The sequence below is a fragment of the Nocardia puris genome (assembly GCF_003315035.1).
Lineage (GTDB): Bacteria > Actinomycetota > Actinomycetes > Mycobacteriales > Mycobacteriaceae > Nocardia > Nocardia puris.
Map to the genome: position 1 here is coordinate 1 of NZ_QNRE01000001.1, position 57,671 is coordinate 57,671.

50 protein-coding genes, 1 pseudogene and 1 riboswitch (1 of these 52 running past the window's edge) are annotated in these 57,671 nt (G+C 70.3%); of the genes and pseudogenes, 30 read left to right on the forward strand and 21 right to left on the reverse strand.

Annotated features, from left to right (window positions below):
- Window positions 1–490: 490 nt before the first annotated feature.
- On the reverse strand, window positions 491–3,622 hold the full coding sequence (locus DFR74_RS00005) for a BTAD domain-containing putative transcriptional regulator (protein WP_067510985.1): 3,132 nt from the start codon (window positions 3,620–3,622) through the stop codon (window positions 491–493).
- A gap of 124 nt (window positions 3,623–3,746) precedes the next feature.
- On the opposite strand from DFR74_RS00005, the gene DFR74_RS00010 reads away from it, so the two are divergent.
- From DFR74_RS00010 to DFR74_RS00025, 4 genes are all read left to right on the forward strand, one after another.
- A complete protein-coding gene (locus tag DFR74_RS00010) occupies window positions 3,747–4,319 on the forward strand; it encodes an NADPH-dependent FMN reductase (protein WP_067510984.1) in 573 nt (190 codons plus the stop codon).
- 18 nt (window positions 4,320–4,337) lie between these two features.
- Window positions 4,338–5,762 carry an MFS transporter gene (locus tag DFR74_RS00015; RefSeq protein WP_067510983.1) on the forward strand — a complete coding sequence of 475 codons (1,425 nt, stop codon included), beginning with the start codon at window positions 4,338–4,340 and terminating at the stop codon, window positions 5,760–5,762.
- A 64-nt stretch (window positions 5,763–5,826) separates the two neighbouring features.
- On the forward strand, window positions 5,827–6,687 hold the full coding sequence (locus DFR74_RS00020) for an NAD(P)-dependent oxidoreductase (RefSeq protein WP_067510982.1): 861 nt from the start codon (window positions 5,827–5,829) through the stop codon (window positions 6,685–6,687).
- A gap of 122 nt (window positions 6,688–6,809) precedes the next feature.
- Entirely contained in the window at window positions 6,810–7,160 is a 351-nt protein-coding gene (locus DFR74_RS00025; RefSeq protein WP_067510998.1) for a hypothetical protein, read from the forward strand.
- Between the two features lie 112 nt (window positions 7,161–7,272).
- Here the strand turns inward: DFR74_RS00025 and DFR74_RS00030 are convergent, their stop codons facing one another.
- The 4 genes from DFR74_RS00030 to DFR74_RS00045 all read right to left on the reverse strand — a co-directional run bounded on the left by DFR74_RS00030 (window position 7,273) and on the right by DFR74_RS00045 (window position 10,588).
- Entirely contained in the window at window positions 7,273–8,076 is an 804-nt protein-coding gene (locus DFR74_RS00030; RefSeq protein ID WP_067510981.1) for an ABC transporter ATP-binding protein, read from the reverse strand.
- The gene (locus tag DFR74_RS00035; protein WP_067510980.1) at window positions 8,069–8,887 is read right to left on the reverse strand and encodes an ABC transporter permease; all 819 of its coding nucleotides are present in this window, start codon (window positions 8,885–8,887) and stop codon (window positions 8,069–8,071) included. Before DFR74_RS00035 ends, DFR74_RS00030 begins: the two co-directional genes overlap by 8 nt.
- On the reverse strand, window positions 8,865–9,887 hold the full coding sequence (locus tag DFR74_RS00040; protein ID WP_067510979.1) for an ABC transporter substrate-binding protein: 1,023 nt from the start codon (window positions 9,885–9,887) through the stop codon (window positions 8,865–8,867). The genes DFR74_RS00035 and DFR74_RS00040 overlap by 23 nt, the downstream gene beginning before the upstream one ends.
- Entirely contained in the window at window positions 9,884–10,588 is a 705-nt protein-coding gene (locus DFR74_RS00045; protein ID WP_067510997.1) for a TenA family protein, read from the reverse strand. The genes DFR74_RS00040 and DFR74_RS00045 overlap by 4 nt, the downstream gene beginning before the upstream one ends.
- Window positions 10,582–10,678: riboswitch (TPP riboswitch) on the reverse strand. It overlaps the preceding gene by 7 nt.
- Before the next feature lie 186 nt (window positions 10,679–10,864).
- Between DFR74_RS00045 and DFR74_RS00050 the strand changes: the two genes are divergently transcribed.
- Complete coding sequence (locus DFR74_RS00050; RefSeq protein ID WP_232331799.1) at window positions 10,865–12,682, forward strand: ABC transporter ATP-binding protein; 1,818 nt, start codon at window positions 10,865–10,867, stop codon at window positions 12,680–12,682.
- Window positions 12,679–14,415 (forward strand): ABC transporter ATP-binding protein, encoded by a 1,737-nt coding sequence (locus DFR74_RS00055; protein ID WP_067510977.1) that lies wholly within the window; start codon window positions 12,679–12,681, stop codon window positions 14,413–14,415. The genes DFR74_RS00050 and DFR74_RS00055 overlap by 4 nt, the downstream gene beginning before the upstream one ends.
- Window positions 14,416–14,595: 180 nt before the next feature.
- Here the strand turns inward: DFR74_RS00055 and DFR74_RS00060 are convergent, their stop codons facing one another.
- A complete protein-coding gene (locus DFR74_RS00060) occupies window positions 14,596–15,114 on the reverse strand; it encodes a DUF1772 domain-containing protein (protein WP_084537849.1) in 519 nt (172 codons plus the stop codon).
- A gap of 143 nt (window positions 15,115–15,257) precedes the next feature.
- Between DFR74_RS00060 and DFR74_RS00065 the strand changes: the two genes are divergently transcribed.
- Complete coding sequence (locus DFR74_RS00065) at window positions 15,258–16,238, forward strand: AraC family transcriptional regulator (protein ID WP_067510976.1); 981 nt, start codon at window positions 15,258–15,260, stop codon at window positions 16,236–16,238.
- A 526-nt stretch (window positions 16,239–16,764) separates the two neighbouring features.
- Complete coding sequence (locus tag DFR74_RS00070; RefSeq protein ID WP_067510975.1) at window positions 16,765–17,778, forward strand: hypothetical protein; 1,014 nt, start codon at window positions 16,765–16,767, stop codon at window positions 17,776–17,778.
- On the opposite strand, the gene DFR74_RS00075 is transcribed toward DFR74_RS00070, so the two are convergent.
- Entirely contained in the window at window positions 17,710–18,303 is a 594-nt protein-coding gene (locus tag DFR74_RS00075) for an NUDIX hydrolase (protein WP_067510974.1), read from the reverse strand. The two genes, DFR74_RS00070 and DFR74_RS00075, sit on opposite strands and share 69 nt — an antisense overlap.
- Window positions 18,304–18,434: 131 nt before the next feature.
- Between DFR74_RS00075 and DFR74_RS00080 the strand changes: the two genes are divergently transcribed.
- From DFR74_RS00080 to DFR74_RS00105, 6 genes are all read left to right on the forward strand, one after another.
- Window positions 18,435–19,724, forward strand: coding sequence for a nucleotide sugar dehydrogenase (locus DFR74_RS00080; protein WP_067510995.1), 1,290 nt, complete (start codon window positions 18,435–18,437; stop codon window positions 19,722–19,724).
- Window positions 19,725–19,753: 29 nt separating this feature from the next.
- Complete coding sequence (locus DFR74_RS00085) at window positions 19,754–20,734, forward strand: glycosyltransferase family 2 protein (RefSeq protein WP_147265707.1); 981 nt, start codon at window positions 19,754–19,756, stop codon at window positions 20,732–20,734.
- A complete protein-coding gene (locus DFR74_RS00090) occupies window positions 20,721–21,476 on the forward strand; it encodes a polysaccharide deacetylase family protein (RefSeq protein ID WP_067510972.1) in 756 nt (251 codons plus the stop codon). Before DFR74_RS00085 ends, DFR74_RS00090 begins: the two co-directional genes overlap by 14 nt.
- Window positions 21,473–22,090, forward strand: coding sequence for an AAA family ATPase (locus DFR74_RS00095; RefSeq protein ID WP_067510971.1), 618 nt, complete (start codon window positions 21,473–21,475; stop codon window positions 22,088–22,090). Before DFR74_RS00090 ends, DFR74_RS00095 begins: the two co-directional genes overlap by 4 nt.
- 13 nt (window positions 22,091–22,103) lie before the next feature.
- The gene (locus DFR74_RS00100; protein ID WP_067510970.1) at window positions 22,104–24,077 is read left to right on the forward strand and encodes an HAD family hydrolase; all 1,974 of its coding nucleotides are present in this window, start codon (window positions 22,104–22,106) and stop codon (window positions 24,075–24,077) included.
- A gap of 256 nt (window positions 24,078–24,333) precedes the next feature.
- The gene (locus tag DFR74_RS00105) at window positions 24,334–24,558 is read left to right on the forward strand and encodes a hypothetical protein (protein ID WP_067510969.1); all 225 of its coding nucleotides are present in this window, start codon (window positions 24,334–24,336) and stop codon (window positions 24,556–24,558) included.
- A gap of 40 nt (window positions 24,559–24,598) precedes the next feature.
- On the opposite strand, the gene DFR74_RS00110 is transcribed toward DFR74_RS00105, so the two are convergent.
- Window positions 24,599–25,228 carry a TetR family transcriptional regulator gene (locus tag DFR74_RS00110; protein ID WP_067510968.1) on the reverse strand — a complete coding sequence of 210 codons (630 nt, stop codon included), beginning with the start codon at window positions 25,226–25,228 and terminating at the stop codon, window positions 24,599–24,601.
- A gap of 106 nt (window positions 25,229–25,334) precedes the next feature.
- Between DFR74_RS00110 and DFR74_RS00115 the strand changes: the two genes are divergently transcribed.
- The 4 genes from DFR74_RS00115 (at window position 25,335) to DFR74_RS00130 (ending at window position 29,885) form a co-directional block, all read left to right on the forward strand.
- On the forward strand, window positions 25,335–26,528 hold the full coding sequence (locus tag DFR74_RS00115; RefSeq protein WP_067510994.1) for an FAD-dependent monooxygenase: 1,194 nt from the start codon (window positions 25,335–25,337) through the stop codon (window positions 26,526–26,528).
- Window positions 26,529–26,980: 452 nt separating this feature from the next.
- A complete protein-coding gene (locus DFR74_RS36525) occupies window positions 26,981–27,571 on the forward strand; it encodes a hypothetical protein (protein WP_147265708.1) in 591 nt (196 codons plus the stop codon).
- A gap of 398 nt (window positions 27,572–27,969) precedes the next feature.
- A complete protein-coding gene (locus tag DFR74_RS00125) occupies window positions 27,970–28,914 on the forward strand; it encodes an alpha/beta fold hydrolase (RefSeq protein WP_067510966.1) in 945 nt (314 codons plus the stop codon).
- Window positions 28,915–29,129: 215 nt separating this feature from the next.
- Window positions 29,130–29,885 carry a methyltransferase domain-containing protein gene (locus DFR74_RS00130; RefSeq protein WP_067510965.1) on the forward strand — a complete coding sequence of 252 codons (756 nt, stop codon included), beginning with the start codon at window positions 29,130–29,132 and terminating at the stop codon, window positions 29,883–29,885.
- An 84-nt stretch (window positions 29,886–29,969) separates the two neighbouring features.
- On the opposite strand, the gene DFR74_RS00135 is transcribed toward DFR74_RS00130, so the two are convergent.
- The 5 genes from DFR74_RS00135 to DFR74_RS00155 form a co-directional block, all read right to left on the reverse strand.
- Window positions 29,970–33,200: a beta-phosphoglucomutase family hydrolase gene (locus DFR74_RS00135; protein WP_067510964.1), complete on the reverse strand. Its 3,231-nt coding sequence runs from the start codon at window positions 33,198–33,200 to the stop codon at window positions 29,970–29,972.
- Between the two features lie 91 nt (window positions 33,201–33,291).
- The gene (locus DFR74_RS00140; protein ID WP_067510963.1) at window positions 33,292–34,044 is read right to left on the reverse strand and encodes an SDR family NAD(P)-dependent oxidoreductase; all 753 of its coding nucleotides are present in this window, start codon (window positions 34,042–34,044) and stop codon (window positions 33,292–33,294) included.
- Complete coding sequence (locus DFR74_RS00145; protein WP_067510962.1) at window positions 34,044–36,734, reverse strand: HAD-IC family P-type ATPase; 2,691 nt, start codon at window positions 36,732–36,734, stop codon at window positions 34,044–34,046. Before DFR74_RS00145 ends, DFR74_RS00140 begins: the two co-directional genes overlap by 1 nt.
- Before the next feature lie 77 nt (window positions 36,735–36,811).
- Window positions 36,812–37,672, reverse strand: a complete 861-nt coding sequence (locus DFR74_RS00150; RefSeq protein ID WP_067510993.1) for a universal stress protein — start codon at window positions 37,670–37,672, stop codon at window positions 36,812–36,814.
- 110 nt (window positions 37,673–37,782) lie between these two features.
- Window positions 37,783–38,748 carry an Acg family FMN-binding oxidoreductase gene (locus tag DFR74_RS00155; RefSeq protein WP_067510961.1) on the reverse strand — a complete coding sequence of 322 codons (966 nt, stop codon included), beginning with the start codon at window positions 38,746–38,748 and terminating at the stop codon, window positions 37,783–37,785.
- Between the two features lie 192 nt (window positions 38,749–38,940).
- Here DFR74_RS00155 and DFR74_RS00160 point away from each other — a divergent pair, with 192 nt between their 5' ends.
- Window positions 38,941–39,531, forward strand: a complete 591-nt coding sequence (locus DFR74_RS00160) for an Rv1733c family protein (RefSeq protein WP_067510960.1) — start codon at window positions 38,941–38,943, stop codon at window positions 39,529–39,531.
- Window positions 39,532–39,672: 141 nt separating this feature from the next.
- On the opposite strand, the gene DFR74_RS00165 is transcribed toward DFR74_RS00160, so the two are convergent.
- The 5 genes from DFR74_RS00165 to DFR74_RS00185 form a co-directional block, all read right to left on the reverse strand.
- Window positions 39,673–40,383 (reverse strand): SRPBCC family protein, encoded by a 711-nt coding sequence (locus DFR74_RS00165; protein ID WP_228815200.1) that lies wholly within the window; start codon window positions 40,381–40,383, stop codon window positions 39,673–39,675.
- 3 nt (window positions 40,384–40,386) lie between these two features.
- Window positions 40,387–41,181: an ABC transporter permease subunit gene (locus DFR74_RS00170; RefSeq protein WP_067510959.1), complete on the reverse strand. Its 795-nt coding sequence runs from the start codon at window positions 41,179–41,181 to the stop codon at window positions 40,387–40,389.
- A 3-nt stretch (window positions 41,182–41,184) separates the two neighbouring features.
- On the reverse strand, window positions 41,185–42,153 hold the full coding sequence (locus tag DFR74_RS00175) for an ABC transporter ATP-binding protein (protein WP_232331798.1): 969 nt from the start codon (window positions 42,151–42,153) through the stop codon (window positions 41,185–41,187).
- Window positions 42,154–42,217: 64 nt separating this feature from the next.
- Window positions 42,218–43,000, reverse strand: a complete 783-nt coding sequence (locus tag DFR74_RS00180; RefSeq protein ID WP_232331797.1) for an NAD(P)H nitroreductase — start codon at window positions 42,998–43,000, stop codon at window positions 42,218–42,220.
- 177 nt (window positions 43,001–43,177) lie between these two features.
- A complete protein-coding gene (locus DFR74_RS00185) occupies window positions 43,178–44,509 on the reverse strand; it encodes a Scr1 family TA system antitoxin-like transcriptional regulator (protein WP_084537845.1) in 1,332 nt (443 codons plus the stop codon).
- Between the two features lie 146 nt (window positions 44,510–44,655).
- Here DFR74_RS00185 and DFR74_RS00190 point away from each other — a divergent pair, with 146 nt between their 5' ends.
- The 8 genes from DFR74_RS00190 to DFR74_RS00225 all read left to right on the forward strand — a co-directional run bounded on the left by DFR74_RS00190 (window position 44,656) and on the right by DFR74_RS00225 (window position 51,449).
- Complete coding sequence (locus DFR74_RS00190; protein ID WP_067510957.1) at window positions 44,656–44,880, forward strand: helix-turn-helix transcriptional regulator; 225 nt, start codon at window positions 44,656–44,658, stop codon at window positions 44,878–44,880.
- 101 nt (window positions 44,881–44,981) lie between these two features.
- Window positions 44,982–45,221, forward strand: a complete 240-nt coding sequence (locus DFR74_RS00195) for a hypothetical protein (RefSeq protein ID WP_067510956.1) — start codon at window positions 44,982–44,984, stop codon at window positions 45,219–45,221.
- A gap of 324 nt (window positions 45,222–45,545) precedes the next feature.
- Window positions 45,546–47,015, forward strand: coding sequence for an aldehyde dehydrogenase (locus tag DFR74_RS00200; RefSeq protein WP_067510955.1), 1,470 nt, complete (start codon window positions 45,546–45,548; stop codon window positions 47,013–47,015).
- A gap of 46 nt (window positions 47,016–47,061) precedes the next feature.
- Complete coding sequence (locus tag DFR74_RS00205) at window positions 47,062–47,811, forward strand: SDR family oxidoreductase (RefSeq protein WP_067510954.1); 750 nt, start codon at window positions 47,062–47,064, stop codon at window positions 47,809–47,811.
- On the forward strand, window positions 47,808–48,713 hold the full coding sequence (locus DFR74_RS00210) for an NAD(P)-dependent oxidoreductase (RefSeq protein ID WP_067510953.1): 906 nt from the start codon (window positions 47,808–47,810) through the stop codon (window positions 48,711–48,713). Before DFR74_RS00205 ends, DFR74_RS00210 begins: the two co-directional genes overlap by 4 nt.
- Complete coding sequence (locus DFR74_RS00215; protein WP_067510952.1) at window positions 48,710–49,096, forward strand: carboxymuconolactone decarboxylase family protein; 387 nt, start codon at window positions 48,710–48,712, stop codon at window positions 49,094–49,096. The genes DFR74_RS00210 and DFR74_RS00215 overlap by 4 nt, the downstream gene beginning before the upstream one ends.
- Before the next feature lie 254 nt (window positions 49,097–49,350).
- Window positions 49,351–49,914: a TetR/AcrR family transcriptional regulator gene (locus DFR74_RS00220; protein ID WP_084537853.1), complete on the forward strand. Its 564-nt coding sequence runs from the start codon at window positions 49,351–49,353 to the stop codon at window positions 49,912–49,914.
- 182 nt (window positions 49,915–50,096) lie between these two features.
- Window positions 50,097–51,449, forward strand: coding sequence for a cytochrome P450 (locus DFR74_RS00225; RefSeq protein WP_067510950.1), 1,353 nt, complete (start codon window positions 50,097–50,099; stop codon window positions 51,447–51,449).
- Window positions 51,450–51,672: 223 nt separating this feature from the next.
- Here DFR74_RS00225 and DFR74_RS00230 read toward each other — a convergent pair whose 3' ends face one another.
- Both DFR74_RS00230 and DFR74_RS00235 read right to left on the reverse strand, forming a co-directional pair.
- Window positions 51,673–53,214 carry an aldehyde dehydrogenase family protein gene (locus DFR74_RS00230; RefSeq protein ID WP_067510949.1) on the reverse strand — a complete coding sequence of 514 codons (1,542 nt, stop codon included), beginning with the start codon at window positions 53,212–53,214 and terminating at the stop codon, window positions 51,673–51,675.
- A 28-nt stretch (window positions 53,215–53,242) separates the two neighbouring features.
- Window positions 53,243–54,469 (reverse strand): cytochrome P450, encoded by a 1,227-nt coding sequence (locus DFR74_RS00235; protein WP_067510948.1) that lies wholly within the window; start codon window positions 54,467–54,469, stop codon window positions 53,243–53,245.
- Between the two features lie 332 nt (window positions 54,470–54,801).
- Between DFR74_RS00235 and DFR74_RS00240 the strand changes: the two genes are divergently transcribed.
- Both DFR74_RS00240 and DFR74_RS00245 read left to right on the forward strand, forming a co-directional pair.
- Window positions 54,802–55,434, forward strand: coding sequence for a TetR/AcrR family transcriptional regulator (locus DFR74_RS00240; RefSeq protein WP_067510947.1), 633 nt, complete (start codon window positions 54,802–54,804; stop codon window positions 55,432–55,434).
- Between the two features lie 76 nt (window positions 55,435–55,510).
- On the forward strand, window positions 55,511–56,419 hold the full coding sequence (locus tag DFR74_RS00245) for an LLM class F420-dependent oxidoreductase (RefSeq protein ID WP_067510946.1): 909 nt from the start codon (window positions 55,511–55,513) through the stop codon (window positions 56,417–56,419).
- A gap of 268 nt (window positions 56,420–56,687) precedes the next feature.
- Here DFR74_RS00245 and DFR74_RS00250 read toward each other — a convergent pair.
- A pseudogene (locus tag DFR74_RS00250) lies at window positions 56,688–57,176 on the reverse strand (AMP-binding enzyme); the annotation flags it as partial.
- Window positions 57,177–57,560: 384 nt separating this feature from the next.
- On the opposite strand from DFR74_RS00250, the gene DFR74_RS00255 reads away from it, so the two are divergent.
- Window positions 57,561–57,671 carry the 5' end (the start) of an ABC transporter permease gene (locus DFR74_RS00255; protein WP_067510944.1) on the forward strand. The gene runs 747 nt beyond the window's last position, so only the first 111 of its 858 coding nucleotides appear in the window; its start codon is at window positions 57,561–57,563; the stop codon falls past the right edge of the window.

A 57,671-nucleotide genomic window follows, 5' to 3' on the forward strand; every position in this document is an offset into this window, starting at 1 on the left:
GTCACGCGGTGACCACCTCGTTTCCGGCTACGACACGCTCGGAACAGGGGGCTGCTCGGGTGGTCGGGCCGTACACCACGCTATTGGACGCAACCAACCGAGTGTGAAACTCGGCGTCCACGGCCTCCCGCATCCGATGTAGAGATCCCCGGGTGCCGAACGCAAGCACCACGTGTCGGAAGCACTCCCTCATATCCCGTTATCACGTGGGGGCTTTCGGACGGATTCCATCGCTCGATTCCGGCGCGCCCGTCACCTTCGAGCGGGCACACGGCGAGGTGCGGCGGCAGCGCCTCGCCCGTCGTCAGCAGTGCGTAGACATAGAACCGTTCGGGATGTCAGGAACGCAACTCCGTGAGCGCCGCCCGCGTGGCCGCCGCGAGAACACCCCGCAGGCCGGATCGGGAACATACCGAGCCGGAACAACCGTTGTGCTTCACCGATCATGATGCGGCGCAGCATATCCGCGTCAACCCGAGCCCTCGACGCATCAAGAACGCTCGTGCGCGTCCGCACTGATCGCCGTCGCGATGCGGTCCACGTCGAAACGCTCCTGGTCGGGCAGGGGCGCACCCGCCGCGGCCCGCGCCTCCGTCGCGGCGGCGAGGAGGCGGCGGGCTTCGTCGAAGTTCCCGGCGAGGGCCGCCGCGCCGGCGAGACCTTCCTGCGCGAGGGCGACCGCGCGGGGGTCGCCGGTGCACCGGGCAACGGTCAGGCCTTCGTCGTGCAGGGCGCGGGCGCGCTCGGGATCGCCGCGCAGCTCGGCGATGAAGCCGAGTTCGGCGAGGCTGTGCGCGACGCCGGGCGCGTAGCCGACGGCCCGGTTCCAATCCAAGGAGGCGCGGGTGTGCTGCTCGGCGTCGTCGAGTCGTCCCTCACGGCGCGCGCCGATACCGAGGCCCACCTCGGCGAAAACCCGGCCGAGTTCGTGGCCCTGCCCCACCGAGAGCGCGAGCGCGCGTTCGTGGAGCAGCCGCGCCCGGGGCAGATCGCCGGCCAGCAACGCGAGCCGGCCGAGCCCCGACATCATGTCGGCGACCTGCGGCCACAGGCAGAGTTCCTCGGCCCGGCGCAGTCCGTCGCGGCGCAGACGCACGGCTTCGGTGTAATCGCCGACGATCTCGGCACGCCTGCCGAGGAGTTCGGCGGCCCGCAGCTGCCCCCACCGGTCGCCGAGAACCGTGAAGAGGCGGGCACTTTCGGTCGCGTCGCGATGCATGGCCGTGAGGTCGCCGCGCAGCAGGGCGTGGTGGCCGGCGCTGCTCAAAGCGGCCGCGAGACCCCATTCGTCCTCGGCCGCACGGAATCCCGCCACGGCACGCTGCGCGAGGGCTTCGCCGACCGAATGGTCGCCACCGCCGAGCAGCACCTCGCCGAGCAGCCACTCGGTGAACGCCAGGCCGGCCGGATCGTCCACCCCGTCGAATCCCGCGACCGCCGCGTCGACCAGTTCCGACCGGTCCGACGCGCCCGCGCTGAGCAGCGTGAGCGCCGACCACCACCCGTTGGCGCGCGCCCGCAGCGCCGGTGCGGCGCCTCGAGCAGCGCCGAGCGCCGCGTCGAGCAGCCGGACACCCTCCCTGATCCGCCCACGCAGGAACCAGTACCAGCCCAGGGCATCGACCAGGCGCAGCGCGACCTCGACGTCCCCACGCCGCACCGAATCCTCCACGGCAGACCGGAGATTCGCGTACTCGGTGTCCAGGACCGCCAGCCACCGCCGCTGATCGGCGCCGCGCAGCCACGCCCGCGCCCGCTCCGCCAGCGCCGCGTAGTACTCGTTGCGCGCACCGCGCACCGCGTCGGCCTCACCGGCTTCGGTGAGCCGCTGCGCGCAGTACAGCGCGACCGATTCCAGCAGCCGGTAGCGCGGCCCGGCATCGGTGTCCTTCATCGCGACGAGTGAGCGATCCACCAGGCGCGCGAGCAGGTCCGGCACCCGGGCTCCCGGCAGATCGGCGCTCGCGCAGACACTTTCGGCCGCCGCGAGCCCGAAGCCGTCCCCGTGCACCGAAAGCCTGCGCAACACCGCCTGTTCCGGCTCGGACAACTGCTCCCAGCTCCAGTCGATCACGGCGCGCAGCGTCTGCTGCCGGCCCGGACCGCCCCGCCGTCCGGTGACCAGCAGCTCGAACCGATCGTCCATGCGGGCGGCCAACTCTCGCACGCCCAGGGCCCGCACGCGGGCCGCGGCCAGCTCCAGCGCCAGGGGAATCCCGTCGAGGCGACGGCAGATGACCGCGACGGCCGCGGCGTTGCCCGCATCGATCGCGAAGCCGGGCGAGGCGGCCGCCGCCCGCGCGGCGAACAGCCGGACGGCGCTGAACTTCGGCAGCGCCTCCACACCGATATCCGCGGGCGCATAGGGCAATTCGAGCGCGGGCACCGGGTAGACGGCTTCACCGTCCACGCCCAGTGGCTCGCGGCTCGTGGCCAGCACACGCAATCCGGCGGCCGAACGCATCAGTCGCTCAGCCACTTCGGCGACCACGGCCACCAGATGTTCGCAGTTGTCCAGGACCAGCAGAACCCGCTTGCCGTCGAGCGCGGTGACCAGCTGGTCGAACGGATCGGCGGCGGACCGGATGTCGTTGCGGATGCCGAGCGCCGCGTGCACGGTGTCCACGACGGTCGTCCGCGCGGCGGCGCTCGCGTCGAGTCCGGCCAGCTCGACGAACCACACGCCATCGGGGTGGTCGGGGCGCAGCGAGCGCGCCACTTCGATCGAGAGCCGAGTCTTGCCGACGCCGCCCGGTCCGACGAGGGTGACCATCCGATACTCGCCGAGCATGCCGCGCACGTCGTGGGCCGCTTCGGCGCGACCGATCAGTTCGGTCAGCTCGCCGGGCAGGTTGGTCGGCGTGCTCGCCGGGCTGGGCGCGAGCAGCGGATCCTGCGCGAGGATCGCGCGGTGCACGGCGGCCACCTCGGGGCCGGGATCGACGCCGAGTTCGGTGCGCAGCCGTTCGCGCAACTCGGTGAACCCGGCCAGGGCTTCGCTCTGCCGTCCGGACCGGTAGAGGGCGCGCAGGTGCGCGGCGCGCAGTCGTTCGCGCAGGGGATGTTCGGCGACCAGCGGCGCCAATTCGCCCACCAGATCGCTGTCTTCGGCGAGTTCGAGCAGCGCCTCGGCCCGGGTCTCCACCGCGGACAGCCGCAGTTCTTCCAGCCGGGCGATCTCGACCGCCGCGAACTCCGCGTCGGCCACGTCGGCGAACGCCGGGCCGCGCCAGAGTCGCAATGCGGCCGTGAGAGCCTCGGCCCGGGACCGGGCGTCCGGTCCGGCATGGGCCAGCGCCTCCTCGAACCGGCCCGCGTCCACGGCGTCGGCCGCGACCTCCAGCCGGTAGCTCGTGGAGCCGGAGGCCACCAACGCGCGCGCGTCCGGTTCGGCGGCGGCGAGGGCGGCGCGCAGTTGCGAGACCTTGACCTGGAGCGCGCTCGCCGCGTCGCGGGGCGCCCGCCGCGGCCACAGCACATCGATCAGCCGATCGGTCGACACCGGACGCCCGCGATGGACGAGGAGAACGGCGAGCACCGTGCGCACCTGGCCGGGCGGGATCGCGACGGGCGCACCCTCCTCCGTCCACACCGCCAGTGCGCCGAGCACGCCGAACCTCATGCCCGTGACGATACGGCCCGCGTAACCGGGGGTGATCACCGTGTAGGGCGGCGGTAAGGGGCGTGTAGGCCGGGGCCGCGAAAGTCGTGCGGGTACGACGACTTCGGCTGGAAAGGCGGATCCTATGCACGCAACCGATGCCGTGCACGTGGCGATCATCATCGGCAGCACCCGCGCACACCGATTCGGGCCCACGGTCGCCACATGGTTTCACGAACACGCGGCAGCGCACGGCGGACTCGACCTCGACCTCATCGATCTGGCCGACGCCGGGCTCTCCGATGTCCTCGACGAATCCGACGCCGCCGTCGCCGCACTCGCGCCGCGCCTGGCGCGCGCCGACGCGTTCGTGATCGTCTCGCCCGAGTACAACCGGGGCTATCCCGCCCCGCTCAAGAACGCCATCGACTCCTATGTCGAGGAGTGGAAGGCGAAACCGGTCGCCATCGTCAGCTACGGCGGCGTCTCGGGCGGCTTGCGGGCCGCCGAACAACTGCGCCAAGTGTTCGGCGAACTGCACGCCGTGACGATTCGCGACACCGTGAGCTTCCACTCGTGCTGGAACAAATTCGACGACTCCGGCAAGCCGCTCGACCTCGCCGGCGCGGGCGCCGCCGCGACGGCCCTGCTCAACCAGCTCACCTGGTGGGCCCGCGCGCTCCACGACGCCCGCGTCGCGCGCCCCTACCCGCTCTGAGCACGAAGAAGGACCCCGATGAGAAAACACCCGGCCGCGGCTCTGGCCCTCCTGGCCTTCTCCAGTCTGATCACCTCGCTGGACTTCACCATCATCTACGTCGCCCTGCCCGACATCGCCCGCGATGTCGGGTTCACCGGACACACCATGCAATGGGTCGTCAGCGCCTACGCCATCTTCTTCGGCGGCCTGCTGCTCCTCGGCGGACGCTCCGCCGACCTCCTCGGCCGACGACGCATCTTCGTCCTCGGCATGGCGTTGTTCGGCGCCGCTTCCCTGCTCGGCGGCCTCGCCACCACCACGGCCGCGCTGATCGCCGCGCGCGCGATCCAAGGGGTCGGCGCGGCACTGCTGTTCCCCGCGACGCTCTCGCTGGTCAACACCATGTTCGAGGAGGGAAGGGAACGCATCCGAGCGCTCGCGGTCTGGGCGGGCGCCGGAGCCGGTGGGCTCAGCCTCGGCGCCTTGCTCGGCGGCGTGCTGACCAGTGTGTTCGGCTGGCAGGCCGTGTTCTTGATCAACATCCCCCTCGTGCTGGCCGGCGCGGGCGCGGCGTTCTTCGTGCTCCGGGCCGACGGTCCCCGCGATCGCACGCGGGGCTTCGACGTGCCCGGCGCGCTCACCGGCACCGTGGGCGTCACCTTGCTGGTGTTCACGGTGGCGCAGGCGCCCGAGTCCGGGTGGACGTCGAAACCCGTCCTGGCCGGGGGCGCGGCGGCGGTCGTGCTGCTGGGCGCGTTCCTGATGATCGAGGCGCGCAGTGCCGGCCCGCTCATGCCGTTGCGGTTGGCGCGGGCGCTGGGCCCGGCCCTCGCGGTCATCTTCGTGTTCGGCGCCAGCACACAGAATGTCGTCTACTTCCTCACGCTGTTCCTCCAAAACGTGTGGGAATACAGCGCACTCGTCACCGGGCTCGTGTTCCTGAGCCTGTCGGTGGTCATCGCGGTCGCGAACTTCGTCGCCGAAAGGCTCATCGTGCGGACCGGTATCCGCGCCACCCTGATCACCGGCCTGCTGCTGGGCGCGGCCGGCGGCGGGCTCCTCGCCGCCGGGATGGCCGTGGACGGCTCCTACTGGACGATCCTGCCCGGAATCCTGGTGTACGGCGCGGGGATGGGCACGATCTTCCCGACCATGTTCGCCGCCGCCGGAACCGGTGTCGCCGAACACGAACAAGGCACCGCGGGCGGGATGGCCAACACCGCGATGCAGGTCGGCATCGGCGCGGGCCTCGCGGTCCTCGTCGGCATCGCCAACGCGGGACTGGACGGTCTCGACGGCACGGCCCTGCGCCTAGCGACCGCCGACGGGCTGCGCACCACGGTCGTGGTCGCCGCCGCGGCCACCCTGCTCGGCCTGCTCGCGGCGGGGGTGATGCGCGGACGTCGAGGGGTCGACACGCGTGATCACACCGCGGCGCCCGTGCCCGCTTCGGCCGGATGAGCGTGGAGAACCTCGAAACCATCTATACGACAACGCCTTTCGGTATCCACGAAGAAGGAGAATCATGACAGTCGCAGTATTGGGCTTGGGCGAAATGGGCTCCGCTCTGGCTACCGCCGTGCTGGACGCCGGCCACCCGCTGATCGTCTGGAACAGGTCCGCGGCCAAGGCGGAAACGCTGGTGGCCAAGGGAGCACGCCTGGCCGCGTCACCGGAGGCGGCCGTCGCCGAGGCGGAACTGGTGATCGTCAATGTCCAAGGCGGCGAGATCGCCGTGGATCTGCTGCGGTCGGTCGGCGGGGCGCTGGCGGGCCGGACCGTGGTGAACCTGACCGACGGTCCGTCCGAACGGGCCGCGGCGGCAGCGGAATCGGTGGCCGCCCACTACGCCGACTACCTGCACGGCCAGATCATGACCATCGCCCCCGCGATCGGTTCCCCGGACGCGGTGATCTTCTACGGCGGTCCGCGCCCGGTGTTCGACCGCCACGAGCCCATCCTGCGGGCGCTCGGCGGCCGCGCGACCCACGTCTCCGAGGACCCGCGCGTGCCCCTGGTCTACGGGCTGGCGTTCCACGACATCATGTGGGGCCTGCTGAACGGATTCCTGCACGCCGCGGCGCTGCTCGGCGATGCGGGAATCCCGATCGTCCGCTACGCCGAACAGGCGGAGCCGGCGCTGGCGGGCCTGCCCGGCCTGTTCCCGATGCTCGCGGGCGAGATCGATCGCGCCGAATTCGCCACTCCCTTCGGCGCGTTGAAGCACCACCTGCCCTCGCTCGAGGATCTGATCGCCGAAAGCCGTGCGCGCGGCATCGATACCGAATTCCCCACCTACACCGGCCGGCTCGTCGCCGACACGCTCGCGGCGGGCCACGGTGACGACAGCTATTCGCGCCTCGTCGAGCACTTCGGCCGCCGGTGAGCGGCCCACGAACCAGCTCGCGCGGCGACTCCCCTGACGTGCGGCGGACGACCCGTCCCCGCATCACCGTCGGCATCGAATACCTTGCCGACGAAACCCACTCGAACACCGGAGGAGAATCCATGAAGAAAGCATTCGTCACGGCGGCGGCAGGACTCGCGGGCCTGGCCGGCACGGTGGTCCTCGGTTCCGGGGCCGCTCAGGCGGCGCCGCAGGACTGCGTCGTCGAAAAGGACCTGTTCGGCGCATCGGCGATCTGTCATCCCGACGGCGGCAGCAACTACGTGCTGCGCGTCGAGTGCGTCGGCCTCTACGCCAGCGGCCCGTTTCCGCTCTACGCCATCGGCCCGTACCACACGCTGAGCTACCCCTTCACCCCCTCCGGCGACCGCATCACCGCCGGCTGCACCGGCGCGGGCCCCGGCATCTTCGCCATCGCGACCGGCGCCCACGTCGAGGTCTTCCGAGGCTAGAACCACCCGGGGCGGTATCGAGGACTACCGTGCCGCCCCGGCGTGGGCCACCCTGCGCGATCTGGTCGCCGACGCCGCCGCCCGGTGGAGCGGCCCACCGCAAGGCCCACCCTCACACCGTCTTCTGTTCGGCGAACGCCCGCCGCGATTCCTCGTGCAGGATCTCCAGCAATTCCTGTTCCAGCGCCGCGAATTCGGGTGCGGTGATCGTGGACAGGTCGCGGGGCCGGGGCAGGTCGACGCGCACCTCGTGGCGCACGGTCGCGGGGCGGGCCGAGAGCACGATCACGCGATCGGACAGGTACACGGCCTCGCGGATGTCGTGGGTGATCATCAGCACCGTCCATCGGTAGCGCTGCCACACCTCTTGCAGCCAGGACTGCATCTCGGTGCGGGTCAGGGAGTCGAGCGCGCCGAAAGGTTCGTCCAGCAGCAGCACTTCGCGTTCCTGAACCACGGTGCGCAACAGCGCGGCCCGCTGTCGCATCCCGCCCGACAGCTGCGACGGTCGCGCGTTCTCGAACCCGGCCAGCCCGAACACCGGGAACAGTTCGAGGGCGCGGCGGCGGGCCTCCGATTTCGGCACGCCCCGCACCTGCAACCCGAGGATGGTGTTGTCGAGGATGGTCCGCCACGGGAACAGCAGATCCTTCTGCGGCATATAGGCGCAATGCGAGGCCGGATCCTCGCCCTCGGCCGCGCGGAAGCGCACGCCGCCCGAATCCGGGGTTTCCAGTCCGGCCAGCATGTTGAAGACGGTGCTCTTCCCGCACCCGCTGGGCCCGATGACGCTCACGAACTCCCCCGACCGCACGGTGAACGAAACCCCGCCCAGCACCGCGAGATCCGGGGCGCGCCGCCCGTGCCCGGGGAACGATTTCCGAAGCCCGTCCACGACGAGCCGGTCCTCAACCACGACCGCTCCTGTTCTCCGCGAGCGCCCACGGCGCGACCAGCCGTTCGATCAGGAACGTCGACAGGTACAGCGCGATGCTCAGCAGCGCCGTCACCAGCACCGCCGCCAGCACCAGGTCGGTGCGGAACGAGTTCTTCTGCAGGCTCATGTAGATGCCGAGACCTGCACTGGCACCGACGTATTCGGCGAACACCGCACCGACCACCGCGTAGGTGATGCCGATGCGCAGGGCCGTGAAGAACCGCGGCACCGCCGAAGGCAGCCGCACATACCGGAACACCTGCGCGCGCGAGGCGCCCATGCTCCGCAGCAGTGCCCCCGCCTCCCGGTCGGCCGCGGCGAACCCTTCGATGAGGCCGATCGCCATCGGGAAGAAGGTCACCAACGAGACCACGAGGATCTTCGGCAGCAGTCCGAACCCGAACCAGATGATCATCAGCGGCGCGATCGCCACGATCGGCAGCGTCTGCGACGCCACGAACAGCGGCACGAACGCACGCCGCAACCACGGCGAGAAATCCACCACGATCGCCAGCGCCCACGCCAGCGTCAGCGACACCGCGAACCCGAGGAGCGTCACCTGCAAGGTCGCGGCGGCGTGGGTGCCGATCTCCTCGCGATGCGCCCACCCCTGCCGCGCCACCCGCATCGGCGAGGGCAGCACCTGCGGGCGAATTCCACTGGCCGAAACGTAGATCTGCCAGACGGCGACCAGCACGGCCACCGTCACGACGGACGGGACGGCCCACCGGATTCCGCCCGAGCGCGCCGCACCGCCTACCGCGATGTCACGGGTTGCCGAGGTACTCATTGGTGAAATAGGTCGACCAGTCGGGCTCCGCCGTCAGCGGTGAGCCGTCGGGCCCGTTCAGCAGACCACCCCGGTACAGGAAGCCGGAATTGGCCGCCCACTGCGCCTGCGTCTGGGTGCCCACCCGGCCGTCGGCGTCCTTCATGAACTGCTCGGCCAGCATGCGCTGACTCTCGAAGACCAGCTTCTCGTCGTTGAACGCACCGGGATTGGCGTCGATGAGATCCTGAGCCGCCGCGTCGGGGTTGTCGGCGGCGAACTGGTAGCCGCGCTGCAACGCTTGCACGAACTGCCGCGCGCGCTCGGGATTCGCCGCGAGCCAGTCCTCGTTGGCGTCGATCACGATGGCGTAGGCGTCGGGGAAGCCGAAATCCGTGTAGCGGAAGTACTTCATGGGCGTGCCGTGGTGCTCGGCTTCGATGCCCTCCCACGCCAGGTAGGAGACGGTGAAGTCGGCCTTGCCGGAGTAGACCGCCTCGTAGGCCGACGATCCCAGCGTCACCGACGTGAAATCGCCGGTGCCGCCGTCGTTGCGGATGACCTGTTGCAGCGCTTCCTTCTCCCCCGGATCGCCGAAGCCCGCGTACGTCTTGCCGTCGAGGTCCTTCGGGCTCGCGATGTCGGCGCGGTCGGCCCGCACACCGATCCCGGTCGCCCAGTGCTGCAAGGGGGCGAGCACCGACTTCGTGCGCGCCCCCGCCGCGCGGGCGAACGTCGCCGAATTGTGCGTGCTGATACCGAATTCCGCGTTCCCGGCGTCGATCACGGTGCCGACCGAGGTGTTGTTGTACGGCAGGACCTGCACGTCCAGCCCCGCTTCGGCGAAGTAGCCGCGCTGCAGGGCGACGTAGAGCCCCGAGTGGTTGGTGTTCGGCGTCCAGTCGAGCGCGAAGCGGATGGTGTCGCCGGAATCCGATCCCGAACCGCAGGCGGTGAGCGCCGAGAGCAGCGCGACACCGGTGACGACGACCGCGAGCGCGCGGCGCAGGCGACCGGTCATGACGCGGGCCAGGGCTGCGGATGCAGGGCGGTGTCCCAGAACATCAGTTCGTAGCGGGTGGCGATCGTGAACGCCGTCGCCATCGCGTCCCGGTCCCGCTCGCTCGCCGACTCGGCGGCCTCGTCGACCAGTGCGCGGGCGGTGACCGCGGAGTTCTGGAACTCCTCGGCGCCGTAGGTGGTGACCCACCGCGCGTACGGGTGGTCCGGATCGGCGGCGATCACCTTCGCGGCGCTCTCGGCCAGGTCGCGGCCCACCTCGGCGTAGATCCAGAAGCACGGCAGCGCCGCCGCCGCGGCCACCGCGTACGACTCGGTCGCGGCGGTCGCGATCAGATACGACACGTAGGCCAGGCAGGTCTGCGAATGCTCCGGCTCACCCTCGCGCGGGGGCAGCGCTCCCCCGTTGAGCAGTTCGTCGTGCATCGTGGATTCGACGGCGGCCGCCGTGGCCGACGAGGTCGCCCAGAACGCGGCAGTCCGCGGATCGGGCGATTTCGAGGCCAGGATCGCCAGCGCCTTCGAATACGCGGTCAGGTACAGCGAATCCTGTTCGATGTAGGTGCGGAACACCTCGGGCGGCAGCGTGCCGTCGCCGAGGCGGCGCAGGAATTCGAGTTCCTCGATGGCGACCCGCAGGTCCTTCGTGCGGTCCCAGAGCTGGTCGGTGAACCGACCGGTGTTCGTCGTAGAGGCGTACAACGCCGTGACATCCCTTCGTCAGTATTACCTGAACAGGTTCGGCGGGTGTGTTCTCAGCCTCGCGGACGCGAAGCACCCCGTGTCCACTGCCGACCATAGCAGTGCCGATCCGGACGAAGGGGACCTACGTCCGGCCCTCCGCCGCCGCACACGGCCCGGAAAGTACCGCTGGTCACAGTCCGCTCCCAGGCATTAGGCAAGGCTTTCCTGCATCCGCGCGCACTGGATACACTGCGCGATGACTACCCACCCGAAACGATGCGTAGGGGTTCCTCTGTGCCCGAAGACAGCCTGACCGGCGACCGTCCCGAGACGGTCGCCGACCCGAAACAGGCCAAACAAGCCGAGAAGGCGGCGCGCGCCGCGATCCTCGCCCCCGTACGCGGGCGCCTGGCGATCGCCAGCGCGATCGTGTTCGCCTCCGCGGTGTGCGCGGTGCTGCCCTTCGTCCTCATCGTCGAGGCCGCCCGGCGGCTGCTCGACGGCGACACCACCGCCGTGTGGCAGCCGGTGCTGGTGGCGCTGATCCTGCTCGGCCTGCGCGGCATGCTCTACTCCGGCGCGCTGCTGTGGACCCACGTCATCGACGCCGACAACCAGCTGCACCTGCGCCAGTCGCTGGCCGACAAGCTGCGCCGGGTGCCGCTGGGCTGGTTCGGCGCGCGCACCTCGGGTGAGGTCAAGAAGCTCCTCCAGGACGACGTGGAGGCGATCCACTACCTGGTCGCCCACGCGCAGATGGAGTTCACCGCGGCCATCGTCACGCCGCTGCTCACCCTGGGCTACCTGTTCCTCGTCGATTGGCGGCTCGCGCTCGCGCTGCTGGCGCCGCTGGCCCTCTACGGCGTGGCGCTCGGGGCGATGATGGGCCGCAACTACGACGAGAAGATGCGCGAGTACACCGAGTGGGAGAAGCGCTCGGAATCGGCGACGGTCGAATTCGTCGACGGCATCCAGGTGGTGCGGGCGTTCGGTCAGGCCCGCCGCGCCCACACCCGCTACCGCGAGGCGGTCGAGGGTTTCACCGACTACTTCAAGGCGTGGGCGACGCCGATGACGCGGATCGAAGCGTCGGCGAGCCTGCTGCTCAACCCGGTGTTCCTCATGGTGGTCGTGCTGGCCGTCGGCCTGCCGCTGGTCTCGGGCGGCATGTCCGCGCTGGACCTGCTGCCGTTCCTGCTGCTGGGCCTGGGCCTGGGCACCACGGTGCTCACGGTCGGCTACTCGGCGCAGTCGCTGCGCCAGGCCGACGCGGCCTGCCTGCGGCTCCACGAGCAGATGCAGGTCGCCGAACTCGAGGAGATCGACCCGGTCGACGCGCAGGTCGTGGAGCCGGGGAAGGTCGTGTTCGAGGACGTGCAATTCGGCTACCACGAGGGCCACGACGTGCTGAAGGGCGTGTCGGCGACGCTGCGGCCGGGCACCATCACCGCGCTGGTGGGGCCGAGCGGGTCCGGCAAGTCCACGATGGCGAAGCTGCTGCCGCGCTTCCACGACGTCACGCGGGGCCGCATCACCATCGACGGCCAGGACATCCGTTCGATGCCGCAGGAGGACCTGTACCGGCTCGTGTCGTTCGTGTTCCAGGACGTGCGCCTGCTGCACGACACGGTGCGCGCGAACCTGGCGCTGGCGCGGCCCGACGCGAGCGCCGAGGAGATCGAACGCGTCGCCCGCGCGGCCCAGATCCACGACCGCATCCTGGAACTCCCGCGCGGCTACGACTCGGTGATCGGCGACGACGCGCGACTGTCCGGCGGTGAGGCGCAACGACTCTCGATCGCGCGGGCACTGCTGGCCGACGCGCCGATCCTGGTGCTGGACGAGGCCACCGCGTTCGCCGATCCGGAATCGGAGGCGGCGATCCAGGACGCCCTGGCCGAACTGGTGGCCCGGCGCACCGTGCTGGTGATCGCGCACCGCCTGCACACCATCACCGGTGTCGACGAACTGCTGGTCCTCGAGGACGGCAAGCTGGTCGAGCGGGGCACGCACGACGAACTGCTCGCGGCCGGCGGAACCTACCGCGGGCTGTGGGACGCGAACGAGGCCGCGGTCCGCGACCTCGGCGAAATCGAGGGAGCCGCACGATGATCCGCCAGATCACCCGCCTGGTGCCCGAAGAGCACCGGCCCCTGCTCCCCCGCTACGGCGCCGCACTGGTGGTGCTCTCGGTCGCGCAGGGCATCGCCTACGTGCTGCTCGCGCCGCTGCTCGAGGACGTCTTCGCCGACCGGCTCGACCGCGCGGGCTGGTGGCTCGCCGGCATCGTGGCGGCCTACCTGGTGGTGGCCGCCGCCAGCTTCCTGCAAGCCCAGATCGGCCTGCGCATCGGCGTCGCCCTGATGCGGCACCTGCAGATGCGCCTCGGCGACCACCTGGGCGCCATGCCGCTGGGCGCGTTCGGCCCGTCCACCTCGGGCCAGGCCTCGCGCCTGATCACCTCCAGCACCCGCGAGGTGATGGGCGTGTTCGCGCACCTGCTCACGCCGCTGGTCACCGCCGTGCTGGTGCCCGCCACGGTCGCCGTCGGCATGCTGTTCATCGACTGGCGGATCTCGCTGGCCATGGTGGCCAGCGCGCCCGTGCTCTACTTCGTGAACAAGTGGGGCGGCTCGCTCTACGCGCACGCCACCGTCGGCCAGCACCAGGCCGCCGCCGAGGCCAATTCGCGGGTCATCGAATTCGCCCAGGCGCAACCGGTGTTGCGGGCGTTCGGCGCCGACGACTCCGGCACGCGGCAGCTGCGCACGGCGCTGCGCGAACAGGGCGAGGCCACCCGGCGCTCCATCTGGGCGTCGGTGCCCGGCCTGGTGATCTTCTCGTTCGTGGTGCAGTTGACGTTCATTCCGCTGGTGTGGCTGGTGATCTCGCTGTCGACGTCCGGCGATATCTCGGTGCCGGTCGCGATCGCGCTGATCGCCGTGAGCTCCCGGTTCGTCGAGCCCCTGAACCAGGCGGCCGAGCTGTCGACCGCCATCCGGCGCGCGATGGTCGCGGTGAACAAGATCAACAAGTTCCTCGACACCCCGGTCGTCGCCGAGCCGGCCGAGCCCGCGGAACCCGCCGACGCCGGCGTGCGATTCGAGGACGTCAAGTTCGGCTACCGGCCGGAAGAGCCGGTGCTGCAAGGGGTCTCGTTCGAGGCGCCCGCCGGCACCACCACGGCGATCGTCGGGCCCAGCGGAGCGGGCAAGACCACCGTGTTGCGTCTGGCCGCGCGGTTCTACGACACGAACGCGGGGCGCATCCTGCTCGGCGACCGCGACGTGCGCGACCTGACCTCGGAAACGCTGCTGAACCAGGTCTCGCTGGTCTTCCAGGACGTGTACCTGTTCGACCAGACCGTGCTGGACAACATCCGCGTGGGACGGCCCGACGCCACCGACGAGGAGGTGCTCGAGGCCGCCCGCACCGCGCGGGTGGACGAGATCGCCGCGCGGCTCCCCGACGGCTGGGACACCCGGGTCGGCGAGGGCGGCACCGCGCTGTCGGGCGGTGAGCGCCAGCGCATCTCGATCGCGCGGGCCCTGCTCAAGAACGCGCCCGTCGTGCTCCTGGACGAGGCGACCAGCGCCCTGGACCCGCAGAACGAGGCCGCCGTCGTGCGCGGCATCCGCGAACTCACCCAGGGCAGAACCGTCCTCGTGGTCGCCCACCGCCTCCCCACCATCCGCCACGCCGACCAGATCCTCTTCCTCGACGAGGGCGGCATCGTGGAACGCGGTACCCACGACGAACTCCTCGAAGCCGGCGGGCGCTACGCGGCGTTCTGGTCCGAGCGCACCCGCGCGGCCGGATGGAGGCTCACCGCCGCCCGCGGCTGAGATCGGTTATCCCGGCGAGTCCCCCAGGGCTTCGAGCGCTGATGCGCTTGTCGCCCACGGGAATTCGTCGCATTGGGGTGCGGGCCGAGCGTCGCTCGGCCCGCACTCCCGGGAAACACCGGCGCTCAACGCATTCCGGACCGCGCTCGCCCTACCTGTCGGCCGATCGCCGATCCGTGCTCATCGTCCGGCTCGGCCGCAGAGCCGGAGCGCTCGGGCGAGCGCGGCCAGCGCGGCGACGCAGAACACTGTCCGCACGAAATTGCCGATCACCCACGGGGTTTCGAAATCGTCCCGGGCTCGCGCGAGGTCGGTGGGCTCCGCGCGATCGATCGCCTCGTTGAGCGGAAGATGCAGCCCGCCGGTGATCGCCAGCACCACCATGTAGAGCAGGAGCGCGGCGACCGTCCAGTACAGCGCGGGTCCCGGCGCCCGCCACGCCACCAGCGCGGCGGCTACGGCCGTGAGCACGAGGGCGGCGGTGAAGAACAGGGGGAACACCGGGTTCTCGTTGAACCGCTGCGTGATCAGGACGAACGTCTCGTCGTCCACGCCGGACAGGTTGGGCATCACCGCGGCCGAGAACGTGAAGTTCAGGCCCGCCACGAGCGCCATGACCACCAGCGCGGCACCGAGCCCGAACCCGGCTCCCCCGCCGGTCGCGGCACGTACCGGAGTGTGGACTTGCTGGCTGGTCATCGGACTTCCCTCTCGTTCGGATCGGCTTCCTACATCCACTTTCCGCCACGAAGGGCGAACAACCAATGTTCGTTCATCGCTGATCCATGCTTGTTCGTCCACCGCGTCTGGACGATCGAGCACCACGCGAGCAGACTGAGCCCATGCGCGGCGACGATCCCTGGACCACTTCCGACCCCCTGGGCGAGGCCCTGCATTTCCTGCGCATGTCGGGCACCTTCTACTGCCGGTCCGAGCTGACCGCGCCGTGGGGACTGCGTTTGTCTCCGGAGCCGGGGTCGATGTGGTTTCACGTCGTGAACACCGGGCGATGCTGGCTCGACGTCGACGGCCACGAGCCCCGCCAGTTGCAGCCCGGCGACTTCGCCCTCGTCCCCCACGGCGAGGGACACCTTTTGCTCAGCGAACCGGGATCACCCGCCGCACCAGTGGAACAGCTGCCCTACGACTACGCCAGCGACCGCTATGCGATCCTGCGCCACGGCGGCGGTGGCGCACCCACGGGTATCGTCTGCGGCACAGTGCGTTTCGGCCATCCGGCCGCGCGCGACCTGGTGGCGGCGCTGCCCCGCACCATCGTGGTGGACGGCGCGCCGGACTCCCCGACCCCGGAATCGGAGTGGATGTACAGCACGCTGCGGCTCATCGCCGCCGAGGGCAGGCACCTGCGCCCCGGCGGCGAAGCGGTGATCACCCGGCTGTCGGACATTCTCGTCATCCAGGCCATCCGCGCGTGGATCGCCCGCGAGGGCGACCGCTCCGGCTGGCTGGCCGCGCTGCGCGACCCCCGCATCGGACACGCCCTCGCCCTCGTGCACCGCGACCCCGCCCGCCCGTGGTCGGTGGCGTCCCTGGCCCGCGAGACCGCCATGTCGCGCTCGGCGTTCGCGGCGCGGTTCACCGAACTGGTCGGCGAACCGGTCATGCGGTACGTCACGCGCTGGCGCATGCAAGTGGCACTGGACCTGCTCCGCCACGAAGACGTCGCCGTCACCCAACTGGCCGGCCGCCTCGGCTACGAATCCGAAGCCGCCTTCAGCCGCGCCTTCAAACGCACCCTCGGCGTCGCCCCGGGCGCGATCCGCCGCTCCCCCGAGTTGCCGGTATACGCGGCAATTACCTGAATCCGCGGGCAGATTCGGTATCAACTCTTGACACCGGCAACACCCCAGGACGACCACGAGCACCGCCGCCGCGCGACAATGCCGTCCATTCGATTTCGGCTGCCAGGCAACAACTCTCAATCGTTGCTTGCCCGGTTTCTGGTGATGACAGACCGTCGGCACGGCATTGTTTCGGGACGAGGAGCGCACACGATGGCTGTTCGGTTCAAGCTCGGTTGGTACCCACCCGTGGTGGACGGCCCGCTGGGTAGAGAGTACGTCGGCTACATCCCACGTATGACCGAAGCGGCAGATTCTAACCGAAACCACTGGTCGGCGCGCCGGTGATCGCCGTTGTTCCCGTGATTGGTGCGGCCTGCGGGCCGATGTGAGACTCTGAGATTCGTTGCCCCGTGCCGGATTCGGCGCCCGCGCCGCTGCTCGCTCGACAGGATGACCGCGGATGGACGGACACCTCATCCGCTCAGCTCGCCACGCTCGCGGATGGTCTCAATCCCAGCTCTTGGCTGCCCTGCGGAGCCGGGCTGTGCTCGAGCACGTCACGCTGATGAGCCCGGCGTCGCTACGCGTGGCGTTGTCGCGGTGGGAGAACGGGCACACCGCGCCCGACCCGGTCCATACCCGGCTGTTGTGCAGCGTCCTGGAACTCTCGCCCACGAACCCGGCTGGGCCGATGGATGAGCAGGATGAGCTCCGCGACGATTCGCTGTTCGGGGTCCTGGCTCACCACACCAACAGCCTGCGGTTGCTGGACCGGCGCCTCGGCGCGCCGTTCGTGCGGGCACAGACCGCTGGTCACGTGGCGGCGCTGGAGGCGATGTGGGAGAGCCGATCGGGTGCCGATCGGCGCACCGTCGCGCTGGTGCAAGCTGACACTGCGGCGCTGGCGGCCTGGGAAGACCTCGATGTCGGCGACCACGCCGCAGCGAACCGGCATTTCGGGCTGGCCAGGCAGGCCGCGTCACGGTCGGGGGATTCGACGCTGCTGGCGCACGCGCTCGGCGAGCACGCGGTGATGCTGTCGGAAACCGGGCATGCCCGCCGGGCGTTGGCCCAGGTCCGGCGCGCGGAATCCCTGCCTGGCCTGCCGATGCTGTTGCGGGCCTGGCTCGCGGCGACCCGCGCGCAGGTCGCCACGTGGTGTCCTGGTGAAGCCTCGACCGTGCGTGAGGCGATGTCCGAGGCGGAAACAGTGCTCGCCCACGCCCGACCGGGCGACGAGGTTGCGCTGCCGTTCCTCGCCCTCAACGAGATCCATCTTCAGCGGTGGAACGGGCATCTGCTGGTGCGGCTCGGTGACCGTGCGGCCGGCCCGATCGCCGAGCAGGCGCTGGCGGGGTTGCCTGCTGAGTTCGTGCGGGCCCGCGCCGGGCAGGTGCTCGACTTGGCCGAGTACGCCGCGCGCACCGGCGATCTGGACCAGGCGACGGCGCGGCTGACGGCAGCGTCGCGGGCCATTACCGAGGTGGGGTCACGGCGTCTGCGTTACCGTCACGACCTGCTCGCGCGGCGCGTGCGGGAGCTGAGCGGCAGCCGGTAGCGCGGCGAGCATCCCGACAGCGGTCGCGGTGCCCAGCAGCTGGCCCGCCGCGAGCAGCTCGCAAGTTTCGGTCAACGGCACCCACACCAGGTCGGCGGCTTCCTCACCGTCGCTCGGGGCGGCGACTTGGCGCGGCGCGCGGCCGATGAAGATGTGATGGGGGGTTTGCACCAGACCCGGCATCGGCTCGAGAACAGCCACCAATTCGAGGGAGCCGACGTCGAACCCGGTCTCTTCCAGCAGTTCCCGGCGGGCGCACACCTCCGGCGCTTCACCCGGTTCGACGATGCCGCCCGGGGCTTCGAACCCGAGTGCGCCGACGATCCACCGGTGCCGGTGTAGCAGCAGTGCCCGGCCGTGGTCGTCGACGACCACGGTGCAGGCCACGGTGTTGAGCCGGACGGCGTGATGGGTGCGCGCCACACCGTCGGGGGTGGTGATGTCGTGCAGGCTCACCCGCAGCCAGGGGGACGCTTCGTAGACGGTGCGGTCGGAATGCACGTCCGTGCGGGGCGGGGAAGCCATGTCCTCACGGTACCGGCCAGACGACTGGTTCCGGGTCGTCGTGCTACGGGTTGCTACCTTCCGGGCGCCGTGCCGGGCGTCGATTCTTGGAGTTACGACGTTGTCCGGCAAGGGATTCGAGGTCAACCATGATGACTCCACCGACTCAGCAGGGACCGGCACCAGCGCGATCGGGGGTGGGGCGTCGGGTCGCGGTGATCGGTCAAGGACACATCGGGTTGGTGGTGTCGGTCCTGGCAACCGAAGCCGGCCACAAGGTCCTCGGCTACGACACCGACCCTCTGCGGATCGACCGGATCACCAGCGGCGGCGAAGATCTCGGCGACGTGCCCCGCGACCGGCTGGCCACGGCGCTGGCGACCGGCCGGTTCGCCGCGACCACCGACGCCGCCGCGCTGGACGGGTTCGAGGTCGCGGTCATCAGCGTCTCGACACCTCTTGCCGCGGGCCGACCGGACCTGCGGAGCCTCGAGGCCGCGGCCAAGACCGTCGCCTCGCACGCGCGCCCCGGATGCCTGGTGATCGTGGAATCCACGACGTGGCCGGGCGCCACCGACGAGATCGTGATCCCGGCCCTGGAGTCCTCGGGCCTGCGGGCCGGGGTGAACCTGCATGTCGGGTACACGCCGGAACGGATCAACCCCGGCGACGGGATCGATGCGATGGTCACGATCCCCAAGATCGTCTCCGGCTCGGACACGGCGTCGCTCGCGGCGGTCGCCGTGTTCTGGGAAACCATCGTCGACACCGTCGTCCTGGCCCCGGACATGCGAACAGCGGAACTGGCCAAACTCATCGAGAACACCTTCCGGCTGGTCAACGTCTCCCTGGTCAACGAGATCGCCCACCACGGGCGCGACCTCGGCGCCGATGTGTGGTCCGCGATCGAGTTGGCGGGCAGCAAACCCTACGGGTACATGCCGTTCACCCCGGGCGTCGGTGCGGGCGGACATTGCATCCCGGTCGCACCCCGCTACCTGGCCTGGCGGATCGGCGAAACCGGCGGCGCGGCGGCGGACCTGATCGAGACGGCGTTGTCGGTCAACGACGCTGCACCGGTGTGGGTGGCCGAACGGATCCTCACCGGCCTCGCGCAGCGCGGCATCGGCGCCGGGCAGGCGGTCGTGCTGGCGGCGGGGATCAGCTACAAACCCAACATCGGTGACGTGCGGGGCTCGGCGGCCGCCGCGGTGATCGCGCACCTGCGCGGCTGCGGGGCTCAGGTGCTCGTCTACGACCCGGTCGCCGAGTCCGCCGCCGAGGTCCTGCGGGTAGTGACACCGGAACTGATCGCGGCAGTGTCCGCGGTGGCGGTGCTCGTCGGCCACGACCAACTCGACACCGCAGCGCTGGCCGCCGCCGATTACGTCTTCGACGCCTGCGCCATCCTGCCCCGCAGCTCGAATGTCGAATTCCTCTGAGCAGCAGGTGATCTGAGGTGAACTCGGGGATGAACAGCCGGTTGGGTCGGCGGCGCACGTTGCGGTCGGCGATCCTGGCCCACGACAACGACTACGGGTTCGATCCACGAACGCCGCACTGGCCGGCGCCTCCGCTGCGGGTGTCGTGCGTGGTCCCGTACTACGAGACCGGTCCGCTGGCGATCGAGTGCGTGCACCGGCTCGCCGCGGCCGTCGCCGCCTACCGCGCTGGGATCGGCCTCGGCGCACCGGCCGCCCAGATCGTCGTGGTCGACGACGGATCGAGGACCCACCCGTTCCCCGCCGACGCCGCGCCGGGGCTGGTGCGGGTGATCCGGTTGCCCCACAACCAGGGCCGAGCCGCCGCACGCAACACCGGTTTGCGGGCCAGCCGCGAGTTCGACCTGGCGCTGTTCGTCGACTCCGATGTTCTGGTCCACCCCGACCTGGTCATCGAAACCTGTCGGCTGTGGCAGCCACCGACCACGCGACCGGGGCCGGCGCCGATCGTGGCTTCGCTGATGTCGACCTACCGGGCCGGCGCCGAGAAGTTCGCACCCGCGCGGGCGATCTCGGCGGCGTCGATCACCGCGGACTGGCGGTTCTCCTGCCGGTTTCAGCCGTCGTGGATCGCCGATCCCAGCGACTGGATGTATGTCGGGCACCGCTTCAACCTGGTCCCCGCCACCAACTACTTCCGCAGCTGGCACGGCGCGGTAGGTCCGTGGCTGCTGCCGAACATGGTGCTCGGTGGCTGCTTCGCTGTCCCGGTGGGCCCTGCGCTTGCCGTCGGCGGCTTCGACGAAGCCTTCGCCCGCTACGGGTTCACCGAAACCAGTCTCGCCGCCCGGCTGACCGCCTCCGGCGTCCCGGTGATCCCCCAGATCACCGTCGCCGCGGTGCACGTCGAACACAACCCGGCCCACCACAACCAGCGCGACCGCGACACCCACCTGGCCACAGCGCACCGCCGGTTCTTCACGGAGTTCCTCGCCCATGACCTCGACTGACCACCACCACACCGCCACCGCACTGGCCGACCGGCTCGCCCACACCGGCGCCCTGGTCAACCTCGTCTTCCACGACATCGCCACCGACTCCGACGGGTTGTGGAGCCGGTTCGACACCACCATCGACCGGTTGCACGCGATCGTGGCATGGTGCCGTGACCTCGCCCTGACCAGGCGGGTCCGGCTGTATTTCGACGACAACCACCGGTCGCTGTTCGACCTGGTGCTCCCCGCCCTGGACGTCACCGAGTTCGCCGAAGTCGTCGCGGCCGTCCCGGTCGCCTCGATCGGACGCACCGGCCACGGCACCACCACCGACTTGCGAGCGGCCACCGCCCGCGGTGTGCGAATCGCCGCACATGGGTTCTCCCATACCCGTCTGGCCAGTTACGACCCGCACGGGGCGCTGCTGGCGACACCGATCGGCGGCCGATACACCGACCGGCCCGGCGCCGGACAGCACGACCCGGCCACCGAGAACGAGGTGCTGTTCCAGCTGGTGGAAGCCAAAGAACACCTCGACGCACTGACCGGGGCGTGCCGGGAGTTCGTGTTGCCCTACGGCTGCCACAACCCGGCCACCCTCGCGCTGAACCAGCGGTTCGGCCTCTACCCGCACCTGACCACCACCGACCCGGGCATCGACACCGGGCAGCTGTTGCGGCCCCGGTTCCTGCTCACCTCGGACGACACCCCGATCACCCTGGCCCAGCGCATCACCGAGGAAGCGAGCACATCATGACCGACACCGCACCGCGCGTGATCGCCTTCGAAGGCATTCCGTTCGCCGGGAAATCCACCGCCGCCACCGAACTGGCCCGCCAGCACCCCGAGGTCAGGGTCGTACCCGACTACCACGAGATGCTGACTCCGACCGAGCGCGTGCGCATCGCGCAGCTGTCGGATTCGGCTGACGACCAGCATCACCGGGTCGCAATGTATCGGGACCTGGACGACCGCCGGTGGAAGCAGGCCGACGAATCCGGCAGCCCGACAGTGATTTTCGACCGCTGCTACCTGTCGATCGCCGCCTACCGGATCGCCCTGCACACCGCCTTCGGCCTGCCCGGCGACCCCGACACTGCCGGGCAGGCACCGGCCGCGGTGTGTGAGCGGACCATCCCGCCGGTCGTGGTGTTCTTCGCCGTCTCGGCTCAGGCGGCCGTCGAACGCCACCACCGGCTCGCGCGCACCATCGATACCCGACTACGTACACACGAGTTCCTGTCGACGCTCATCGACTCCTACCGCCAGGTCCTCACCGCCTGCGATGCCCGCGTCCTGGTCGTGAACTCCAACCAGCCCTTGGCCGAGGTCGTCGCCCACGCATGCGAGTGCGTCCGTGATGTCCTCTGACCGGGTCCGATGGGTGAGCGCCGCGGTGATGCTGGTCAACGGGGTGTGGAGCACCTGGTGCGCACACGCTGCCGTCCGCGGGTTGCGGCGGCTCGCCGACCAGCGCGAATCTGTCCGATCCGAGCCCGGGCGGGTCGCGGCGGGCAGCGATATCGTGGTCGTCGTGCCGATGCTCCACGAAGCCGACCGCGCCGCCGAGTGCGTGGACCACTGGTGCAAACTCCTCGCCGACCACCCCGAACTTCGGTTGTGCGTCCTCACCACCGACCGCGAACGCCACGAACGCCCCGAAGGACCGCACAGCTGGGACGCGGTCACAGCCGCCGCGAGCTTTCGCCGCGCCACTGTCGCCGGTCGCGCGGAACTGCTGCACTACCCGCGCGTGAACCGCACCTACGGTGAACAGCTCGGCTGGGCCCTGGACCTGCTGACCACCCGTCCCGCGCCGCCGGACCACCTCTACGTCGCCAACATCGATTCCCGGCTCTCGCCCCACGGCTGCGCCGAGATCGTCGAACTCGCCGCCACCGTTGCGGTGGCGCAGCAGTCCAGTGTGTTCTTCGGCAACCTCGACGACCTCGGGCCGGTCGCGACCGCCGAAGCATTCTACCAATCGCGGTGGAGCTTCGAGCACGAGATCTTCCGCTACCTCGCCGGGGCCGGGCACCTGCACTGTCTGCCGGGTTGGCTGCGGTCGATCTGGTACCAGCACACCGTCGGGCACGGCCTGCTCATCGCGACTGCCACCTATCGGCGCCTCGGCGGGCTGCCAAGCCCGCGCCACGGTCTCGAGGACGCCGCCCTCGGCGTCGCGATCCGCGAAGCCGGCCTGCACATCCACCCGTTCTCCACCCTGGAATGCGGTGACGCGCCCTCCTCGGTCCGGGAATTGCAGCGGCAGCGCTCGACCTGGATCCGCGGACCGCTGTGCAGCAGCGAATACCCGCGCACCCGCCGCGGCCACCTCATCGCCGCCCAAGGCACCTACGGCGGCGTCAAATGGGCGCTGGCCGTGCCCGCCCAGGTGATCACCTTGATCGTGGCCTCACCTCGCCAGCGGGTCATGGCCATCCTCGGATGGCTCCTCGCGCTCTACGGGCCGCTCATCGCGATGCTCCTCGGCCTGCGCCGGCTCGACTTCCCCAAGCGCCTACCGGCCCCGGCGCAGGCACATCACCCGGGCGATCCTCTACTACCCAGTCGCTGCGGTGAGCTGCTGGGCCGGTGGACTGCGCGGAGCAGCGCTGCTCGCCCGCGACGTCGCTCGCGGCCACGCACCGATCCAGCCTCGGACCCGGGAGACCGAATGACCAACCGTGTCGATGCCCCAGTGCAGTGCGTGCTGCCGATCTTCGGCACCTTCGTCTTCTTCGACTGGTACAACACCCTGTCCACGGCCCAGTTCTGGGACTCGATCCTCGGCAACCAACGCCACCCCCTCGCTGGCCCGCTCAACGCCGCGCTGGAAGACCTGTTCCGGGGCCGCAAGGAATTCGTCGGCTCCTGGATGCGCGGGCAGGTCACCGACGAACAAGTCATCGACACCCTGAACCTGACCCTGCCCCGCGGCTACAGCAACGACTACCTGCTGCGAGAGTTGCTGCGCGACTGCCGCAACGCCAAGATCAACCCCGACATGGCCGACATCGTCCGAGCCCTACGCGACCGGGCCTTCCTCGCAGTCGCCTCCGACAACATGGAATGCTTCGTCCACGCCGCACCCCGCGTCCTAACCGGTGAGCTGCGCATCGACGAGCTGATCGTTTCCTCCTCAGTCGGATCGCTGAAAAAGGAGTCCCCGGACCGGTTCTTCGGCCCGACTCTGGACCGCTACGGGCTGACCCCCGCCGACGCCGTCCTCATCGACGACTGCGCCGACACCTGCCAGATCTTCCGCGAATGGGGCGGATCGGCCTACCACTTCACCGAACCCGGCCAACTCCGCGCCGACATCGCCCACCTCCTGCCCGAACTGGCTGGCGTCTGACCTCGCGGATTCAGCGCCCCGAAGCCCTCTGGCCCCGTTGTGCAGGCTCTGCACGAAGACACGAAATTGTCAGTGCCGATTCGTCAACGCTGACATTCTCCAGCGAGGGACCATGCGACCGGCCAGATCGCTGCGCCGTCCCGGGCGAAGCCGGGCACGTTCACCCAGGCCCCCTCCAGGCGTCGGCGGTAGACCTCGCCCAAGAACCCGGGCGACGCCGGGTTTCCCTGACGGCAGTTGGCCGCCGGTGGACGGGATGAGGCTGGAACGAAACCTCGCCGACTTGCAGCGTCACGCGACCCACTTCGTCGAGCGCCGCGGATTCACCTATACCGTCCTCGAGATCGTCGGTGGGGACGTGATCGGGTGCGTCTACATCTATCCTTCCGCCAGCGATGAGTACGACGCCGAGGTGAGCTCCTGGGTCCGCGCGGACAGGACCGAACTCGATGGACCCGTGTACTCGGCGGTCGCGGACTGACTGTCCATCTCCTAGCCGTTCCACGCGATCGGTTACCGGCCTAGATGACCCGGTCCTGGACATCCGCCTCGGAAGGTGTCCCCGCCGAGGCGAATCCGCGCAGGAGATGGGTCAGCTGCCGACGCAACTCCGGACCGATCGCGGGCGGATCGTCGGCGTTCAGGACCAGCCGGTGGACGACGGCGACCACCGTGAACGCGAGCACGCCGGGGTCGGCGGTCGCGGCGAGGCGGCCCAGGTCCCGCTCGGCGGCCAGGTAGGCGGCGACCGCGTCTTCGAGGGCATCGAACCCCGCCGTCCGCTCCCCCAGAATTTCCTCGATGCGCCGGCCCACGTCGGGGCGCGCGGCGAGCAGGCGGGTCAGCGCGATCACAGCGACCGGTGGTTGTTCTTCGACTGCCGCACAGAGGTTTTCGACGACAGTCGCCGCTCCGACGCGCTCGCGCAGCGCGGCCGCCCCGGCCGAGAGCTGGAACTGCCGGTCGACGGCATAGCCGTACACGAAGTCGTCGAAATCGGCGAAGTGGGCGTACAGCAGGCCGGTCGCGACGCCCGCTTCGTCGGTGACCGCCCGGCCGCGCAGCCGCGCCACCCCGTCGCGCAGGATCACCGACTCGGCGGCGGCGAACAGCTGCTGCCTGACCTCTGGAATCGCGACACCTCTGGGCATCCCCCGAGTGTAGAGCCACGGGCCGTCCCGCTTACGACCGGTTTGAGCGTATGTTCATACTTGGTTTGAGCAAACGCTCAAACCAAGGGCGATGGGAGACCTCACGATGACGAACACACGGCCCGACAACTCGACCCGGCGCGTGATCATCGCCGGTGCCGGCATCGCGGGACTGGCCACCGCGCTGCGGCTGCATCGCAGCGGGTGGCACCCGCTCATCGTGGAGCGGGCACCGGCCCGGCGCAGCAGTGGATACATGGTGAACCTGCTCGGAGCCGGTTACGAGGCGGCCGAACAGCTGGGCATCGCCGAGGCGTTGCGCCGCCACGATCTGGGGCCGTTCACGTCGATCCTGGTCGACGCCGAGGGGACCCATAAGCTCACAGTTCCGACCGAACTCGCGCACGCCGCGCTCGGCGAACGCGCGCTCACCGTGTTCCGCGGCGATCTCGAGGCCACGCTGTTCGAGGCGGTGCGCGACGACGTCGAGGTCCGGTTCGCGACCACCGTCACGGGCGTGACGCAGGACGACGATCGCGTGCACGTCACGTTCAGCGACGGCTCCCACGAGGAAGCGGACCTCCTCGTCGGCGCCGACGGATTGCATTCGGGCGTAAGCGAACTCGTCTTCGGACCGGAAGCCGAACACCTGGTCGACCTCGGCTGCGTGGTGGCGGCCTTTCCGCTCAGCCGAGTCCCGGAGGATCTACCCGACTGCGCCGGAACGACTTTCATCGGGCCCGGCCGCACCGCCGCGGTGATCAACCTGGGGCCGGGGCGTTCGTGCGCGTTCTTCACCTACCGCACCGCCGACGCGGCCGCGCACCTGGCGCGGGGCCCGCACCGAGCGCTCACGGAGGCGTTCGGCGATCTCGGCGGAGCGATACCCGCAGTCCTGTCTCAGCTTTCGGCGAGTTCCGCCGAGGTCTACTTCGACTCGGTCAGCCAGATCAAGATGTCCGCGTGGCACGACGGACGCGTGACGCTGCTCGGGGATTCCGCCTGGTGCGTCTCCCTGTTCGCGGGTCACGGCGCCGCCCTCGCGCTCACCGGGGCCACCACACTCGGTGACGCCCTCGACAACCACCCCGGCGACATCCCGTCGGCCCTGTCCGAGTGGGAATCCCGGCGCAGGCCCGACGTTCGGACGCGACAAGCGCAGGCGCGCAAAGGCATGGTCCAGTACACACCGCCGACTCGCGCCCACGTGTGGGCCCAGCACGCCGCCATCCGCGCCATGACCCTGCCCGGACTGCGCCAGCTGGCCCGGCGGTCGATCGCCCGCGCCGCACGCGCCTGAGCCGGGTACGCACCCGGCCAGCCCTTCGACCAGCGCGTTCGAACACGGTGGCGAAACTGTGTAACGCGCGGTTCGCGATGATCGATTCAGTCGGTGGGTCACAGCGGTGACCGAAAACAACTCGAGAGAAACGGATTTCGGATGATTCGATCCGTCGCTGCCCCGGCGTGGGAGCCGTGCCGGGCGGTGCGATGATGATGTCCGCCGCTCCGAAAGCCGCGCACTTCCAGCCCGGCGCGGCGTAGGCGAAATTCTGATCACGACACAGTAGGTGTCGTCGCAATCCCATTTCGGCCATCCGCACCCATTTGCCGGTCGGATGACGCTCTTTCCCTTGCCTTTTCGAGAATACGACTCGGGGCGGAGCTGTGCCGTGACGGCCCTTCGGTCGGCATCAGCGGACCGAACTATCTGACAGCAGCCGCCCAGCGCGGCCTCACTCGGGAGACACAGTGAAACGACCTGCTCTACTCGCGGCCGCCGCCGCGATCGCGATGGCCCTGACGGCATGTGGTGGCGAAGACGCTGCCGATGCCGGAGCATCGGCGTCCAGTACCGTCTCCGCCTCGACCACCGCGCCCGCGAGCGCGACCCCCACGCCCGCCGAGCAAGCTCCCGCTCCCGCCGGTGACACCCCGGCCCCGGCGGGCAACCCGCCCGCGCCCGCCCCCGGAAACCCGGCACCCGCGCCCGCCCCCGGAAACCCGGCACCCGCACCGGCCCCCGAAAACCCGGCGCCCGCACCTTCGACCGCACCGCCGCAGTCCGCCCCGTGCGACGTGGTGACCAGGGAATACCTGATCACCACGTTGCGGATGACGGGATCGCCGGACGTGCACATGGCCGACCTCCAGGACGCGCGGTGCAGCGGCAACTTCGCCACCGCGATGACCTACCCCGAGGGCGTGCTGCACCCCGAGATGTACCTGTTCAAGTACACCGAGGAGGGCTGGCGCCTGCTAGAGATCGGCCTCGGCATGGACTGCGTGAACCGTCTCGGCGTCCCGCGCGCCGACGGCGTCGCGATCGGTTGCGCCAACTAGGATTACGCACACACGGTTCACGAGAACGTCCGCGGCCGTGGTCGAGCCGGGCCATCCCGGCTCGGCCATCGCCGCATCGAACGCGCCGCCCGTTCCTGATTCGGGAGCGCGACGCCACTGTCGCGCTCCCGGATCGTCTGCCGCCGCACCGAGTCGGCCGACACCGAGCAGCCGGCAGCGGTGGAGCACAGCTCGGCCCGGCGATATCGAGATACCGACCAATTAGGCCTGGCGCTGGTGTGTTCGGGTGCGCGCGGGCCGCCCGGCACGGCATCGACTCCACCCAGGGTGGGGATTCGTGCCACCTCGGAGCAGCACACTCAGCACTCGGGGGTCTGCTGCCGGAGCGGTCGAGGGCGGAGAGTGGGAGACCACACCACCAGCGACCGGAGAGACCGATGCCGACCACCACGCTCACCAGCCAGGAACGCCGTTCCGTGGTCACGGCCGTGGACGGCGCGGAGCTGGCGGTGCGGGAGTACGGGCCGCGCGACGCCGAGGTCACCGTCGTCCTGCTGCACGGGCACTGCCTGCGCTCGGAGTCGTGGACCTACGTGCGCGACCTGCTGGCGCGGCGGTGCGGTGACGCGCGGATCGTCTGCTACGACCACCGCGGGCACGGCGACTCCGCCACCGCCGCCCGCCGCACCTACCACCTCGACCAGCTCGCCGACGACCTGCGCACGGTGCTCGACGCCGTCGCCCCCACCGGGCGCGTCGTCCTGGCCGGTCACTCGATGGGCGGCATGACCGCCCTCACCTACGCCGCGCGCAACCCCCACGAGATCGGCGCCCGGATCGCCGGTGTCGCCCTCATCGCGACTGCGGCGAACGGCCTCGCCGAGGCCGGCTTCGGGCGGCTGCTCCGCAGCCCGGTGATCGCCGCCTTCCAGACCGCGGTCCGCTGGGCGCCCAAGACCATGCAGCGCGCGAAACTGCTGGCGGGCAAGGTGTTCGCGCCGATCATCCGCACCGCCGAATTCGGCAACCGCACCGTGAGCCCCCGCACCCTCGCGCTGGCCAAGGCGATGCACAACGCGACCCCGATCGTCACGATGGCGAGCTTCCTCAGCGGGTTCGCCGATTTCGATCGCACCGACGCCCTGCCCCTGCTCTCCCGCATCCCGACCGTGATCCTGTGCGGCACCGCCGATCTCATGACCCCGCTCTCGCACTCGGTCGCCATGGCGGCCACCGTCGAGTACGCCGACCTGGTCACCGTCCACGGCGCGGGCCACTCGGTGATCCTCGAACAACCGGCGCCCGTCGCCGACGCCCTGGCCCGCCTGCTCGGCCGCACCGGTGCGCGGCCCGCCCGCCGTCACCTGCGCCTGGCGGCCTGAATACCGACCACCACGGCAGCCCACGGGAGAGTTCCGCGATGCGCGGGGCGGCACCAAGGCGACTTCGGCCTACCTCAAAAGTTCGCCCTCGGACGTCTACGACTACCTCGCTTGTCTGCCACCGAGGGCACCCAAGCGTTGCATACATTCCGGAGATTCTCATCGCGCGCCTCCCAGCACCGTGCCGAATTCCCCCGAACCACGAGGTCGCGATCATGACCGGACCCGCTCCCGGCGCCACGGCCCGCCTCACCGCGCTGCTCGACCCGCGCCGCTGCACCCGCGTCGTGCTCACCCGGCACGGGTACACGGACACGCTCGGCGCGAGCGCGCCCCCGGTGCACAGCGTCGCCCAGCGGCTGATGCGCACCAGCGTCTACTCGGCCGGGTATCAGCTCGCGCGCCCGCTCGGCTACCGCCTGCTCGCCGGAGCGATCGGCTCCGGACGGGATTCGGAGCGGGCCAGGATCTCCGGCTTGCTGCGGCTGCGCCCCGGCGACACGCTGCTCGACATCGGTTGCGGCCCCGGCAATTTCACCGGCTGGTTCGGCACCGGCGTGGCCCCGGACGGGCTGGCCGTCGGCGGGGACGCCTCCCACCAGATGCTGCGCCGCGCCGTCCACGACAATTCCGGCCCCACCGTCGCCTACGTGCGCGGCGACGCCGAGCACCTGCCCTTCGCCGACGGCGTGGCCGACGCCGTGAGCTGCCTGGCCGCCCTGTATCTGATCAACGAGCCGGTCCGCGCGATCACCGAGATGGCCCGCGTGCTGCGGCCGGGCGGCCGCCTGGTCATCGTCACCAGCGCCGCCCGCGGCCCCCTCCTGCGCCACCCCGCGTGGGAGAAACTCAGCGGCGTCACCATGTTCGACCCGGACGAGATCACCGGCTACCTCGAGAACGCCGGATTCGGCGCGACCGACCGTACGCTCAGCGGACTCGCGCAGACGGTGGTCGCGACCAAACGCTGAGATCGCGCCTCGCGCACGAAATTCCTTCATCCACAACACATTCCGCAGGCAGGGAGCCAGGAGGACGCCGGCGCCCGCCCGACCTCACTCCGGTCGGTCCGCGTTCTCGGGAAAAGCGTTGCGCGGCAACAGGGGAACGGTCCAGCTCTGTCCCGCGCCGAGCACGCGCTCTTCGTCCTCCACGCACACCCGGATCGGCTCGGCGCTGCTGGGGTGCAGGTCGAGACGGACTTCGGTGTGGGTGACGCGCACGCCGAGCAGTTGGCCGCGGTAGGCGATCGTGAACTCCGCCTCGCGCAGTTCGACGGGCAGGACCGGGTGCAGGCGCAGCATATCGTGGCGGGTCTCGATGCCGCCGTAGCAGCGCAGCACCATGTCGGCGGTGCCCGCCATCGCGCCGATGTGCACGCCCTCCCGGGTGGTGCCGCCCTGGGTGTCGGCCAGGTCCGCGTCCAGCGCGCGGGTGAACAACGTCCACGACGCGGCGCGGTCGGTGCGCGCGAGCACCCAGGCGTGCGCCAGCCTGCTCAGGGTGGACCCGTGGCTGGTCCGGGCCAGGTAGTACCGCACGGTGCGCGGGATGAGCTCCGGCGGCAGCGCGTATCCGAGCCGCTCGAAGACGTGGCGCAGCTCCTCGGCGGAGAACAGGTAGAACAGCATGAGCACGTCGGCCTGTTTGGAGAGTTTGTAGCGGTTGGTGGTGTCGCCCTCGGCGTGCAGGATCAGGTCGAGGCGCTCGATATTGCCGTACCGGGATCGGTAAGCGTCCCACTCGAATTCGGCGAGATCCTCATAGCCCTCGAACTGGCTGACGATGCCGTCGCGGTGGAAGGGAACGCGCAGGCGCCTGCTGATGTGGTCCCAGCGCGCGGGTTCCTCGGGGCGCAACCGCAACCGCTCCCGCAGCGGCGCGCAATCCCAGCCGTCCAGCAGCCGCGCCACCTCCCCGGCGCGGGCGAGGACCCAGGCGGTGAGGACGTTGGTGTAGGTGTTATTGCGCAACCCCGGTTCGGACCGGTCCGGGTAGCCGTCGTGGTACTCGTCGGGACCCATCACCCCCGTGATGTCGAAGCGGTCCTCGGACGGATCGTGCACGGCGAGCCCGGCGAACAGCCGCGCCACCTCGATCATCAGCTCCGCCCCGTGCTCGAGCAGGAAGCGGTCGTCGGCGGTGCTCTGGTAGTACTGCCACACGCTGTAGGCGACGGCGAGCCCGATGTGGCGCTGGCGATGCGAGCGGTCGGGCATCCACCGCCCGGTGCGGGTGTTCAGCAGCTCCGTGGGGCATTCCTCGCGGCCGTCGCTGCCGCTCCGCCAAGGGAACAGCGCGCCGTCGAGCCCTTCGGCGCGCGCGGCGTCGCGGGCGCGGTCGAGCCGGCGAGCGCGATAGCGCAGGAACGCGCGGGTGAGTTCGGGCCTGCGCAGCGTGAGGATCGGGTAGACGAACAGTTCGTCCCAGAAGATGTGACCTCGGTACCCCTCGCCGTGCAGCCCGCGGGCGGGCATCCCCGCGTCGAGATCGGGCCCGGCGGCGGCGGTCGCTTGCAGCACGTGGAAGACGTGCAGGTTCAGCGCCAGCCGATGCCGCAGATCGCCGCCGAGCCGGATGCCGAAGCGCCCCCACAGCCCCGCCCAGGCCGAGACATGGGCCGCCAGGATCGCCGCCGCGCGCGGCGCGCGGGCGATCCGATCGGCGGCCGCGAGGGCGGCGGTAGCGACGGCACGGTCGCGCGAGGTCGCGACCGCGACCACGCGCTCCACCGAAACCGCCGCACCGGGGCGGATCTCGAATTCCAGCTCGGTGCCAGGGCACAGTGGGTCGTCCCGTGCCGTGCGCGCGAGCACGCGCGATTCGGTGCGCGTGCGCAGCGCGAACGCGAGCGCGACTCCGGAACGGAGAGTGGAGGTTTCGTAGAGCAGGGTGTCGCGATCGAGCGCGCGGTGGCGGCCCGGCGCGAGGTGGTCGCCGCCCAGCACGCGGTCGGCGGCGACATTGCGGTTGCGCACCCCGCCGTTCACTCCCACGCCGAAACACACGGTGCCCGACCAGTTGTCGGCCTCGACGGTGACCTCCATGACCGCCAGGTGCGGTTCGGCCACGGAGTGGAACCGGCGCGTGGTCACCGTGGTCGCGCGGTCGCGGTCGTCGCGGTAGCGGTCGACGGTGGTGAGGACGCCCGCGCGCAGGTTCAGGTCGCGGTGGTGGCCCACCAGGGCGGGCGAGTCCGGAGTCAGCGGCGCTCCGCCGTCGGGCCTGATCGTGGTGTGCGTCCAGTCGGGGGCGTTCACCAGGTGCTCGATCTCGACCACGCGGCCGTCGATGCGGGCGATCGCGCGGTTGTAGACCCCGGCCAGGTAGGTGCCGGGGTTGTGCACCGCGCCCGCGGTGCCACCGGTTGCCGAGCCGCGGCTGGCCCAGTAGCCGTTTCCCGTGGTGCACAACGCTTCCCGTGTGGTCTCCGCCGCGGGCACGAAGTCGTCGTAGATCAGATTCCACCCGCCGGGCACGTCGCCGGCCGCGCCACCGCCCCACCGGGTGCCCGGCCCGCCGGGGTGGCGCGGCGCCAAGGCGAGATCGGCGAGATCGGTGACCACGACGTCGGCTCCCGCCGCGGCCAGGCGCGCGCCCGCCCCCGCGCGGTCCACGCCCGCCACCAATCCGAAGCCGCCGGCCTCGCCGGCGCGCACCCCGGCCTCGGCGTCTTCGAGCACCACGGTGTCGGCGGGCTCGACGCCCAGCCTGCGCGCCGCCTCCAGGAACAGCGCCGGATCGGGTTTGCCCGGCAACCCCATGGCCTCGGCGTCCGTGCCGTCGACCCGCACCGTGAACAGGGTGGTCAGTCCGGCGGCGTCCAGCACGGCGGCGGCGTTGCGGCTGGCGGTCACCAGGGCGGTGGGCACGTGCGCGGCTCGCAGCGATTCCAGCAGCGCCGCCGCGTCGGGGAAGACGCGCACGCCGGTGCGCGCCAGTTCGGCCGCGAACAGCCGCTGTTTGCGTTTCGCCAAGCCGTGCACGGTGAGCGCGCCCGGATCGTCGTCCGGGTCGCCTTCCGGAAGGGGGAGCCCGCGCGCGGCGCAGAACGCGCGCACCCCGTCTTCGCGGGCGCGACCGTCCACGTACGGCCGGTAGTCGGCCCGGATGTCGAACGGGGGCGCGGCGGCGGCCAGGCGGGGCAGCGCCTCGTCGAACAGCGCCTTCCAGGCCGCGGCGTGCGTGGCGGCGGTGTCGGTGACCACGCCGTCCATGTCGAATACGACCGCACCGAAGCCGTCGGCGGTGCGTCCCGCCGGGCCGGGCAGGTGCTCGAGTCTCATCTCGGCCCGCGCGCGGTGTGGTGTCACGGCAATGCTGCCGCTCTCGCCGTCGGCGCCCGCGGGGGTCTCGCGTTCGGGTGCATCCGGTCCCTCACACGGTGAGCTGCTGACCGGCGGTCGCCCCGCCGTCCAGGACGAATTCCGACCCCGTCGAGAACGTCGCCTCGGTGACGACGAACCGGATCATGGCGGCCACTTCCTCGGGCTCCCCGAAACGCGGAAGTGGTTGCGCCGCGGCGATATCCGGGTCGAAGTCGGCCGTCATCGGCGTGTGGATGGGCCCGGGGTGCACCGAGCACACCCGGATGCCCGCCGCCCCGAGTTCCAGCGCGGCCGATTTGGTCAGTCCGCGCAGGCCCCACTTGGACGCGGCGTACGCGCCGATGCCGGGATATCCCTGCAATCCCGCGGTGGAGGAGACGTTGACGATGACGCCGCCGCCCGCGGCGCGCAGCCGGGGCGCCGCCAGGTGCATGCCGAGCCAGGCGCCGATGAGATTCACCTCCAGCACGTGCCGGAACAGGGCGGGCGCCTGCGTGTCGATCGCGCCGGAGGCCAGCACGCCCGCGTTATTGATCAGGACCGCGAGCGGACCGAACTCGGCCTCGGCGTCGTCGAGGGCGCGCCGCCACTGCTCCTCGTCGGTCACATCGAGGCGGTGATAGGCCGCGCCGGAACCGATATCGGCCGCGGTGGCGCGGCCGTCGGCGTCGAGGATGTCAGCCACCACCACGCCCACCCCGGTCTTGGCCAGGGCGCGCGCGGTGGCCGCGCCGATGCCGCGCGCCCCGCCGGTGACGACGGCGCTGCGTCCGCGCAGATCGAGAGAGTTGTTGTCGGACATCACATTCCCTTTCGTTTGTCGAGCGCCACCACCGCCGAGGCGACGGCCGCGAGCGCTCCGATGCGCAACCACGCGTCCGGGCCGATCGGCGCGGTGTCGAAGATGGTGTTCATGACCGGCAGATAGGTGAACGCCAGTTGGGCCGCCGCCTGCGCGGCGATGCCCGCCACCACCCACCGGTTGGTGAAAAGTCCGGTGCGCCAGGCGGATCGGCGCAGCGAACGACAGCTGAGCAGATAGCAGGTCTCCACCACGACGAACAGGTTCACCGCCGCGGTGCGGGCCTCGGGCAGGCTCGCGCCCCGGCTCAACTCCCATTCGAACAGCCACCACGCACCGGCCACGAGCAGCGTCGAGACCAGCGCGATGCGCACGACCACCGCCCGGGTGAGCAACGGCGCGTCCGGCGTGCGCGGTGGCCGGGCCATGATGCCGGGTTCTTTGGGTTCGAAGGCCAGCGCGAGCCCGAGGAAGACCGCGGTGGTGAGGTTGATCCAGAGGATCTGGGTGGGCAGGATCGGCAGGGTCAGGCCGAGCAGGATCGCGACCAGCACCACCAGGCCCTGGCCCACGTTGGTGGGCAACGTCCAGGTGATGAACTTGGTGAGGTTGTCGAAGACGCCGCGCCCCTCCTCGACGGCCGCCTCGATGGTGGCGAAATCGTCGTCGGTGAGCACCATGTCGGCCGCGTCCTTGGCGACCTCGGTGCCGCCGCGGCCCATGGCGACGCCGACGCCCGCCTGGCGCAGCGCGGGCGCGTCGTTGACGCCGTCGCCGGTCATCGCGACGACCTCGCCCGCGGCTTGCAACGCCTCGACCAGGCGCAGTTTCTGTTCGGGCGAGACCCTGGCGAACACGCTCGCCCGCCGCACCGCCGCCAGCAGATCGCCCGCAGGCAGCGCGGCGAGTTCGGCTCCGGTGAGCACGGCGCCCGGCCCCGGTGCGTCGAGCAGGCCGACGCGCTCGGCGACGGCCGCCGCGGTCACCGCGTGATCACCGGTGATCATCTTGACGGTGATGCCTGCCGAGCGGCACGCCTCGATCGCGGACCGCGCCGCCGCGCGCGGTGGATCGTGCATGGCCTGCAGGCCGGTCAGCACCAACGTGCCGGGCAGCGCATCCTCGGCGAACGCCCGGGTGGTCGCGTCGGATCGCACGGCCGTCGCCAGCACCCGCAGTCCCTCGCCCGCGAGGTCCGTCGCCGCGCGCAGCGTCGCCTCGCGGTCCAGCGGCTCGCGATGGCCCGCCGAATCCAACTGCGCGCCACACAGTTCCAGCATTCGCTCCACCGACCCCTTGGCCAGCACCACGTGGCCGCCCGCGCCGTCGGCGTGCAGTGTCGCCATGTACTGCCGTTCGGAGCTGAACGGGATCACCGCCGCGCGCGGCCACTGTCGCCGCACCTCGCCGGGGAACAGCCCCACCTTGGCCGCGACCATCAGCATCGCACCCTCGGTCGGATCGCCGACGAGCTGCCAGCGGCCGTCGCGCTCGGTGAGCGCGGCGTCGTTGCACGCCGCCCCGGCCAGCAGCGACCAGCGCAGGGCTCGATCGTCGTCGGCGCCGACGGGGGCGCCGTCCCCGGTCCGCAGACCGCCCAGCGGTGTGCCGCCGGATCCGGTGACCTCGTAGCGCCGCGTGGGCGTCCACACGGCGGTGACCGTCATCCGGTTCTCGGTGAGCGTGCCGGTCTTGTCCGAGCAGATCACCGTGGTGCTGCCCAGCGTCTCGACGGCGGGCAGCCTGCGGATCACCGCGTGCCGCCGCGCCATTCGCGCGACACCGATCGCGAGGGTGACGGTGACGACCGCGGGCAGCCCCTCGGGGATCACGGCGACCGCCAGCGCGATCGCGGCCACGAACGTCTCCTGTGTGTCCTGGCCGCGCAGCAGGCCCACCGCGAAAGTGGCCGCGGCCAGCGCGAGGATGCCCGCGGTGAGGATCCGGCTGAACTCGGCGAGCTTGCGGGTGAGCGGCGTGGCCAGGGTGTGTGCCGCACCGACCAGGCGGTGGATCTCGCCGAGTTCGGTGGTGGTGCCGGTCGCGACCACGATCCCCGCGCCCGTTCCGGTGGTGACCAGCGTGCCCGAATACACCATGTTGCGGCGATCGGCCACCGGCAGCGCCCCGGACAGCACACCGTCGTGTTTGCGGACCGGCGCGGATTCGCCGGTCAACGCGGACTCGTTCACCCGCAGCTCCGCCGATCGGGCGAGGCGCAGGTCGGCGGGCACCTTGTCGCCCGCCTCGAGCTGCACCAGATCGCCGGGGACCAGATCGGCGGAGTCGACGCGGTGGCGACGGCCCTCGCGGACCACGGTGACGCGGGTGCGCAACATCGACCGCAACCCTTCCAGCGCGGCCTCGGCCTTCGTCTCCTGGAGGTAGCCGACGACGGCGTTCACGACCACCACGCCCAGGATGACCGCGGCGTCGACGTACTCACCGAGGCCGACGGTCAGCGCGCCCGAGGCCAGCAGGACGTAGATCAGCGGGTGGTGGAATTGCCGCAGCATCCGCCGTACCGGGCCCGCGGTCTCGGTGCCCGGCAGCGCGTTCGGCCCGAACCGCAGCAGGCGTTGCGCCGCTTCGCCTTCGGAGAGCCCGCGGTGCGGATCGCTCTCCAGCAACAGCACCACTTCGTGGGCGGCCAGCTCGTGGTGGGCCGCCTCCGGTGCCGGCGTGATCATCGCTCCACCTCGCCCTTCGCCTCGTCGGAGCGGCTCGGCCCCGCTTCGTGACACCCGGTCGAGGACCGGACGCCGGTTCAGGAGGGCTCGCGGGCGACGATCACCGGCACGGTCGCGCCGTGCACCACGGCCTGCGCGACCGATCCGAGGGTCATCCCCGGGAAGCCGCCGCGCCCGTGGCTGCCGACCACGATCAGGCGCGCGCGTTCGCCCTCGCTCAGCAGCCGGCGGGCGGGCCGCTCCTCGACCACGACGCGCCGGACCTTCACCTCGGGATAGCGTTCGCCATACCCGGCGATGCTCTCCGACACCACGAGTTCGCCCTCGCGCTGGAGTTCGGTGCGGGGCGCGTAGCGGAAGACCTCCGACCAGCCGTGCACTACCACCAGTTCGGCGCCGTGCTGCTCCGCCTCGTCGAAGGCGATCTCGATCGCCAGCGCACTGTGCCGCGATCCGTCGACACCGACCACGACCGGACCCGAGTCCTGTCCCGGCCCGGGGACCACCGCGACCGGGCACCGGGCGTGGCGGGCGAGTGCCGAACTGGTCGACCCCAGCAGTCCACGCAGAAAGGCGCCGTGGCCACGGGTGCCGCTCACCACCAGGCGGGCGTGCTCGGCGCGATCGAGCAGAGCCGGTATGGCGGCTGCCCGGACGAGTTCGGTACCGATGTCACCGCCGAGGCCGGGCTCCCCCACCGATTCGGCGGCCACGCGCGCGTCGGCGAGCACGGCCTCACCCTCGGCGCGCTCGTATTCGTCGTCCACCGGCGCGTAGGGCGCCCGCAGCCCGAACTCCGCCGCCATGCCGATCGCGTACACGATGCGCAGCGGCGCTTTGCGTTCGGCGGCGTAGGCGGCGGCCCACCGCACCGCGTCGAGGGAGGGGAACGAGCCGTCGCAGCCGACGACTACCGGCAGATCGTGATGGGTCGACATTGTTTTCGCCCTTTCGCTGTGGTCGATATCCGAAGCGTAGGAGGCGATCACGGCTCCCGGCGTGTGCTGTTGGTCCCCGATCGGGGTGCCGAAGGTCAGGCGTGTCCGGCTCACTCCGTGGTGAGGACATCGTCGACGTCGCGGCGCGGCGTGCGCGGCGGCCGCGGCGCGGTGGACCTGCCGATGCGGACGAAGACCTGCGGGTGCGGGTCGCCGATCACCTCGACGACCTTCGCCCTGGCGGCGGGCAGTTCGGTCAGATGGCTCATGACACAGGTGGACAGGCCGTGGACCGTGCATTCCAGCAGCAGCGCCGACAGTGCTTCGCCACCCGCCAGCAGCGATTCCGCGCTCTCGTCGCGGGTGCCGAGCGCGACGATCCGCGCACCGTCTCGGCGTTCCGGCCCGGAATCGCTTGTCCCCGGCAGGAATTCGCGGTTGAGCGGGACCCGGGCGCCGTCCTCGCGATGCGGCAGCGCCGCCGCGGGCACCCCCGAACCCGGTTCGCCGCCACCGAGCCACCAGGTCATCTCGTGCTGGTAGACCGGATCGCGCCGGCGCAACGCCGAAGCGGTCCACGCCACTTCGGCCAGGGCCGCGCACTCGGCGTCGGCGATCGGCAGCAGCCGGGTGTCGTGGCGGGCGCACAGTTCCAACAGCACCGGCAGCAGCCGCGGCCACTGTTCCGGGTGGGCATACGGCGCGCGATCGGAACAGCGGGCCTCGATCGCGTCGGCCAGCTCCACATCGCCGTCGAAAACTTCGGTGCGGCCGCGGAATTCGAGGGAAGCCAGGTGGGCCCGGTCGGCCGGCTCCGGGAAACGCGACACTACCGGCCGCCACCCCATGGCCGTCATCGCCGTCACCGCGTGGTGCAGTGCCACACCGCAGCCGAGCACACCCTGCCGGTTGAAGGCGTCGGTCCCGGGCAGCAATCGGCCGGTATCGACAGCCAACGCGAGGCGGACACCGTTCCACCGCCAGCGCCAAGGCTGGCTGTTGTGCAGCGACGGTGCCCGATTCGCGCGCGCGACAACGGCGCGCACGGTGGCGTCGTCGGGAACGCTCCGGTTCATCACGCCTCCCCGGTCCGGGCGGACAGTGGACGACAACCAGTCTCGCCGCTCCCGAGGCGCTGCGGCAGGGCCACAGGACCCCCACCGCGAGGCCGTTGGCGCACCGTCAGCGATGGCCTTCGCCCCTGGCCGGCACCCTCCCGCGCGCGCGACGCTCGTCGGAGAACGGACGTCGCTCGAGAGGGATCGGTCATGATCGACGCCGAGAACCACGGAAGCCGCGGACCGGCCCCGCTCTGGTGGTGTACCCGCCCGTGGAACGCCAGTCCGCTGCTGCGCGGATCGGACCGGATGGAGTTCCTGGTGCGGACGGTGCTGGTGGGCATCGTCCTGGTGGCACTACCCGTCGCGATGGCGATCGGAACGCAGGTCTACACCGATGACGCACAGCGCATCCGGGCCGAGCGCGCCGGCGTCACCACCGTCGAGGCATCGGTGACCTCCGAGCCGGTGTGGACCGAGACGCGCGAGTACCGCGCGAAGGCGCGCTGGAACGCGGACGGCCACGCCACCGAGGCCACCGTCACCGTGCCCGAGGGCACCGGCCTCGGCGACACGATCCCGGTCTGGCTCGGTGCCGACGGAACGCCCACGCGACCACCGCGCGGCCCCGCGGCCGCGGTGTTCAACGGCATCGGCGTCACGATCCTGCTGTGGGCCGCGAGCGTGGCCCTCGCGGCCGGGGTGTGGCACGGCACGACACTGCTGTCGGATCGGCGGCACGCTCGACAGTGGGAGCGCGAGTGGGCGCTGATGGACCGTTCGGTCAGCGGCGAAAGCTAGCGACACCACACCGCCCCGTGGTCCGCGCGATGCGGAACCGGACGGACACCGGACATCCGGACCGCTCCGGCGGCGCGATGCCATGCCGACGATGCCCGCCCCGGCGGCGGCCGGGCGCACCGGGCACGGACAGTGCTCGCATCACAGGGAGATCAGCCCGCCGGCGCCTGTTCGCTCCGCGCGTTTCTTGATGCCCAGCAACATCTTCCGCTCCATCACCAGGCTGGCGGCGGGCATGAACGCCGCGTAGAGGATCGCGGCGATCGCCGAGCGGCCCGGCGTGCGGATCCGGTTCCGGCTGATCAGCCGCGTCCCCTCCGCGCCCCCGCGCAGCGCGAACGACCAGATCCAGGTGCCGTCCCCGGACCCGAACACCAGGCAGCGTTCAGGGTCGAGGACGCGCACCCACATCCGCTGACCGTTCTTCCCGAGCGCGAAGGAGTCGCCGATCGACAGGCTCTGGAATTCGGGCAGGATCTCGTCGGCGCTGTGCATCCCCAGTCCGAAGAGGTTCTCGATCCAGTCGTAGGTGTACGCCCCGCCGCGTCCGGGGCCGAACTGGACCAGCCAGGGCCAGACCGCCGCCGGCGGCACGCGGACGCCGATGGCACGGGTGGTGACGAGATCGGCGTCCGGGAGCATCTCGTCGCCGGGCAGGCGCAGCACGGTCTCCTCCTCGGTAGCACCCCACGTCGCGTAGTAGCGCCGGCCGGGGCCGAGATGCAGTGCGACAGCACCACCGATCGCCGCCGCGGCGACGACCCAGCGCCCTCTCATGGTGAGCGCCTGCCGACATAGGTGCTCACGGGTGCCGGTGGCCGGTCCATCGGTCTTCCTTCCGGTCGGGAACATCGCTCAGACTCCGGTGATGTCGCGGCGGTCGAACACCGGCAGCGCGATCAGCAACGCGGCCGTGCCCGCGACGGGTAACCACAGGTACGCCCACGGCAGACCCGCGCCCAGCGGCCCGCCTTCCAGCGCTTGATGGAACGGCGACCACGGTCCCCAGCCGCCCATCGATTCGACCAATTTGCTCGCGACGTAGAGCACGTAGGCCGCGACCGCGAACACCGACGCGACGGCCAGCGCCACCACCCGGCGTCCGGTCGCCGACCCCACCGCCAGCGCGAGCAGGCCGAATTCGACGCCGAGCAGCACCATGGCCAGCGCACCACTCGCCGCGCCCGACACCGCGATGCCCAGACCGAACACGGCGCCGAATCCGAGCACCGCGCCGAACAGCACGACACCGAGGGCGGCGACGGCCGTGACCAACGCGCCGGCGTGCTCGAGCGCCAGCCGCACGGGCGAAACACCGTTGACCAGAACCACTTCCAGCGTGCCGCGCTCCTCGTCACCGGCGACGCCGCGCGCGCCCCTGGCGATGGCGAACACCAGGAACAGCACCGGGACCAGCATGCTGAACAATTCGGCGTTCAGGAACCCCGTTCCGGTCGTGAACGCGTCCAGATCGAACAGTTCGCGCAACGGCTCGGGATAGCTCGCCAGGAACTCCTCGATGCCGGTCATCTCCGAGAACGACTGCCACAGCGCGCATTCGGCAAGGACGAGCAGCACGATGCCCAGGCTCCAACCGATCAGCCCGCGGCGCTGGTCGCGCAACGATTTCAGGTAGACGGTCCGCAGCACGGTTCACTCCCGCCCGTAGTAGGTCAAGAACACGTCCTCGAGATCGGGCTCGTGTCCGGTGATGTCGACGACGTCGTGGGGCGCCACCACCTTCAGCAGCTCCGCCGTGGACCCTTCGATCTCCACGTGCGCGGTGCGGCCCTCGACACGCACCGTGCGCACGCCGTCGAGGGCGCGCACAATCGCCGCGTTCGGCGGTGTTCCGGCGAACTCGAACCGGAGCCGGTGCAGGGCGCGGGCGGTGAGTTCGGTGACCGCCCGCACTTCGACGAGCCGGCCCTGCCGCAGAATGCCCACGGTGTCGGCCACCGCCTGCACCTCCGACAGCACGTGCGAGGAGAGGAAGACGGTGGCGCCGCGCTCGCGCGCCTCACGCACGATCGCCTGGAACTCGCGTTGCACCAGCGGGTCCAGACCGGTCGTCGGCTCGTCCAGCACGATCACCTCCGGTTCGGCCATGAACGCCTGCACCAGCCCCACCTTCTGCCGATTGCCGTGCGACATCGCACCGATCCGGCCGCCGGTGTCCAGATCGAGGCGCTCGGCCAGGCGGGTCACCGCCTTGTGGTCGACCCCGCCGCGCAGGTGCGCCAGATAGCCGAGATATTCGCGCGCGGTGAGATCCGGGTAGGCGACGAATTGTCCTGGCAGGTAACCGATCCGGTGCTGCGCGGCGGCACGGTCGCGCACCGCGTCGGCGCCGCCGATCAGCACGCGCCCCGAACTCGGGCGCGAGAGGCCGACCAGCATCCGGATGGTGGTGGTCTTCCCGGCGCCGTTGGGGCCCAGATAACCGAAGACGACGCCCGGCGGAATGTCGAGGTCGAGGTCGATCACCGCGGGATGTCTCCCGAAGTATTTGCTCAGCGCCTCGGCGGCGATCACGGCTGACATGAGGTGAACTCCCTGGTGCGGACGGACTGTGCTGAGCATCCCGCCCGCGAGCAGGCGCTCGGCAGGGAAGAAGGTCACCGAGGTGACGGTCCGTGGGCCCCGGTTTCGATCCGGCGCCCCGACATCGGGTCCGGCCCAGCAGTCAGCGGTCGAGAACCTCACCGAGCGCCCGCCGAGAGGTCGGCGGCAACGGCTGGGTTTCGTCGGGGCAGGAGCCGATCCTGACGATGGCTTGCGCCGACGACGACCCGCCCAAGACCTCGGCACCGACTCGATCGCGCAGCGCCGCATCGCCGAACGGCTCCGTCAGCACACAGCAGGCCAAACCCAGATTCGCCGCTGTCAGCAGCACCGAACTCAGCGCCTCACCGCCCCGCAACCACGACAGCGGATCGTCGCCAGGGGTACCGAGCACCAGCAGATCCGCCCGGTCGCATGCACCGACCAGCGCCCGCACGCTCGCGGTGAGCCATTCGGACCCCTCGCCCCCGGCCGCGCGCAGCACTCCCCCGTGGGCCGCCGCCCGTTCGGCGAGCAGTCCCGAACACCCCGGCGGACCGGGCGCACTGCGATAGCACCGCACGTCCGAACGCCGCGAGCCGATCACCGCGGCCAGCGCCGTGGCGGTCATGGTCGGCTCGCTGCGCACCGGACGCACCGTCGCCAGATGGGCCGGGTCCGCGGGATCGGGCAACCGCCGCACGATCGCCGAACGACCGTGCGTCGCGAGCGCGATGCGCAGATGATGCAGCACCGCACCGCAACTGAGCACGGCGTCCCGCCGGTCGGCACCGGAGCCGGACCCCACCCGCGCGGGGTCGAGGTAGACGTGCACCAGCGGCCCGTCCACGCGAAACCGCCACGGCTGCGAATTCCGCACCGACGGCGCCCGGATCGCCAGCGTGAGCACGTGATCCACAGACACCGCGAGCCGGTCTCCATCCATTCCCCCACGCTGCCCCGCGCCGTGCCGCCGGCGACAGAGCAGAACGGCCGTTTCCCGGGGGACTTCCGCCCGATCGGTCTATCGCGCCGACGTCACCACTCGCCTCCCCACGCACCTACGCGGGCCTTCCGACACGTCCGGTGCACAGCAGCGGAGCTACGACGTCCCCCTGCTCTGCCGGGCCGCATAACTCTTCTTCAACCGCCGCAGGTAGAGAATCGAGTCCTCCGGCGAGAGCGCCGCGACACCCAACCTGTCCATCAGTGCCGAATACGCGGCGATGTGGTCTCGCCGGCTGATGTACACGGCACTCGTGAACTGTTCGATGTAGACCAGGTCCGGAACGGTCTCCGAGAAGCCGAATCGCAGATGACTGAACGACTCCGCGGTCAGGGCGGGTGCCCCCTTCCACGCCAGGATCTGGATGGTCACGTTTCGTTTGCCCGCCATGTAGAGCAGGTGTTCGATCTGCTCCAGCATCACCTCGGGCCGCGCGGTGACGCGTTTGAATATGCCTTCGTCGAGAATCGCCCACAGTTTCGGAGGAGACGGTCCGAACAGGACATTCTGGCGCCCGATCCGCATTTCGACCCGCTGGGTCACCTCGCCGACTCCAGACGCGCGCAGGACCCAGCTCGCATAGTCGGCGGTTTGCAGAAGTCCGGGCACGAAAGCCATTTCGACCGTGCGTATCGACTCGGCTTGCTGCTCGAGACCGATGTACTGTTCGAACCATTTGGGTACGACATCGTCGTACTGCGTCCACCATCCGGAACGGGTCAACGCGGCGGTGAGCCACATCAGTTCGGCACGAAAGTCGGAGTCGTCGGCGCCGTAGGCCTTCAAGATCCGCGGAATCGTCAGATCGTCCAGCTCTGCGTGGCCGTCCTCGAGCCGGCGCAGATGATCGGGTGAGCAGTCCAGCATCTCGATCGCGACCTCTTCGGTGAGCCCCCGGCGTTCACGCAGATGCCGGATGTACGAGCCCAAAGCTTGCCGAAGCCTGCGTTCACTGCCTCCCACCTCGTGAGCGGCCGCACGTCCGCCGTGGGCACTCGGGGCGGGATCATGGACATCCCCCGCGCCCAGTGACCCGATTATGTCCGAGATCGTCTCGGCCAATCGGACGCCTTTGGCGGCGTCACTGCCCTCCGACACCGCGTTCATCAACCGCAAAGCCGCACTGCCAGCTCGCATCGCGGACGGTTCACCGCCACCTCGCGCCGGCGGCAACTGTCCGGCAATGGTGGGTTCACCACCGTGGAGGACGGACTTCGCGCTGCCCGGCATCCAGCCCAGAGCTTGCTCGACGATCGCGAGCGTGCCTTCGGAAACCCCCCGGCTGCCGCGCTCCAAGTCGCCCAGCACGCGGTAGCTCAACCCGGTCTGCTCGGCGAGCTGGTGACGTGTGCGCAGATCGAGCTCCTCGCGGCGAACCACCACCCGATCTGCCAGCCGCTTCCAATCACAGTCCTCGGCTGCTCCCATGGGCACACTATGCCACCCGCTCGCGCTGACGCCAAGGAATAGCCTCCGACTTCAACCACCTACTTTGACCAGTACGTCACGATTTGATGACAGCAGTTTCCTTTTCAATGTGGCAAGTCCTGCCACTTCCTGGCTACGATGCACACATGGCATTGCAGGATGCAACCCGCGTCGGAGCGACTATCCGAGCCATCCGCACGAAGTCAGGACTCTCCGGCGCCGACCTAGCTCGACAGGCCGGGGTCGCCCCGTCGCATCTGGCGAACATCGAGTCGGGCCGGCGCGGTTGCACTCTGGATCTGGCACGCAGGATCGCCAGGGCCCTCGACGTCGAGCTCAACGCGATCACCACCGAGCGCGACTCCGACTGAGACCGCCCCACCGTCCACTCGGACCCCTACGGCCGCCGCACCACGCGGCACGACAGACCTCATTCCCGCGAACGCTCAACCACGCTTCGAAAGCACAGGTCATGGCACGCAACAGCACGCGGCCCCAACGCCGCGATCATTCGAAACAGCAACAGGCCTTTCGTCTCTGGTGCCTCGCGGTAGCCACCCTGATAGCCGCGATCGCCGGGCTGATCACGGCGCTCATCTGGACCGCGAGCCACGCCGCCGTGCTCCACACCATGGCCGCGGCCGCGGGTGCGTTCACCGCCACGATGGTCATGGGCCTCACGATGATCAGGATCCTGATCCAGAAGAAGTGACGAGACCCCGGCGTCCAGATCGCGCGGCGCCGTCCGATGGAATCGGAATCCCGTTGTCGGGCAAGCGAATCGATGGGCACCCGCATCTCCTCCCGTCCGCGCCGGAAGGCCCGTCACCAGCGCATTCTCACAGCCTCGGCAGGCCGGGCCGCCCTCCTCGAATCCGGCCCGCTCCCGCTGACCCGAAGATCCCCCCACCCACGCGTGTGGTGCCGGTACTGAATGCCAGGCAATACGCCGAAGGCGTTGGCCATCCCCTTGCGCCCGGACCCAAGGCTGAAATATAGTCCGGACACCTGTCCGGACATTGAGGGAGACACGGGAATGAGTGATCTGCGCCCCGCCGACGGCACGAAACTGCTGATCGGCGGCAAGCTGCTCGAGGGGTCGGGTGGTGTTTTCGCGACGATCAATCCGGCGACCGGTGCGCACCTGGGCACGGCGGCGGACGCGACCGCCGACGACATGGGTGCGGCGATCGCGGCCGCGCGGGCGGCGTTCGACGAGACGGACTGGTCGACGGATCCGGCATTCCGCGCGCGGTGCCTGCGCCAGTTGCGGGACGCGATGACCGAGCACGTCGAGGAGCTGCGCGAGATCACCATCGCCGAGGTGGGCGCGCCCCGGATGCTGACCTCCGGCCCGCATCTGGAGGGGCCGGTGGCCGATCTGGGCTTCTTCGCCGATCTCGCCGAAACCTATTCGTGGCGAACCGATCTCCCGATCGCGGAGCCGATGGGCCTGCGCACCCGCAGGCAGCTGCGCCGGGAGGCGGTCGGCGTGGTCGGGGCGATCACGCCGTGGAATTTCCCGCACCAGATCAACCTCGCCAAGATCGGTCCCGCCTTGGCCGCGGGCAACGCCGTCGTCCTCAAGCCCGCGCCCGATACTCCTTGGTGCGCAGCGGCTTTGGGCACGCTGGCCGCCGAGCACACCGACATCCCGCCCGGCGTCCTCAATGTCGTCACCTCCTCCGACCACCAGGTCGGGGCGCTGCTGAGCGAGGACCCGCGCGTGGATCTGGTGTCGTTCACCGGTTCCACGCGCACCGGCAAGGCGGTCATGGCCGCGGCCGCGAACACGATCAAGAAGGTGTTCCTCGAACTCGGCGGCAAGTCCGCGTTCGTGGTGCTCGACGACGCCGATATCAAGGCGGCGTGCAGCATGGCGGCCTTCTCGGTGTCGGTGCACGCCGGCCAGGGATGCGCGCTGTGCACCCGCCTGCTCGTTCCCCGCTCGCGGTACGAGGAAGCCCTCGCGGCCACCGCGAAAACCCTGGGCGGCATCCGGGCGGGTGACCCGGACGACCCCCGCACCGTGTGCGGACCGCTCATCTCCGAGCGGCAGCGCGACCGCGTCGAACGCTACCTCGCGCTCGCCGGGAAAGAGGGCGGCGAGATCGTGGTGGGCGGCGGGCGGCCCGCCGACGGCGGCGACGGGTTCTTCGTGGAACCGACGCTGATCGCGGGGGTCTCCAACGCCGCCACCGTCGCCCGGGAGGAGATCTTCGGCCCGGTGCTGGTGATCCTGCCCTACGAGGACGACGACGACGCGATCCGCATCGCCAACGATTCGCCCTACGGCCTGTCCGGCGCGGTGTGGGGCACCGATCCCGACCGGATCGACCGCGTGGTCTCCGCCATCCGCACCGGCACGCTCGGCGTGAACGGCGGCACCTGGTACGCCGCCGATGCGCCCTTCGGCGGCTACAAGCAGTCCGGCATCGGGCGCGAGATGGGCGTTGCCGGCTTCGAGGAATATCTCGAGACCAAGCTCGTCGCCTACCCGGCCTGACCGGCACATCACAACGGCCCCAACACTTTTCGAGGAGAACGTCGACATGAAACGTTTCACCGATCGCACCGCGATCGTCACCGGCGCCGCGCAGGGCATCGGCGCGGAGTACGCCAAAGCGCTTGCCGCCGAGGGCGCCCGGGTGGTGGTGGCCGATATCAACGCCGAGGCGGGCGAGTCGGTGGCCAAGGAGATCACCGCGGCCGGTGGCACCGCGGCCTTCCACGAGGTCGACGTCTCCGACCCCGATTCGGCCGTCGCGCTGGCGGCCTTCACCGCCGAGAAGTTCGGCGGCATCGACCATTTGGTGAACAACGCCGCGATCTACGGCGCGATGAAACTGGATCTGCTGCTGACCGTCCCCTGGGACTACTACAAGCGGTTCATGAGCGTGAACCTAGACGGCGCGCTGAACGTGACCCGCGCGGTGTGGCCGATCATGGCCAAGTCCGGCGGCTCCATCGTGAACCAATCCTCCACCGCCGCCTGGGTGTATTCCGGCTTCTACGGTCTGGCGAAGGTGGGGGTGAACGGTCTCACCCAGCAACTCGCCCACGAACTCGGCGGCTCGAAGATCCGGATCAACGCCATCGCACCCGGCCCGATCGACACCGAGGCGACCAAGACCATCACGCCGAAGAGCATCGTGTCGGACATGGTGCAGCGGTTGCCGCTCAAGCGGATGGGCACACCGCGGGATCTGGTGGGCGCGTGCCTGTTCCTGCTCTCCGACGAGGCGAGCTGGGTGACCGGCCAGATCTTCAATATCGACGGCGGTCAGGTCATCCGGTCATGAACGCCGCGGCCGAGGAAGGCGCCGACGTGCGGGTGGGGTTCATCGGACTGGGCAACATGGGTGCGCCGATGGCGCGGCGGCTGACCGACTGGCCCGGCGGGTTGGTGGTGTGCGACGCGCGCCCGGAAGCGACGGAGAAGTTCGCGGCGGCCGGGGCCACGGTGGCCGCGACACCGGCCGAGGCTGCCGAAACCGCGTCGGTGATCTCGGTGACCGTCCTCGACGACACCCAGGTCCGCGATGTGGTCGCGGGTGAGCACGGCATCCTGCGCAGCGCGAAAGCCGGCACCGTCGTCGCCGTGCACTCCACGATCGCCGACAGCACGGCGATCGAACTCGCCGAACTCTGTCGCGCCCAGGGCGTGGACCTGGTCGACGCCCCGGTCAGCGGTGGCGCGCCGGGCGCGACGCAAGGGCGGCTCGCCGTCATGGTCGGCGGCAGTGACACCGCCTTCGCCGCCGTCCGCCACCCCTTCCGGCTCTGGGCCGACCTGATCGTGCACGCCGGCGATGTGGGCGCGGGGACGCGAATGAAGCTGGCGCGCAACCTGTTGCACTTCGTCTCCTTCGCCGCCGCCACCGAGGCCGCGCGGCTCGCCGAGGCCGCCGGTCTCGACATCCGCCGCCTCGGCGAGGTCGTCCGGCACTCCGACGCGGTCACCGGCGGGCCCGGCGCCATCCTGTGGCGCGACACCACCGCCGCACTCACACCCGGCGATTCCTGGCTGCCGATCATGTCCCACGTCCGCGACCTCGGGGAGAAGGATCTCGGGCTGGCGCTGGCGCTCGGTGACCGACTCGGGCTCGACCTGCCGCTGGCCCGGCTCGGGCTGATCCGCCTCGCCGAGGGCCTCGGCCTCGACGCCTCCCCCGTCACCGAACCGAACGGAGCACCCCGATGACCGACGACGCGCGCGCCCGCGGACTGGCCCGGATGAAGGAGGTCTACGGCTGGCAACCGCCCGAGATCGACGGCGCCTTCTTCGCCACCACCGTCGACCACCTCTTCGCCGAGATCTGGAACCGCCCGGGACTCACCGACCGCGACCGCAGACTGCTGCTGCTCGGCGTGCTCACCGCCCAGGGCCGGATGGAGACCGCGGAGATCCAGATCCACGCGGCCCTGCACAACGAAGAGCTGACCGAGGAGCAGCTGCGCGAGATCGCGCTGTTCCTGTGTCACTACGTCGGCTGGCCGAACGGCACCCGCCTGGACACCACGATCGGCACCGTCGTGGACCGGGTCCGCAAAGGCGGGCAACCGCAGATGCGACGACCGAAATAGCAGGCGGCACCCAGCGGGATTCACCCTCGGCGGGCAAACTCGGCGACCTGGGTTCGGACAACACGACCGCGCCGCAGAATACCCGATAATTAGAGCGACCGGATCGCCGGTGATGTCCATCCGCGCGGGTTTCCGCACGGACGGATATCGCCGTGAACAAAGGCAACCGAAATAGCGCGCGGAATGCGTGTGGCTTGCCGTTTCACAACTTCTCCGACTACCATGGAATGGTGTCCGAAAACAATTCCGATTCCGTGATTCTCGAAGCCACGCGGCGGCGCCTGACCGAGAAGCAGGCCGACACGGTCGACCGGCTGACGAAGGCCACCATCGAGGTGCTCGAGCGCGAGGGCTACGCCGGCCTCACGGTACGGATGGTCGCCGCGGCGGCCGGCGTGGGCACCGCCACGGCCTACACGTACTTCTCCTCCAAGGAACACCTTGTCGCCGAAGTGTTCTGGCGGCGCTTGCTACAAGCACCCCACCTCGAGTACACCCGGGAGCAGACGAGCGCCGATCGCGTGGTCGCGGCCCTGCGGCAGGTCTCGCTCGTCGTCGGGGGCGAGAGCGAACTCGCGGGCGCGGTGACCAGCGCGCTGCTCGGCCAGGATCCCGACGTCGCCCATTTACGGGTGCGCATCGGCTTGGAGATTCGGCATCGCATCGCCGAGGCCATGGGACCGGACCCCGACGACCATATTCTCGAGGCGTTGGAAATGCTGTACGCGGGCGCGCTGGTACGTGCGGGCATGGGTTACGGAACGTACAACGAAATGGCCGACCGGATCGAAAAGACCACGCGCCTGCTCCTGCACTGACAGCACAGAGAATCAGCGGCCGCCCCGCGAAAATGGGGCGGCTTTTTCGCGCCCGTTCGACTCTGCGCGACATTGCGACACCCCCCGGATTGTAGTACCGTCTGGACAGGTGTCTATACGAGGCTACGACCCGATCGGCCACGGCCGCGGGAAGTCCGAGCCAGACGATTGAGAGGTCTTCGATGACGCTTCTGAAGCCACAGCGCGTGTCCGGCGGCGAGCACGAGCACGGCCACCTCGAGGAGATGCGCGTCGATCCGATCGGCCTGATGTGGCGGGTCCGCGAGGAGTGCGGCGATGTCGGCGTGTTCGAGCTGGCCGGGCGCGACGTGGTGCTGCTCTCCGGCGACGAGGCCAACGAGTTCTTCTTCCGGTCCTCCGACGACGACCTGGACCAGCAGGCCGCCTATCCCTTCATGAAGCCGATCTTCGGCGAAGGCGTCGTGTTCGACGCCAGCCCCGAGCGCCGCAAGGAGATGCTGCACAACCAGGCGCTGCGCGCCGACCACATGCGGGGCCACGCCGCCACGATCTCCCGCGAGGTCGACCGGATGGTCGAGCACTGGGGTGAGTCGGGCGAGATCGACCTGCTGGAGTTCTTCGCCGAGTTGACGATCTACACCTCCTCGGCCTGCCTCATCGGCACGAAGTTCCGCGAGCAGCTCGACAGCCGCTTCGCACGCCTCTACCACGACCTCGAACGCGGCACCGACGCCCTCGCCTACGTGGACCCGTACCTGCCGATCGAGAGCTTCCGCGTGCGCGACGAATCCCGGCGCAAGCTCGTGGAGTTGGTGCAGGAGATCATGAACGACCGGATCGCGCATCCCCCGCGGGGCAAGGACGACCGCGACATGCTCGATGTCCTCGTCTCGATCAAGGACGAGGCCGGCGCGCCCCGGTTCTCCGCCTCCGAGATCACCGGGATCTTCATCTCCATGATGTTCGCCGGGCACCACACCACCTCGGGCACCGCGGCGTGGACGGTCATCGAACTGCTGCGCCACCCGGAGGTGATGGCCGAGGTCGTCGCGGAGCTGGACAGCCTGTTCGCCGACGACACCGAGGTGAATTTCCGTGCGCTGCGACGGATTCCACGACTCGAGGCCACGCTCAAGGAGACGTTGCGCCTGCATCCGCCGCTCATCGTCCTGATGCGCGTGGCCCGGGGTGAGTTCGAGGTGTGCGGACATCGCATCGCCCCTGGCGATCTCGTCGCCGCCACACCGGCGGTGTCGAACCGGCTCCCCGAGAGCTTCCCCGATCCCGACGCCTTCGACCCGGGCCGATACATCGACCCGAATCAGGCCGACGTGATCAACCGCTGGACCTGGATTCCGTTCGGGGCGGGCAGGCACCGGTGTGTCGGTGCGGCGTTCGCGCTCATGCAGATGAAGGCGATCTTCTGCATTCTCCTGCGCGACTGGGAGTTCGAGATGGCCCAGCCCTCCGACACCTACCGCAACGACCACTCGAAGATGGTGGTGCAGCTGCAGCAGCCCTGCCGCGTCCGCTACCGCAGGCGCTCGCGCTAGCCGGCGCGCGGGCCTGCTGCCCACCCCGGACATCGATCGGGCGGAGCTGAATCGCCTCGTCCGGGAACGTCAGCCCGAGGTCGTCGATCGCACCGGCTGGCTCGCGATCGACAGCGCGGAACGGGCGGCGGGCGCCTCCCGAGGGCGGCCGCGCACCAAGTTCATCACCCTCGAGCATGTCCTGAGCGCCGCCCGGGGGCAGTAGGCCCCCGGGCGGCAGCCCTCACGACAGCAGCCTGCGCAGGAGCCGGTTGCCGAATCCGAAGCGCACCAAGGCATTCAGCTGCCGTGCCGTGGACGCGTCGTACGGGTACCACACGTGCTCCTTGCGCGCGGCGCGGCGGGTGAGGAGGACGGGTTGCGCGTGGGTGTAGCCGCGCGGTCCCTCGGCGCCGTTATTGATGTGCCCGAGTCCGCTGTCCTTGCGGCCGCCGAACGGCGCCTCGGGGACGCCGTAGATGACGGCCGCGTCGTTGTGCACCACCGATCCGGTGTCGAGGCGGGCGGCGATCCGGCGGGCCTTCTCGCGATCCTCGGTGAAGACCGAACCGCTCAGCCCGTAGGGGCTGTCGTTGGCGAGGCGGATGGCTTCGTCCTCATCGCGCACGCGCATGATCGCGACGACCGGTCCGAACGTCTCCTCCGTCATGAGTGTCATGTCGTGCGTGACGTCGGTGACCACCGTCGGCTCGAAATGCAGACCGTCGCCGCCGACCGGTTCACCGCCGAGCAGGACGGTCGCACCCCGGTCGCGCGCGTCGGCGAGGTGGCGGCGCACCACCTCCAGCTGCCGGTCCCAGACAAGCGGACCTACGTCGGCGGAATCCGCACGGCGATAACGGACTTCGGCCACCTTCTCACACACGCTCCGGATGAACTCGTCGGCGACGCTGTCCACGACATAGACGCGTTCGACGCTCAAACACACCTGCCCGCAATTGAACAGCGAGAGGTACACCGCGCCGGCCGCGGCGCGTTCGAGATCGGCGTCCGCGCACACGATCATCGCGTCCTTGCCGCCCAGCTCCAGCGTGCACGGCGTGAGCGCCGCGCCGCACGCCGCGCCGATCTTCCGGCCGGTCGCCACGCTGCCGGTGAAGCTGATCTTGTCCAGCCCGGCCTCGACCAGGGCGGCGCCGGTCTCGCCGTCGCCGTGCAGCACCTGGACGACGTCGGCGGGCACCCCGGCCTCGCGCAGGATGCGCACCACCCACTCGCCCGAATACGGCGTCACCTCGGACGGTTTGAGGATCACGGCGTTGCCCGCGAGCAAGGCCTGCGCCACCGGGTTGAGCGACAGCACGAACGGCCCGTTCCACGGAGTGATGACGCCCACCACCCCCAGCGGGCGGTAGTGCACGAACAGCGTCTTGAACGGGCGCAGGTAGCCGTGCAGCCCGCGCCGCTCGGGCCGCAGCGCCCGCTCGGCGCGGGCGCTCCAGTGGTTGAGGAAGTCGCACGCGGGCACGATCTCCATCGTGAGCGCCTCGACGCGCGGTTTGCCGGTCTCGGCGTGCACCGTCTCGATGATCTCGTCACGGCGGCGGACCAGCACGTCCAGCGCGCGCCCCACGATCCTGGCGCGCTCGCGCACCGGAAGCGCCGCCCAGCCGGGCTGCGCCGCGCGGGCGCGCGCGACGGCCTCGTCGACATCGCCGCGCCCACTCACCTCCAGTTCACCGAGGCGGCGCCGGTCGACCGGGCTGACCAGGGCGAGGCGGCGCCTGCCCGCAGCGGTGTCGGGCAGCGTTCGGATGATGGCCATATCTCTCCTCGTCGGATGCGCTGCGGCGCTACGCGTAGCGGACGTGCCAGTGCTTGATGCCGTTCACGAAGCTCGACCGCAGCCGAGCCGGTTCGGCCACCTGTCGCAGGCCGGGCATCACGTCGGCGATCGCGTCGAAGATCAGTTCCAGCTGCAGCCGCGCGAGGTTGGCCCCGATGCAGTAGTGCGGCCCCGTGCCGCCGAAACCCAAGTGCGGGTTGGGATCTCGCAGGATATCGAAGGTGGACGGGTCGTCGAACGCCTCCTCGTCGAAGTTCGCCGAGCTGTAGAACATCGCCACCCGCTGGCCGGCGCGGATCGCCTGTCCTCCGAGTTCGACATCCTGGGTGGCGGTGCGCTGGAAGGCGATCACCGGGGTGGCCCAGCGCACGATCTCGTCCGGCGCGGTGCGCGGGCGCTGTTGCTTGAAGATCTCCCACTGTTCGGGGTGGTCGACGAAGGCCTTCATGCCGTGCGTGGTGGCGTTGCGGGTGGTCTCGTTGCCCGCGACCGTCAGCAGGATCATGAAGAAGCCGAACTCGTCGGGGGTGAGCGATTCGCCGTCGATATCGGCGGTCACCAGCTTGGACACCAGGTCCTCGCCGGGATCCTGGCGCCGGGTCTCGGCCATCTGCCACGCGTAGCCCAGGATGCCGGCGGTGGCGACGGTCGGGTCGCCGTACTCGGGGTCGTCGAAGTTCAGCATCTCGTTCGACCAGTCGAACAGGCGCAGCCGGTCTTCCTGTGGCACACCGAGCAATTCGGCGATCGCTTGCAGCGGCAGTTCCCGGGCGACCTGGTCGACGAAGTCGCCGCCGCCCGTCTGCCGCGCGGCGTGCACGATGGCTCCGGCCCGCTCGGCCAGCGCCGCCCGCAGCGCCTCGACCGCGCGCGGGGTGAAGCCCCGCGAGATGATCCGGCGCACCTTCGAGTGTTTCGGCGGATCCATGTTCACCAGCATCGTCTTCGTGAGTTCGAAGGCGTCGGGGCTCACATCGCCCGGGAAGCGCAGGATCGCGCCGTTGGCGTTGGACGAGAACAGCGCCGGGCTGCGCGAGATCTCCCGGACGTCCTCGTGCCTGGTCACGACCCAGAAGCCGCCGTCGTGGTACGGCGCGCACATCTCGTCGGACTGGCCGTTCCACCACACCGGCGAGGTGCGCCGCAGCAGGGCGAACTCCTCGACGGGTGTGCGATCGGCCCACAGATCGGGGTCGGAGAAATCCAGGGCGGCGGGCAGCGCTGCTGGGGACACGATTACCTCCTCGGCCCGCCGTGCGGGCAGCGGTTGTGACGTCGGCGGGGATCGCACCGACCGTCCGCGGCGACCGCCCGCCGGGCGATGACTCGTGCGGGCCTGCTGCGGTGCCGCGCGGAGCGCAATCCTGCGCTCACTAAAACGCGTTTCAATTAACAATCAGATTGAGCTGGTGAGCACACTGCGATCATACATGTCACATTGAATCGTATGATCGACTCCAGGGGAAGCCCCCGACGGTTCCAGCGACCGGGACGACACCCGCACAGCGCGGGGCGCCCACCGGTACCGCCCGTCGCCCGACCGCACCCATCGAGCACACTTGACCCATGAAACGACCGGCGTGGAACGGCTCGCCCCCACGGGACGCGCACGAGGCGCGCACCCGGATCCTCGAGGCGACCATGCGCGGCATCGACACCCGCGGGGCGCGGCGCACGAACCTCAGCACCGTCGCCGAAGCGCTGGGCGTGACGCGCCAGACCGTGTACCGGCACTTCCTCAGCACCGAGGAACTGTTCACCGCCGTCGGTTTCGCCGCGCTCGACCACTACGTGAACCAGCTCCTCGCGCATCTCGGGGACACCGACGATCCCGCGGAGTTCGTGGTCGAGGCCGTCGCCTACACGATCGAACGACTCCCCCACGATCGCTACCTGACCGTCCTGCTCGCGGCGGGCCGGCCGTCCGCGTTCTCGCGCCGCGCCATGACCGAGCAATCCCTCGAGGTGTGCCGCGCGGTCCTCGAGCGCTCGCCCGTCGACTGGGCGCGCCGGGGCTACGGCGACGCGGAGCTGATCGAGCTCAGCGAGTTCGTGGTCCGGCTGCTGCTGTCGTTCATCGCCGACCCGCGACCGTCCGAGCGCGACTCCGCCGAATTGCGCCGGTTCCTGCGCCGATGGGTCGCGCCCGCGCTGCGGGAGCCGGCCGGCGCGAGCGACCGGACGGCCGCGGGGACCTGACTCCCCCGCCTCGACCGGCGGCACCCGATACCGAAGTCCACCACCACCATTCACCCCGACACCCAAGGAGACCACCGTGCGGATCGGCATCCTACTCAGCGAGCGCGCCGGCGCGGATTCCCTCGACCGATTGGCCGACGACCTCGCCGAGGTCCACGCGGAGGGGTTCTCCTCCGCGTGGCTGTCGCACATCTTCGGCCTCGACGCCCTCACCGCCCTCGCGGTGATCGGCGCCCGCGTGCCCGATATCGAACTCGGCACGGCGGTCGTGCCGAGCTATCCGCGCCACCCCGCCGCGCTCGCCCAGCAGGCTCGCACCGTCGCGCTCGCCGTCGGCCCCGGCCGCCTCACGCTCGGCGTCGGGTTGTCGCACCAGCGGGTGATCGAGGACATGTACGGCTACGACTTCGACAAGCCCGCACGGCACATGTCCGAGTACGTCGCCGTCCTGGCCCCGCTGCTGGCGGGCGAACCCGCCGACTTCCGGGGCGAAACCCTGTCCGGCACCCTCGATCTCGGCGTTCCCAACCCCGAACCGGTGCCCCTGGTGCTGGCGGCGCTCGGCCCGCGCATGCTGCGCCTGGCCGGGCGGCGGACGGCGGGCACCACGCTGTGGATGACCGGCCCGAGGACCATCGCCGAGCACATCACGCCCACCATCACCGCGGCCGCCCGCGACGCCGGACGCCCCGATCCGCGCATAATCTGCGCGCTGCCGGTCTGCGTGACCGACGATCCGGACGACGCGCGCAGCCGGGCCGAGAAGGCGTTCGGCTTCTACGGGCAGCTGCCGTCCTACCGCGCCATGATGGACCGGGAAGGCGTGGACGGCCCCGTCGACCTGGCCCTCATCGGCACCGAGGACGAGGTCGCGGCCCGGATTCGCGCCATCGCCGACGCGGGGGCCACGGACTTCGTCGCGGCCCCGTTCACGCGGGGTGAGAGCGCGAAAAGGACCAGGGCACTGCTCACTTCGCTCGACTGACGCTTCCGCGCCGCCGAGGCCGCGGATCGGGCGGCCTCGGCGGATCGTCCGCAGCGTGGCCGGCGCCCGGCGTTCTCGGCGGATCGCCCGCAGCCCGGCCCGCGCCCGGCATTCACGGCGCATTGCCCCCAGCACGCCCGGCGCCCTGCATTCACGGCGGATCACCCGCAGCGCGACCCGCACCCCGGGTTCTCGCCGTATCACCCCCAGCGCTGCCGACGCTCGGCGTTCTCGGCCGGCGACCGCGGCACGGGTCACGAACTCGCACTCACCGAGGCCCTGAACTCCCGGTGTGTTCGGCGGCGAGCCGGCTCGCCCACCGGTAGTCGGCCTTGCCGGTCGGCGACCGCACGATCTCCCGGCACCGGATGATGGCCTTGGGCAGCTCGTAGCGCGCCACATGTACCGCGCACTCGTCCAGGAGTTCCCGATCGCCGATGCCGTTGTCGCTCAACTGGACCAGGGCGACGACCTCGCTGCCCCACCGGTCCGAGGGCCGCCCGACCACCACCACGTCCAGCACGCCGGGATGGGCGGCGAGGGCGCGCTCCACCTCCTCGACGAAGATCTTCTCGCCGCCGGAGTCGACGGTGGGGTTGTCGCGGCCGAGCAGTTCGATCCGCCCGTCGCCGAGGACGGTCGCTCGGTCCCCGGCGACCGCCCACCGGGTGCCGTCGACGACCGGAAAGGTCCGCGCGGTCTTGGCTTCGTCGCCCAGGTAGCCGAGGGGGATGCGTCCCCGCTGAGCCAGCCACCCGGAGGAACCCGCTGTCTATCACCGATATCGGCACGTACCGCACGGGCCAGACCGCCCGACGGCCCGATCGGATCAATAGCTGTTGTGTATATATCCATCGAGCATTGGTGGACGTGCGAATGCGCCATCGAACTGCGTTTTCACGAGATTTCAAGCCCGAAAGCCGATCCAGAACTCCCGTCGACATCGGAATCAGCACCGGACGAAAGTGTCTGCCGCCACATTCTTCCCTTGCCCACCCCTTTTACATGTAGTACGGTCCAGACTGCTGTCCAGTTTACTGACTGGACATTTGAATCCCGAGAGGTTTCGCCGCGACGCCCGCCGGCTCGCGGCCTTCCGCCGAGTCGTGACGCGCGGACTCCGGTGGCACAGGGAGGTGCGATGTCGACCGTCACCGTGACCACACCGGCGACTCCCGTGCCCGACACCGCGGGCGCGGTCCTGCGCCGCAATTTCGCCGAGACCGTGCTGTCGAGCCTCGCCACCTTCGGC

Bases quoted from the DNA above. Each gene is read 5' to 3' on its own strand.
- DFR74_RS00005 (WP_067510985.1), bottom strand. From the start codon at position 3,622: ATGAGGTTCGGCGTGCTCGGCGCACTGGCGGTGTGGACGGAGGAGGGT.
- DFR74_RS00010 (WP_067510984.1), top strand. From the start codon at position 3,747: ATGCACGCAACCGATGCCGTGCACGTGGCGATCATCATCGGCAGCACC.
- DFR74_RS00015 (WP_067510983.1), top strand. From the start codon at position 4,338: ATGAGAAAACACCCGGCCGCGGCTCTGGCCCTCCTGGCCTTCTCCAGT.
- DFR74_RS00020 (WP_067510982.1), top strand. From the start codon at position 5,827: ATGACAGTCGCAGTATTGGGCTTGGGCGAAATGGGCTCCGCTCTGGCT.
- DFR74_RS00025 (WP_067510998.1), top strand. From the start codon at position 6,810: ATGAAGAAAGCATTCGTCACGGCGGCGGCAGGACTCGCGGGCCTGGCC.
- DFR74_RS00035 (WP_067510980.1), bottom strand. From the start codon at position 8,887: ATGAGTACCTCGGCAACCCGTGACATCGCGGTAGGCGGTGCGGCGCGC.
- DFR74_RS00040 (WP_067510979.1), bottom strand. From the start codon at position 9,887: ATGACCGGTCGCCTGCGCCGCGCGCTCGCGGTCGTCGTCACCGGTGTC.
- DFR74_RS00055 (WP_067510977.1), top strand. From the start codon at position 12,679: ATGATCCGCCAGATCACCCGCCTGGTGCCCGAAGAGCACCGGCCCCTG.
- DFR74_RS00060 (WP_084537849.1), bottom strand. From the start codon at position 15,114: ATGACCAGCCAGCAAGTCCACACTCCGGTACGTGCCGCGACCGGCGGG.
- DFR74_RS00065 (WP_067510976.1), top strand. From the start codon at position 15,258: ATGCGCGGCGACGATCCCTGGACCACTTCCGACCCCCTGGGCGAGGCC.
- DFR74_RS00075 (WP_067510974.1), bottom strand. From the start codon at position 18,303: ATGGCTTCCCCGCCCCGCACGGACGTGCATTCCGACCGCACCGTCTAC.
- DFR74_RS00080 (WP_067510995.1), top strand. From the start codon at position 18,435: ATGACTCCACCGACTCAGCAGGGACCGGCACCAGCGCGATCGGGGGTG.
- DFR74_RS00085 (WP_147265707.1), top strand. From the start codon at position 19,754: ATGAACAGCCGGTTGGGTCGGCGGCGCACGTTGCGGTCGGCGATCCTG.
- DFR74_RS00090 (WP_067510972.1), top strand. From the start codon at position 20,721: ATGACCTCGACTGACCACCACCACACCGCCACCGCACTGGCCGACCGG.
- DFR74_RS00095 (WP_067510971.1), top strand. From the start codon at position 21,473: ATGACCGACACCGCACCGCGCGTGATCGCCTTCGAAGGCATTCCGTTC.
- DFR74_RS00105 (WP_067510969.1), top strand. From the start codon at position 24,334: ATGAGGCTGGAACGAAACCTCGCCGACTTGCAGCGTCACGCGACCCAC.
- DFR74_RS00110 (WP_067510968.1), bottom strand. From the start codon at position 25,228: ATGCCCAGAGGTGTCGCGATTCCAGAGGTCAGGCAGCAGCTGTTCGCC.
- DFR74_RS00115 (WP_067510994.1), top strand. From the start codon at position 25,335: ATGACGAACACACGGCCCGACAACTCGACCCGGCGCGTGATCATCGCC.
- DFR74_RS00125 (WP_067510966.1), top strand. From the start codon at position 27,970: ATGCCGACCACCACGCTCACCAGCCAGGAACGCCGTTCCGTGGTCACG.
- DFR74_RS00130 (WP_067510965.1), top strand. From the start codon at position 29,130: ATGACCGGACCCGCTCCCGGCGCCACGGCCCGCCTCACCGCGCTGCTC.
- DFR74_RS00135 (WP_067510964.1), bottom strand. From the start codon at position 33,200: ATGAGACTCGAGCACCTGCCCGGCCCGGCGGGACGCACCGCCGACGGC.
- DFR74_RS00140 (WP_067510963.1), bottom strand. From the start codon at position 34,044: ATGTCCGACAACAACTCTCTCGATCTGCGCGGACGCAGCGCCGTCGTC.
- DFR74_RS00145 (WP_067510962.1), bottom strand. From the start codon at position 36,734: ATGATCACGCCGGCACCGGAGGCGGCCCACCACGAGCTGGCCGCCCAC.
- DFR74_RS00150 (WP_067510993.1), bottom strand. From the start codon at position 37,672: ATGTCGACCCATCACGATCTGCCGGTAGTCGTCGGCTGCGACGGCTCG.
- DFR74_RS00155 (WP_067510961.1), bottom strand. From the start codon at position 38,748: ATGAACCGGAGCGTTCCCGACGACGCCACCGTGCGCGCCGTTGTCGCG.
- DFR74_RS00160 (WP_067510960.1), top strand. From the start codon at position 38,941: ATGATCGACGCCGAGAACCACGGAAGCCGCGGACCGGCCCCGCTCTGG.
- DFR74_RS00165 (WP_228815200.1), bottom strand. From the start codon at position 40,383: ATGTTCCCGACCGGAAGGAAGACCGATGGACCGGCCACCGGCACCCGT.
- DFR74_RS00185 (WP_084537845.1), bottom strand. From the start codon at position 44,509: ATGGGAGCAGCCGAGGACTGTGATTGGAAGCGGCTGGCAGATCGGGTG.
- DFR74_RS00190 (WP_067510957.1), top strand. From the start codon at position 44,656: ATGGCATTGCAGGATGCAACCCGCGTCGGAGCGACTATCCGAGCCATC.
- DFR74_RS00195 (WP_067510956.1), top strand. From the start codon at position 44,982: ATGGCACGCAACAGCACGCGGCCCCAACGCCGCGATCATTCGAAACAG.
- DFR74_RS00200 (WP_067510955.1), top strand. From the start codon at position 45,546: ATGAGTGATCTGCGCCCCGCCGACGGCACGAAACTGCTGATCGGCGGC.
- DFR74_RS00205 (WP_067510954.1), top strand. From the start codon at position 47,062: ATGAAACGTTTCACCGATCGCACCGCGATCGTCACCGGCGCCGCGCAG.
- DFR74_RS00210 (WP_067510953.1), top strand. From the start codon at position 47,808: ATGAACGCCGCGGCCGAGGAAGGCGCCGACGTGCGGGTGGGGTTCATC.
- DFR74_RS00215 (WP_067510952.1), top strand. From the start codon at position 48,710: ATGACCGACGACGCGCGCGCCCGCGGACTGGCCCGGATGAAGGAGGTC.
- DFR74_RS00225 (WP_067510950.1), top strand. From the start codon at position 50,097: ATGACGCTTCTGAAGCCACAGCGCGTGTCCGGCGGCGAGCACGAGCAC.
- DFR74_RS00230 (WP_067510949.1), bottom strand. From the start codon at position 53,214: ATGGCCATCATCCGAACGCTGCCCGACACCGCTGCGGGCAGGCGCCGC.
- DFR74_RS00240 (WP_067510947.1), top strand. From the start codon at position 54,802: ATGAAACGACCGGCGTGGAACGGCTCGCCCCCACGGGACGCGCACGAG.